The sequence below is a fragment of the Aquimixticola soesokkakensis genome (assembly GCF_900172375.1).
GTDB lineage: Bacteria > Pseudomonadota > Alphaproteobacteria > Rhodobacterales > Rhodobacteraceae > Aquimixticola > Aquimixticola soesokkakensis.
The window spans coordinates 1-57,152 of record NZ_FWFS01000004.1 but is presented as its reverse complement, the minus strand read 5'-3'; the positions used below and the strand labels follow the sequence as shown (position 1 = coordinate 57,152).

General features: G+C 62.3%; 51 protein-coding genes and 2 tRNA genes (1 of these 53 running past the window's edge). 25 read left to right on the top strand and 28 right to left on the bottom strand.

Going from position 1 to position 57,152, the window contains the following annotated elements; genetic code table 11:
* From ftsW to ftsA, 8 genes are all read left to right on the top strand, one after another.
* Positions 1–538: the end of a putative lipid II flippase FtsW gene (ftsW, locus tag AQS8620_RS06000; protein WP_085835955.1), read on the top strand. It extends 629 nt beyond the left edge of the window; only the last 538 of its 1,167 coding nucleotides appear in the window; its start codon lies off the left edge, out of view; its stop codon occupies positions 536–538.
* Positions 539–542: 4 nt separating this feature from the next.
* Entirely contained in the window at positions 543–1,655 is a 1,113-nt protein-coding gene (gene murG / locus AQS8620_RS05995) for an undecaprenyldiphospho-muramoylpentapeptide beta-N-acetylglucosaminyltransferase (RefSeq protein ID WP_085835954.1), read from the top strand.
* Positions 1,652–3,055, top strand: coding sequence for a UDP-N-acetylmuramate--L-alanine ligase (murC, locus tag AQS8620_RS05990; RefSeq protein WP_085835953.1), 1,404 nt, complete (start codon positions 1,652–1,654; stop codon positions 3,053–3,055). Before murG ends, murC begins: the two co-directional genes overlap by 4 nt.
* Before the next feature lie 39 nt (positions 3,056–3,094).
* Complete coding sequence (locus AQS8620_RS05985) at positions 3,095–3,349, top strand: DUF2484 family protein (protein WP_085835952.1); 255 nt, start codon at positions 3,095–3,097, stop codon at positions 3,347–3,349.
* On the top strand, positions 3,346–4,260 hold the full coding sequence (gene murB, locus AQS8620_RS05980; RefSeq protein WP_085835951.1) for a UDP-N-acetylmuramate dehydrogenase: 915 nt from the start codon (positions 3,346–3,348) through the stop codon (positions 4,258–4,260). The genes AQS8620_RS05985 and murB overlap by 4 nt, the downstream gene beginning before the upstream one ends.
* A gap of 167 nt (positions 4,261–4,427) precedes the next feature.
* Entirely contained in the window at positions 4,428–5,375 is a 948-nt protein-coding gene (locus tag AQS8620_RS05975; RefSeq protein WP_234990388.1) for a D-alanine--D-alanine ligase, read from the top strand.
* Entirely contained in the window at positions 5,363–6,382 is a 1,020-nt protein-coding gene (locus AQS8620_RS05970; RefSeq protein ID WP_234990387.1) for a cell division protein FtsQ/DivIB, read from the top strand. Before AQS8620_RS05975 ends, AQS8620_RS05970 begins: the two co-directional genes overlap by 13 nt.
* Entirely contained in the window at positions 6,379–7,713 is a 1,335-nt protein-coding gene (gene ftsA / locus AQS8620_RS05965; protein WP_085835949.1) for a cell division protein FtsA, read from the top strand. Before AQS8620_RS05970 ends, ftsA begins: the two co-directional genes overlap by 4 nt.
* Before the next feature lie 17 nt (positions 7,714–7,730).
* Here ftsA and AQS8620_RS16840 read toward each other — a convergent pair whose 3' ends face one another.
* Positions 7,731–7,979 carry a hypothetical protein gene (locus AQS8620_RS16840; protein WP_143267442.1) on the bottom strand — a complete coding sequence of 83 codons (249 nt, stop codon included), beginning with the start codon at positions 7,977–7,979 and terminating at the stop codon, positions 7,731–7,733.
* A gap of 189 nt (positions 7,980–8,168) precedes the next feature.
* Between AQS8620_RS16840 and ftsZ the strand changes: the two genes are divergently transcribed.
* From ftsZ to recN, 4 genes are all read left to right on the top strand, one after another.
* Positions 8,169–9,881, top strand: a complete 1,713-nt coding sequence (gene ftsZ / locus AQS8620_RS05960; protein WP_085835948.1) for a cell division protein FtsZ — start codon at positions 8,169–8,171, stop codon at positions 9,879–9,881.
* A gap of 535 nt (positions 9,882–10,416) precedes the next feature.
* Positions 10,417–11,361, top strand: coding sequence for a UDP-3-O-acyl-N-acetylglucosamine deacetylase (lpxC, locus tag AQS8620_RS05955; protein ID WP_085835947.1), 945 nt, complete (start codon positions 10,417–10,419; stop codon positions 11,359–11,361).
* Positions 11,362–11,658: 297 nt separating this feature from the next.
* Positions 11,659–12,495: an outer membrane protein assembly factor BamD gene (locus AQS8620_RS05950; RefSeq protein ID WP_370737883.1), complete on the top strand. Its 837-nt coding sequence runs from the start codon at positions 11,659–11,661 to the stop codon at positions 12,493–12,495.
* A gap of 24 nt (positions 12,496–12,519) precedes the next feature.
* A complete protein-coding gene (gene recN / locus AQS8620_RS05945; protein ID WP_085835945.1) occupies positions 12,520–14,169 on the top strand; it encodes a DNA repair protein RecN in 1,650 nt (549 codons plus the stop codon).
* Positions 14,170–14,214: 45 nt separating this feature from the next.
* Here recN and AQS8620_RS05940 read toward each other — a convergent pair whose 3' ends face one another.
* Positions 14,215–14,634 carry a YybH family protein gene (locus AQS8620_RS05940; RefSeq protein ID WP_085836163.1) on the bottom strand — a complete coding sequence of 140 codons (420 nt, stop codon included), beginning with the start codon at positions 14,632–14,634 and terminating at the stop codon, positions 14,215–14,217.
* A 20-nt stretch (positions 14,635–14,654) separates the two neighbouring features.
* The gene (locus AQS8620_RS05935; protein WP_085835944.1) at positions 14,655–16,016 is read right to left on the bottom strand and encodes an FAD-binding oxidoreductase; all 1,362 of its coding nucleotides are present in this window, start codon (positions 16,014–16,016) and stop codon (positions 14,655–14,657) included.
* A 126-nt stretch (positions 16,017–16,142) separates the two neighbouring features.
* On the opposite strand from AQS8620_RS05935, the gene AQS8620_RS05930 reads away from it, so the two are divergent.
* Positions 16,143–17,792: a chloride channel protein gene (locus AQS8620_RS05930; RefSeq protein ID WP_234990407.1), complete on the top strand. Its 1,650-nt coding sequence runs from the start codon at positions 16,143–16,145 to the stop codon at positions 17,790–17,792.
* A 71-nt stretch (positions 17,793–17,863) separates the two neighbouring features.
* Here the strand turns inward: AQS8620_RS05930 and AQS8620_RS05925 are convergent, their stop codons facing one another.
* From AQS8620_RS05925 to cobS, 5 genes are all read right to left on the bottom strand, one after another.
* Entirely contained in the window at positions 17,864–18,220 is a 357-nt protein-coding gene (locus AQS8620_RS05925) for a DUF427 domain-containing protein (protein ID WP_085835943.1), read from the bottom strand.
* A 123-nt stretch (positions 18,221–18,343) separates the two neighbouring features.
* Positions 18,344–20,140, bottom strand: a complete 1,797-nt coding sequence (locus tag AQS8620_RS05920; protein ID WP_085835942.1) for an aminopeptidase P family protein — start codon at positions 20,138–20,140, stop codon at positions 18,344–18,346.
* Positions 20,141–20,184: 44 nt separating this feature from the next.
* Complete coding sequence (cobT, locus tag AQS8620_RS05915; RefSeq protein ID WP_085835941.1) at positions 20,185–22,059, bottom strand: cobaltochelatase subunit CobT; 1,875 nt, start codon at positions 22,057–22,059, stop codon at positions 20,185–20,187.
* A 58-nt stretch (positions 22,060–22,117) separates the two neighbouring features.
* Entirely contained in the window at positions 22,118–22,594 is a 477-nt protein-coding gene (locus AQS8620_RS05910) for a hypothetical protein (RefSeq protein WP_085835940.1), read from the bottom strand.
* 157 nt (positions 22,595–22,751) lie between these two features.
* Positions 22,752–23,720, bottom strand: a complete 969-nt coding sequence (gene cobS, locus AQS8620_RS05905; RefSeq protein ID WP_085835939.1) for a cobaltochelatase subunit CobS — start codon at positions 23,718–23,720, stop codon at positions 22,752–22,754.
* Between the two features lie 499 nt (positions 23,721–24,219).
* Between cobS and AQS8620_RS05900 the strand changes: the two genes are divergently transcribed.
* Both AQS8620_RS05900 and AQS8620_RS05895 read left to right on the top strand, forming a co-directional pair.
* A complete protein-coding gene (locus tag AQS8620_RS05900; protein WP_085835938.1) occupies positions 24,220–24,777 on the top strand; it encodes a fasciclin domain-containing protein in 558 nt (185 codons plus the stop codon).
* Positions 24,778–24,968: 191 nt separating this feature from the next.
* Positions 24,969–25,958, top strand: a complete 990-nt coding sequence (locus AQS8620_RS05895) for a DUF808 domain-containing protein (RefSeq protein WP_085835937.1) — start codon at positions 24,969–24,971, stop codon at positions 25,956–25,958.
* 114 nt (positions 25,959–26,072) lie between these two features.
* Here the strand turns inward: AQS8620_RS05895 and AQS8620_RS05890 are convergent, their stop codons facing one another.
* Positions 26,073–26,708 (bottom strand): J domain-containing protein, encoded by a 636-nt coding sequence (locus AQS8620_RS05890; protein WP_085835936.1) that lies wholly within the window; start codon positions 26,706–26,708, stop codon positions 26,073–26,075.
* Between the two features lie 87 nt (positions 26,709–26,795).
* On the opposite strand from AQS8620_RS05890, the gene AQS8620_RS05885 reads away from it, so the two are divergent.
* Positions 26,796–27,056 carry a BolA family protein gene (locus tag AQS8620_RS05885; protein ID WP_085836161.1) on the top strand — a complete coding sequence of 87 codons (261 nt, stop codon included), beginning with the start codon at positions 26,796–26,798 and terminating at the stop codon, positions 27,054–27,056.
* Positions 27,057–27,117: 61 nt separating this feature from the next.
* On the opposite strand, the gene AQS8620_RS05880 is transcribed toward AQS8620_RS05885, so the two are convergent.
* Together AQS8620_RS05880 and gatB are read right to left on the bottom strand one after the other, a co-directional pair.
* Positions 27,118–27,546, bottom strand: coding sequence for a DUF4177 domain-containing protein (locus tag AQS8620_RS05880; RefSeq protein WP_085835935.1), 429 nt, complete (start codon positions 27,544–27,546; stop codon positions 27,118–27,120).
* Between the two features lie 268 nt (positions 27,547–27,814).
* Positions 27,815–29,329 carry an Asp-tRNA(Asn)/Glu-tRNA(Gln) amidotransferase subunit GatB gene (gene gatB, locus AQS8620_RS05875; RefSeq protein WP_085835934.1) on the bottom strand — a complete coding sequence of 505 codons (1,515 nt, stop codon included), beginning with the start codon at positions 29,327–29,329 and terminating at the stop codon, positions 27,815–27,817.
* A gap of 322 nt (positions 29,330–29,651) precedes the next feature.
* Between gatB and AQS8620_RS05870 the strand changes: the two genes are divergently transcribed.
* Positions 29,652–30,146: a transglycosylase SLT domain-containing protein gene (locus tag AQS8620_RS05870; protein WP_143267441.1), complete on the top strand. Its 495-nt coding sequence runs from the start codon at positions 29,652–29,654 to the stop codon at positions 30,144–30,146.
* A 94-nt stretch (positions 30,147–30,240) separates the two neighbouring features.
* Here AQS8620_RS05870 and AQS8620_RS05865 read toward each other — a convergent pair whose 3' ends face one another.
* Together AQS8620_RS05865 and AQS8620_RS05860 are read right to left on the bottom strand one after the other, a co-directional pair.
* Positions 30,241–31,452 carry an FAD-dependent monooxygenase gene (locus tag AQS8620_RS05865; RefSeq protein ID WP_085835932.1) on the bottom strand — a complete coding sequence of 404 codons (1,212 nt, stop codon included), beginning with the start codon at positions 31,450–31,452 and terminating at the stop codon, positions 30,241–30,243.
* Positions 31,453–31,541: 89 nt separating this feature from the next.
* Positions 31,542–32,231 (bottom strand): pyrimidine 5'-nucleotidase, encoded by a 690-nt coding sequence (locus tag AQS8620_RS05860; RefSeq protein ID WP_234990386.1) that lies wholly within the window; start codon positions 32,229–32,231, stop codon positions 31,542–31,544.
* A gap of 116 nt (positions 32,232–32,347) precedes the next feature.
* Between AQS8620_RS05860 and AQS8620_RS05855 the strand changes: the two genes are divergently transcribed.
* Entirely contained in the window at positions 32,348–33,001 is a 654-nt protein-coding gene (locus tag AQS8620_RS05855; RefSeq protein ID WP_234990385.1) for a GntR family transcriptional regulator, read from the top strand.
* Here the strand turns inward: AQS8620_RS05855 and AQS8620_RS05850 are convergent.
* The gene (locus AQS8620_RS05850) at positions 32,998–35,316 is read right to left on the bottom strand and encodes a glycosyltransferase (protein WP_085835931.1); all 2,319 of its coding nucleotides are present in this window, start codon (positions 35,314–35,316) and stop codon (positions 32,998–33,000) included. The two genes, AQS8620_RS05855 and AQS8620_RS05850, sit on opposite strands and share 4 nt — an antisense overlap.
* Positions 35,317–35,487: 171 nt before the next feature.
* Complete coding sequence (gene carA / locus AQS8620_RS05845) at positions 35,488–36,654, bottom strand: glutamine-hydrolyzing carbamoyl-phosphate synthase small subunit (RefSeq protein WP_085835930.1); 1,167 nt, start codon at positions 36,652–36,654, stop codon at positions 35,488–35,490.
* Positions 36,655–36,847: 193 nt separating this feature from the next.
* On the opposite strand from carA, the gene AQS8620_RS05840 reads away from it, so the two are divergent.
* Both AQS8620_RS05840 and AQS8620_RS05835 read left to right on the top strand, forming a co-directional pair.
* The gene (locus AQS8620_RS05840; protein ID WP_085835929.1) at positions 36,848–37,306 is read left to right on the top strand and encodes a GatB/YqeY domain-containing protein; all 459 of its coding nucleotides are present in this window, start codon (positions 36,848–36,850) and stop codon (positions 37,304–37,306) included.
* Between the two features lie 261 nt (positions 37,307–37,567).
* Positions 37,568–37,753 carry a DUF3008 family protein gene (locus AQS8620_RS05835; RefSeq protein ID WP_085835928.1) on the top strand — a complete coding sequence of 62 codons (186 nt, stop codon included), beginning with the start codon at positions 37,568–37,570 and terminating at the stop codon, positions 37,751–37,753.
* 59 nt (positions 37,754–37,812) lie between these two features.
* Here AQS8620_RS05835 and AQS8620_RS05830 read toward each other — a convergent pair whose 3' ends face one another.
* The 5 genes from AQS8620_RS05830 to lipB form a co-directional block, all read right to left on the bottom strand.
* Positions 37,813–38,313: a DUF2244 domain-containing protein gene (locus tag AQS8620_RS05830; RefSeq protein WP_085836158.1), complete on the bottom strand. Its 501-nt coding sequence runs from the start codon at positions 38,311–38,313 to the stop codon at positions 37,813–37,815.
* Between the two features lie 133 nt (positions 38,314–38,446).
* Positions 38,447–40,120 carry a cytochrome c oxidase subunit I gene (locus AQS8620_RS05825; protein ID WP_085835927.1) on the bottom strand — a complete coding sequence of 558 codons (1,674 nt, stop codon included), beginning with the start codon at positions 40,118–40,120 and terminating at the stop codon, positions 38,447–38,449.
* A gap of 270 nt (positions 40,121–40,390) precedes the next feature.
* Positions 40,391–40,915: a c-type cytochrome gene (locus AQS8620_RS05820; RefSeq protein WP_234990384.1), complete on the bottom strand. Its 525-nt coding sequence runs from the start codon at positions 40,913–40,915 to the stop codon at positions 40,391–40,393.
* A gap of 135 nt (positions 40,916–41,050) precedes the next feature.
* Positions 41,051–42,466: a TrkH family potassium uptake protein gene (locus tag AQS8620_RS05815; RefSeq protein WP_085835926.1), complete on the bottom strand. Its 1,416-nt coding sequence runs from the start codon at positions 42,464–42,466 to the stop codon at positions 41,051–41,053.
* Between the two features lie 41 nt (positions 42,467–42,507).
* Positions 42,508–43,191, bottom strand: coding sequence for a lipoyl(octanoyl) transferase LipB (gene lipB / locus AQS8620_RS05810; protein ID WP_268805346.1), 684 nt, complete (start codon positions 43,189–43,191; stop codon positions 42,508–42,510).
* A 141-nt stretch (positions 43,192–43,332) separates the two neighbouring features.
* On the opposite strand from lipB, the gene AQS8620_RS05805 reads away from it, so the two are divergent.
* Positions 43,333–43,419 (top strand) — tRNA-Leu (locus AQS8620_RS05805).
* A 251-nt stretch (positions 43,420–43,670) separates the two neighbouring features.
* Here AQS8620_RS05805 and AQS8620_RS05800 read toward each other — a convergent pair.
* The 8 genes from AQS8620_RS05800 to AQS8620_RS05765 form a co-directional block, all read right to left on the bottom strand.
* Positions 43,671–46,505 carry a Hint domain-containing protein gene (locus AQS8620_RS05800; protein ID WP_085835924.1) on the bottom strand — a complete coding sequence of 945 codons (2,835 nt, stop codon included), beginning with the start codon at positions 46,503–46,505 and terminating at the stop codon, positions 43,671–43,673.
* 169 nt (positions 46,506–46,674) lie between these two features.
* Positions 46,675–47,613 (bottom strand): AEC family transporter, encoded by a 939-nt coding sequence (locus tag AQS8620_RS05795; protein ID WP_085835923.1) that lies wholly within the window; start codon positions 47,611–47,613, stop codon positions 46,675–46,677.
* Between the two features lie 3 nt (positions 47,614–47,616).
* Positions 47,617–48,465 (bottom strand): MBL fold metallo-hydrolase, encoded by an 849-nt coding sequence (locus AQS8620_RS05790; protein WP_085835922.1) that lies wholly within the window; start codon positions 48,463–48,465, stop codon positions 47,617–47,619.
* A complete protein-coding gene (locus AQS8620_RS05785; protein WP_085835921.1) occupies positions 48,462–49,298 on the bottom strand; it encodes a TatD family hydrolase in 837 nt (278 codons plus the stop codon). Before AQS8620_RS05785 ends, AQS8620_RS05790 begins: the two co-directional genes overlap by 4 nt.
* A gap of 7 nt (positions 49,299–49,305) precedes the next feature.
* Entirely contained in the window at positions 49,306–50,460 is a 1,155-nt protein-coding gene (locus AQS8620_RS05780) for a DNA polymerase III subunit delta' (protein WP_085835920.1), read from the bottom strand.
* Complete coding sequence (tmk, locus tag AQS8620_RS05775) at positions 50,457–51,086, bottom strand: dTMP kinase (RefSeq protein WP_234990383.1); 630 nt, start codon at positions 51,084–51,086, stop codon at positions 50,457–50,459. The genes AQS8620_RS05780 and tmk overlap by 4 nt, the downstream gene beginning before the upstream one ends.
* A 36-nt stretch (positions 51,087–51,122) precedes the next feature.
* Positions 51,123–52,373, bottom strand: coding sequence for a D-alanyl-D-alanine carboxypeptidase family protein (locus AQS8620_RS05770; protein ID WP_370737882.1), 1,251 nt, complete (start codon positions 52,371–52,373; stop codon positions 51,123–51,125).
* 96 nt (positions 52,374–52,469) lie between these two features.
* Positions 52,470–53,399 carry an SPOR domain-containing protein gene (locus AQS8620_RS05765; protein WP_085836157.1) on the bottom strand — a complete coding sequence of 310 codons (930 nt, stop codon included), beginning with the start codon at positions 53,397–53,399 and terminating at the stop codon, positions 52,470–52,472.
* Between the two features lie 485 nt (positions 53,400–53,884).
* Here AQS8620_RS05765 and AQS8620_RS05760 point away from each other — a divergent pair.
* From AQS8620_RS05760 to AQS8620_RS05745, 4 genes are all read left to right on the top strand, one after another.
* Positions 53,885–53,974 (top strand) — tRNA-Ser (locus tag AQS8620_RS05760).
* 258 nt (positions 53,975–54,232) lie between these two features.
* Entirely contained in the window at positions 54,233–54,697 is a 465-nt protein-coding gene (locus AQS8620_RS16835) for a helix-turn-helix transcriptional regulator (protein WP_143267440.1), read from the top strand.
* Positions 54,698–55,125: 428 nt separating this feature from the next.
* Positions 55,126–56,292 (top strand): tyrosine-type recombinase/integrase, encoded by a 1,167-nt coding sequence (locus AQS8620_RS05750; protein ID WP_159453202.1) that lies wholly within the window; start codon positions 55,126–55,128, stop codon positions 56,290–56,292.
* A 444-nt stretch (positions 56,293–56,736) separates the two neighbouring features.
* Entirely contained in the window at positions 56,737–57,021 is a 285-nt protein-coding gene (locus tag AQS8620_RS05745; protein WP_143267439.1) for a hypothetical protein, read from the top strand.
* Positions 57,022–57,152: the final 131 nt, after the last annotated feature.

Genomic DNA, 57,152 nt, shown 5'->3' with positions numbered 1-57,152 from the left:
GATGTTTGGCACGGTCGCCTACAATAATTCCGAACACTTTGCGCGCCGCATCGACGGGTTTCTGTCCGCAGAAGTCGATCCGCGCACCCAGATCGGCTATGCGACGAACGCTATCCAAGAGGGTGGGTTCTTTGGCGTGGGCGTGGGCGAAGGTCAGGTGAAATGGTCGCTGCCCGATGCCCATACCGATTTTATCATCGCTGTGGCGGCAGAAGAATACGGGCTGGTGTTGGTGCTGGCGATCATCGCGCTGTACGGCACGATCGTTGTGCGCTCCCTCAGCCGGCTGATGCGCGAACGCGATCCGTTCATCCGCCTTGCGGGGACGGGGCTTGCCTGTGCCTTTGGCGTGCAGGCGATGATCAACATGGGCGTTGCGGTGCGGCTTTTGCCTGCCAAAGGCATGACCTTGCCCTTTGTCAGCTATGGCGGCTCCTCGGTCATTGCTTCGGGCATCGCGGTGGGCATGTTGCTGGCCTTTACCCGCAATCGCCCCCAGGGCGAGATCGGTGACATCCTGATCCGGCGCGGGAGATAACGCCATGACCACACCCAAGACCCTGGCCCCGCTGCTGGTGATTGCCGCAGGCGGCACCGGCGGGCATATGTTCCCGGCCCAAGCGCTGGCCGAAGCGATGCTGGCGCGCGGCTGGCGGGTCAAACTGTCCACCGATGCGCGTGGCGCGCGCTACACCGGCGCTTTCCCGCAGGCCGTCGAGATCGAAGAACTGGCATCGGCCACCTTCGCGCGCGGCGGGATTGCGGCCAAAGCCATGGTGCCGCTGCGTATCCTTGGCGGTGTGTTTTCGGCCATGACCAAAATGGTGCGCGACAAACCGGCAGTGGTCGTGGGCTTTGGCGGCTATCCGGCCATTCCGGCGATGGCGGCGGCCACGCTTTTGGGCAAGCCGCGCATGATCCACGAGCAAAACGGTGTGCTGGGCCGCGTCAACCAGATCTTTTCCAAACGCGTCAACCGCGTGGCCTGTGGCACATGGCCGACGGTCCTGCCTGCGGGCATTGACGGCGTTTACACCGGCAATCCGGTGCGCGCGGCGGTGCTGGAGCGCGCGGGGGCAGGCTATATCACGCCGGGTGACTACCCGATGTCGATCCTCGTGATCGGCGGCTCGCAAGGCGCGCGGATCTTGTCGGATGCCGTGCCTGCCGCCATCGCCGCGCTGCCCGAGCCGCTGCGCAGCAATCTGCGCGTTGCGCAACAGGCCCGCCCCGAAGACAAGGAGCGCGTCGAGCGCGCCTATGCCGAGGCAGGGCTTGCGGCGGAGGTTGAAACCTTTTTCACCGATATTCCGCGGCGCATGTCCGAAGCGCAGCTGGTGATTTCGCGCTCTGGCGCGTCCTCGGTTGCGGATATTTCCGTGATCGGGCGCCCGGCGATCCTGATCCCCTTTGCCGCCGCCGCTGCGGATCACCAAAGCGCCAATGCGCGCGGGCTGGTGGATGCGCAGGCGGCCATTCTCATCCCCGAGGCGCGGCTTGATGCGGCCACGCTGTCGGATCATATCACCACCATTCTGACCAATCCCGAAGGCGCGCTTGCCATGGCGCAGGCGGCGCTGTCGATCTCGCGCCCCGATGCAACAGAGCGCCTCGTCGAACTGGTCGAAACGCTTGCTACAGGAACGCCCGGATGAACGCTGCCGTGACCAAATTGCCCACCGAAATGGGCCCTATCCACTTTGTCGGCATCGGCGGTATCGGCATGTCCGGCATCGCCGAAGTGCTGATCAACCACGGCTACAAAGTCCAGGGCTCGGACCTGAAAGCCTCCAAGATCACCGACCGGCTCAAGGAACTGGGCGCGGTGATTTTCGAAGGCCAGCGCGCTGAAAACCTCGAGGGGGCCGAAGTGGTCGTGATTTCCTCGGCCATCAAAGCGGGCAACCCCGAACTGGATGCGGCCCGCCTCAAAGGGCTGCCGGTGGTGCGGCGCGCGGAAATGCTGGCCGAACTGATGCGCCTGAAATCCAACATTGCCATCGGCGGCACCCATGGCAAAACCACCACCACCACGATGGTGGCAACGCTGTTGGATCACGGCAATCTTGATCCCACCGTGATCAACGGGGGCATCATTCATGCCTATGGGTCGAACGCGCGCATGGGGCAGGGCGAATGGATGGTGGTCGAGGCGGATGAATCCGACGGCACCTTCAACCGCCTGCCTGCAACCATCGCGATTGTCACCAATATCGACCCCGAGCACATGGAACACTGGGGCACCATCGAAAACCTGCGGCAGGGGTTTCTGGATTTCGTGTCCAACATTCCCTTTTACGGGCTGGCTGTGTGCTGCACCGACCACCCCGAAGTCCAGAGCCTTGTGGGCAAGATCACCGACCGGCGTGTCGTGACTTTCGGGTTTAACGCCCAAGCCGACGTGCGCGCGGTGAACCTGACCTACCAAAAGGGCGTGGCGCATTTCGACATCGCGCTGGCGGGCGAGGAGCAGATGATCGAGGGGTGCACCCTGCCGATGCCCGGAAATCACAATGTCTCCAACGCATTGGCCGCTGTTGCCGTGGCGCGTCATCTGGGCATGAAGCGCGATGAAATCCGCGAAGCGCTGGCGAATTTCAAAGGCGTGAACCGCCGCTTTACCAAGGTCGGTGAAGTGAACGGCATCACCATCATTGACGATTACGGCCACCATCCGGTCGAAATCGCCGCCGTGCTGAAAGCCGCGCGTCAGGCCTGCGACGGGCGTGTCATTGCGGTTCACCAGCCGCACCGCTATTCGCGCCTGCACACATTGTTTGACGATTTTTGCACCTGCTTCAACGAGGCGGATGTGGTCGGTATCGCCGAAGTCTACGCCGCCGGTGAAGAGCCCATCGCGGGGGCCGGTCGTGACGATCTTGTGGCGGGTTTGATCCGCCACGGCCACCGCCATGCGCGCGCCGTGACCTCGGAGGAAGACCTCGAACGGCTGGTGCGCGAACAGGCCCGCGCCGGTGACATCGTGGTCTGCCTTGGGGCAGGGACGATTTCCACATGGGCAAATGCCTTGCCTGCACGCCTTGCCCGCGCCTAAAATGACCCATTTGCGCCCTCACTGCGAAAGGAGGACAGTCTGTCACTCTCTCTGATCCTTGCCTGCGTCTGGGCCTTGAGCGCCAATCTGATCGCAATGCTCCCCTCGCGCCACCACCACTGGCCCGCGGCCTATGTGCTGATCGCCTTCGGCGTTCCGCTGGTGGGCTACGTCACCTATGAAAACGGCCCTTGGGTCGGGTTGATCGTTCTGGCCGCGGGCGCGTCGGTGTTGCGCTGGCCCATGCGCTATGCCGGTCGCTGGGTGCTCAAAACCGTAAGAAGATCGCAATGACCTATCCCGATGTGCGTGGCACGCTGACCCCCAACCGCCCCCTTGCCGATCTGACATGGCTGCGGGTGGGGGGGCCTGCAGATGCCCTGTTCCAGCCTGCCGACCTTGAGGATTTGCAAGCGTTCCTGCGCGCGCTGCCGGCAGATGTGGCCGTGTTCCCGATGGGTGTCGGCTCGAACCTGATCGTGCGCGATGGCGGTTTGCGCGCAGTGGTGATCCGCATGGGGCGGGGCTTTAACGGCATCAGCGTCACGGGCACGACAGTGACGGCCGGTGTGGCGGCGCTTGACGCGCATGTGGCGCGCAAAGCGGCCGCTGCGGGGGTCGATCTGACCTTTCTGCGCACCATCCCCGGGGCGATCGGCGGCGCGGTACGCATGAATGCGGGCTGCTACGGCTCTTATGTGGCGGATCACTTCGTGAGTGCCAAAGCGGTGACGCGGGCGGGGGACCTTGTCTCGCTCGGCGCCGATGAGCTGAATTTCGCCTATCGCCAGACCACGCTCCCCGAGGGCTGGGTGATTGTCGAGGCGACCTTTTCAGGGCAGGCAGGCGACCCTGACACGCTTGAAGCGCGCATGGCCGATCAAATCGCCAAACGCGATGCCTCGCAGCCCACCAAAGAGCGCTCCGCCGGCTCGACCTTTCGCAATCCGGCCGGATTTTCCTCGACGGGCAAAGCCGACGATGTCCATGATCTGAAAGCCTGGAAGGTGATTGACGATGCCGGTCTGCGCGGCGCAACCCTGGGTGGCGCGCAAATGAGCGAGATGCATTCGAACTTTTTGATCAACACCGGCGGTGCCACCGCGGCAGAGCTCGAAGGGCTTGGGGAGTTGGTGCGAAAAAAGGTGTTGGAAAACAGCGGCATCACGCTACAATGGGAAATTATGCGCGTCGGCGACGTTTGAGGGCCGCATGTCCTTCGTTTCCTGCGTGAAAAGACGTAAATCCGGCCCAACGAGGCCGGACCACAGGAGTCTCTCCTGAATGTGACCGCAAAGGTCGCTGATTTGGTCGCAAAGACCACATGACCGGTCGCAAAGACCAACCAAGGAAACGCGCCAAAGACGTTTCCATGAACGAGGCGAAGTCGGGTATGTCGAGCAGGACATCCCCCAAAGTAGCAGTTTTGATGGGTGGCCCCTCCGCCGAGCGCGAGGTGTCTCTGTCATCAGGGCGCGAATGCGCGGCTGCTTTGCGGGGCGAAGGATACACAGTTGTCGAAATTGACGCGGGCAAGGATTTGCCCGCGCGGCTTGTGGCCGAAGCCCCCGATGTGGTGTTCAATGCGCTGCACGGACGCTGGGGCGAAGATGGCTGCGTGCAGGGCATTCTTGAATGGCTGGCGATCCCCTACACCCACTCCGGCGTGTTGGCCTCGGCGCTTGCCATGGACAAACAGAAAACCAAGGACGTCTACATCGCCGCCGGATTGCCGGTCGCGACCAGCGTTCTGGCCAGCCGCGATGCTGTCGAGGCGGGGCACGTCCTGCCGCCGCCCTATGTGGTCAAACCGTTCAACGAAGGCTCCTCCGTCGGCGTCTACATTGTTCACGCGGGATCGAATGCGCCGCGTCTGGCCAAGGAGATGCCCGAAGTGGTGATGGTCGAGGCCTTCGCACCGGGGCGCGAGTTGACCTGCACCGTGATGGGCGAGCGCGCCTTGCCGGTGACGGATATCGAGACCGACGGCTGGTATGATTTCGAGGCAAAATATACCGTGGGCGGCTCGCGCCATGTGGTGCCCGCCCGGATTCCCGCCGAAATCTACACCGCCTGTCAGGACTTTGCCCTGCGGGCCCATGTGGCTTTGGGCTGTCGGGGCGTGTCACGCACCGATTTTCGCTGGGACGAGGAACTCTGGACGGCGCAGGGGGGGCTTGCGGGCCTGCTTCTCTTGGAAACAAATACCCAACCCGGCATGACCCCCACCTCGCTGTCGCCCGAACAGGCCGGCGTGGATGGCACAAGCTTTGGGGCCCTGTGCCGCTGGATGGTGGAGGACGCCTCATGCAACCGCTAAGACCCCCGCTTCACTCCCCCGCAACCGCGGCTTCGGGGCGGCCCACGGGCGGCAAGCCCAAGGCACAGATGCGTGCGGTGCCCGCTGGAAATCCGCGCGTCAGCGCCGCTGTGGCGCGGGCGAAAGGCCTCAAACCCGCCGAGACCCCCGTCAAACGCGACCCCGCGCCCTCGCGCGCAGCCTATCGGATGAACCGGCTGTGGCTGACGCCGACCTTTCGCATCGCGATGCGGTTTGGCTTGCCCGCCTTGCTGACCTTTGGTGTGGTCTCGATCTATTTCGCGCAGGGAAATCACCGCGAAAGCTTCATGAACGCCATCGCTGATGTGCGCCAGTCCATCGAAAGCCGCCCCGAGTTCCGCGTCTCGACGATGCTGATTGAAGGGGCCTCGCCCGAGCTGGAACAGGACATCCGCGAAGCTGTCGTTGTCGATTTTCCGACCTCCTCCTTTGACCTCGACCTGCCGGCGATGCTCGAACAGATCCGTGGACTGGACGCTGTGGCCGAAGCCTCGTTGCAAATCCGCAGTTCCGGGGTGCTGGGGGTCGACATCACCGAACGCCAGCCCGCCATTGTCTGGCGCGGTCCGCAAGGGCTTGAGGTGCTGGACGCGCTGGGCCACCGCGTGGCGGCACTTGGCGCGCGCGGGGATCGTCCCGACCTGCCGCTGGTGGCAGGGCAGGGCGCGCAGGACGCTGTGCAGGAAGCCCTTGAGGTGCTGGCGATTGCGACCCCTGTTGCGGGCCGCTTGCGTGGGCTGGAACGCATGGGCGAGCGGCGCTGGGATGTCGTGCTGGATCGCGACCAGCGCATTCTGCTGCCCGAAGAGGGCGCGGCGGCAGCGATGGAACAGGTTATGGCGCTTGATCGCGCCCAGGACGTTTTGGGCCGTGATGTCACGGCTGTTGATATGAGAAACATTCACCGCCCGACGCTGCGCTTGTCCGAGGCCGCAATGGCTGACATGCGCCGCATCAAGGGGCTGGACACAGGAGACGCCAAATGACCGATCTGTATGCGACCCAACGGGCAATGCGGAACATGCGCCGCGCCGCTTTGCAGCGCGGGGTGGTGGCCATTCTGGACGTTGGAACCTCGAAAATCGCCTGCCTTGTGCTGCGCTTTGACGGCGGGGCGCGGCTGGAGGATTACGATGGCGTCGGCCCGATGGCGGGGCAATCGTCATTCCGTGTGATCGGGGCGGCGACCACGCGCTCGCGCGGCGTGCGCTTTGGCGAAATCGAGGCGATGGGCGAAACCGAACGCGCCATTCGTACCGCCGTGCAATCGGCGCAAAAGATGGCCAACACCCGCGTCGATCACGTCATTGCCTGTTTTTCCGGCGGGCAGCCGCGCAGCTACGGTCTGGACGGCGAAGTGGATTGCGATGGCAATGTTGTCAGCGAACAGGATGTGGCGCGCGTGCTGGCGGCCTGCGAAGTGCCGCCCTACGGCGATTACCGCGAGGTGCTGCACGCCCAGCCGGTGAACTTTGCGCTCGACAACCGCTCGGGCCTCTCCGATCCGCGCGGCCAGATTGGCCATAAACTGGCCTGTGACATGCATATGCTCACGGTGGATACGGCGACGATCCAGAACCTGCTCTACTGCATCAAACGCTGCGATCTGGAGGTCGCGGGGCTGGCATCGGCGGCTTATGTGTCGGCGATTTCGGCCATGGTCGAGGACGAACAGGAACTTGGCGGCGCTTGTATCGACATGGGCGGCGGGTCCACCGACATCTCTATCTTTATGAAAAAGCACATGATTTACGCCGACACCGTGCGGATGGGCGGGGATCATGTGACGGGCGACATTTCGATGGGGCTTCAGATTCCGGCGGCAACAGCCGAACGGATCAAGACATTCTACGGCGGCGTTGTGGCCACGGGCATGGATGATCGCGAGATGATCGAAGTGGGCGGCGACAGCGGCGATTGGGACAAGGACCGGCGCACCGTCAGCCGCGCCGAGTTGATCGGGATCATGCGCCCGCGCGTCGAGGAAATTCTGGAAGACGTGCGTGCGCGCCTCGATGCGGCGGGGTTTGAACATCTGCCCAGCCAGCAAATCGTCCTGACGGGCGGCGCAAGCCAGATTCCGGGCCTCGAAGGCCTGGCCGCGAAAATTCTGGGCCAGCAGGTGCGCATCGGGCGTCCGCTGCGCGTGCAGGGCCTGCCTCAGGCCGCGACCGGCGCGGCCTTTGCCTCGGCGGTGGGGCTGTGCCTGTTTGCCGCCAATCCGCAGGACGAATGGTGGGATTTCGAAATTCCCGCCGACCGGATGCCCGCGCGCAGCCTGAAACGTGCGGTGCGCTGGTTCAAGTCGAACTGGTAAGCGCGCTCGTGGCGGCGTCACGCGAATGTGTGCGCCGCTGCGCAAAGGCGATGGACGTTGCCGGCGCGGGCTGTTAATATTTGGGCGTCGAAGACGGGGGCAAACCACCGCGCGGCAAAAGATCCGGGCACGAGCAGTGCTTCTGACCATATAGCAACACGCAAAGCGCGCGAAATCAGCGCTTTAGCCTGTTTGATGCCTCGGTTGGGGCAGGGCGTGATCCGTTTTGCCGCATTTAGAGGCGCAGCGGCGGATTGTTGCTGCATCAAGAGTGTCTCCTAAATGTAGGTTTTCACGCAAAATACCGCGAATGTAGGGTCTGTTAACCCTATATTTTGTGGCATATTTGTGTTTTTCGGGTGACGCCCAAGCTGAAAACCCGTAGTCTATTTAAAGGAACAGGTAAGGATCAGTCCGTAAACGGGCTGGCCACTAAAAAAATCAGGCGGTGAAGCATGGCTTTGAACTTGACGATGCCCGAGCGGGACGACTTGAAACCGAGGATCACGGTTTTCGGTGTTGGCGGGGCCGGCGGCAATGCAGTTAACAACATGATCGAAAAGCAACTCGAAGGTGTCGAGTTTGTGGTAGCGAATACGGACGCGCAAGCGCTCACGCATTCCAACGCCCGCGCAAAAATCCAGATGGGTGTGAAAGTCACCGAAGGTCTGGGTGCAGGCGCGCGCCCCTCGGTTGGTGCGGCGGCTGCCGAAGAAACCATCGAGGAGATCGTCGATCACCTTGCAGGCGCGCATATGTGCTTTATCACCGCAGGTATGGGGGGCGGCACCGGAACGGGCGCTGCTCCGATCATCGCGCAGGCCGCGCGTGAACTGGGTGTGCTGACCGTTGGTGTTGTCACCAAGCCCTTCCAGTTCGAAGGTGCCAAGCGGATGAAGCAGGCCGAGGAGGGCGTCGAAGCCCTTCAGAAAATGGTCGATACGCTGATCATCATTCCCAACCAGAACCTTTTCCGCCTTGCCAACGAAAAGACCACCTTCACCGAAGCCTTCGCGCTGGCCGATGATGTGCTCTATCAGGGCGTCAAGGGCGTGACCGACCTCATGGTCCGTCCCGGTCTGATCAACCTCGACTTTGCCGACGTGCGCTCGGTGATGGACGAGATGGGCAAGGCCATGATGGGCACCGGCGAGGCCGAAGGCGAAAACCGCGCCATCGAAGCCGCCGAGAAAGCCATCGCCAACCCGCTGCTTGACGAAGTGTCGCTCGAAGGTGCCAAGGGTGTTCTGATCAACATTACCGGCGGCTACGATCTGACCCTCTTCGAGCTCGACGAGGCCGCAAACAAAATCCGCGAAAAAGTCGATCCTGATGCGAACATCATCGTCGGCTCGACGCTGGACACCGAATTGAACGGCATGATGCGCGTTTCCGTCGTGGCGACCGGCATCGACGCCGTGCAGTCCAAAGCCGACATGCCGGTGCCCCGTCGCCGCATGGCCGAGCCGCTGGACCAGCCGGTGGAAGCACCGGCACAGGCTGCAGCGCCCGCACCGCGCGCCGCTGAATCGCGCGCGCCGGAATTCCGCGCCCCTGCGCCCCAGCCGACCGCAGCGCAGGCTGCACAGGCCGCTCCCCAGCAGGCACCCCGTGCCGAAGCACCCCGTCAGCCCAGCCTCGATGTGTTCGAACCGCATCGCGCCGGTGGCGACCAGCCGATGGAAAGCCGCTACAGCCGCGAGACCCGCGGTGAGGATGATATGCCCGCGCCGGCCTATCAACCGCGCCCCGCCCCGCAGGCTCCCACGATGCATGAAGCCCCCGCAGAGTCCTACGTGGCCCCGCGTCCGCGTTCTGCTGGCGAACCGACCCCCGAGGCGATGTCGCGTCTGCAGGCGGCTGTCAGCAAGCAACCTCAGGCCCGCGCGCCCCAGCCCCAGCACGCGCCGCGCGCCGAGGCCCGCCCCGAGCCCGAGCAAAAAGCGGGTCGCTTTGGCATCAACTCGATCATCAACCGTATGACCGGTTCGGAAGCTCAAGGTCAGGCGCCTGCGCCCCAACCCCAGCCCGCACCGCGCCCCAGCGCTCAGGCCCCCGCCTATCGTCAGCAACCGCAGACGCAGCAGGCCTATGATGACGAGCAGGAGCCCAACCCCGAGCAAGAGCGCATCGAGATCCCCGCGTTTTTGCGTCGTCAGGCAAACTGACGCTTTACGAGGATGTCAGGCAAACTGACGCTTTGCTAGGATGTCAGGCAAACTGACGCTTTACGAGGATGTCAGGCAAACTGACGCTTTGCTAGGATGTCAGGCAAACTGACGCTGCTCGAGAGAGGGAATGCGCCGCAGGGTTGGTGAATATTAACCTTTCGTAACGTCACATGTGATCAGGCAAGGGCCGGAGCAATCCGGCCCTTTTTCTATGGGTCTGCTCGATTTTAAAGGGTTTTTCGCATATTTTTGCCGCAGCGCGGCATGGGCGGGCGCGACTGGGCGTGCCTTTGCCTGTAGATGTTTCACCCCGTTGTAATCTGTGAGTTGAGATGTGCTCTGTGGCGGATTAACTCATTCCTAACGCTCGAACCCTGTTGTGTCTTGACCTCGAAAGGTCGGCGCGACCGGGGTTTCGATCCGCCGGGTCAGCCGGGTCAGGGGGGGCAAGCCCCCGCGCGGCCCTGAAGACCCGAAAGACCGTGAAGACCCGAAAGACCCTGAAGATAGCGCCGCAAGGCAAGAGGTTGATGTGCAGACAACGATCGCCAAGACCGTGACATTCAAAGGCACCGGATTGCATTCCGGCGCGCCTGTCGTGCTGTCCATTCATCCTGCTCCGGCCAATACCGGCATCTGGTTCGAACGCTCCGACATCATGGCTGACGGGTCCGGGCGCAACGCCCGTATCCCCGCGCTGTGGGATCATGTCGTGCCCTCCAGACTTTGCACCCTGATCCGCAATGACGACGGGGTCACGATTTCGACGATCGAACATGTGATGGCCGCGCTGTCGGGCACAGGGGTGATGAACGCGCGCGTCTGCGTGTCCGGTCCCGAAGTGCCGATTCTGGACGGCTCCTCTGCGCCTTTCGTGCATAGCATCGTTGCTTGCGGCCTGCGCAAACTTGACGCGCGGGTGCGGGCGCTGGAAATTCTCAAGCCGGTGGAAATCAGCGAGCAGCAGGGCGATGCCATCGCCCGTGCACGCCTCGAGCCTGCGCGCGGCTTGGAAATCGACTTTGTGATCGACTTTGCCGATGCCGCCATCGGCCATCAAAGCAAGCGTCTGAACATGGCCAACGGCGCCTTTGTGCGCGAATTGATGGATTGCCGCACCTTCTGTCGCAAGGCCGATGTGGATGCGATGCAGGCCAATGGCCTTGCGCTGGGGGGCACGATGGACAATGCGGTGGTGTTTGACGGGGCACAGGTGCTGTCGCCCTCGGGTCTGCGCCGCGCGGATGAACCTGTGCGTCACAAAATGCTCGACGCGCTGGGGGATCTGGCGCTCGCCGGCTTGCCCATCCTCGGGCGCTACGTTGGCGAACGCTCCGGCCATGCCATGACCAACGGGTTGCTGCGGGCGGTGTTTGCTGATCCCAGCGCGACCCGCATCGTGGATTGCGACGCGGCTCTGCTCAAACGTCTGCCCGGAACGGGTCTGAAGTCCGCCGATCTGCGGCTCGTGGCCTAAACGACCGGCGCGCGGCCCCCGACAGGCCCGATGGCGCGTTGTGTTTTCTACACCTTTGCGTGATGCTCGGGGCGGGTTTTGCGCAGCTTTCTCAACTCTGGTTGCCATGGCTGGCCCGGCCGTTAGGGCAGGGGCATGCGCGCTTCGCGCCACCACGTCGCGAAAGGCGTTTTGCACCAGATTTTTCTATGCTAGGACAGAGCGGAAGGCCCCCGGCACAGGGGGCGGTTTCCATGTGGACGCGTGATGCGGCCGCGCGATGGAAACGACACTGAGGACAGGCAAGAGGTAACGGCCATGGCGCGCGGATTTGCAGGACGGAGCAAGATGCTCGTGGCAGGGGCGGCTCTCGCGATTGTGGCTGGCTGCGGCGGTGCGCCCAATCCCAATCTTGACGGCTACCCGGCGGATGAAATTTACAAGCGCGCAGAATACGAGGTCTCGACCCGTGATTTTGCGCAGGCGGCGGAATATTTCTCCGAAGTGGAACGGCTCTACCCCTATTCGGATTGGGCCAAGCGGGCGCTGATCATGCAGGCCTACAGCTATCATTCCGACAAGGATTACGAAGCGGCGCGCGGCGCGGCCCAGCGGTTTATCGACTTTTATCCCGCCGATGAGGATGCCGCCTATGCGCAATATCTTCTGGCGCTGTCCTATTACGACCAGATCGACGAAGTGGGCCGCGATCAGGGGCTGACCTTTCAGGCGCTGCAAGCGCTGCGCGTGGTGATCGAAGCCTACCCCGATAGCGAATATGCGCGCTCGGCAATCCTGAAATTCGACCTTGCCTTTGACCATCTGGCCGGCAAGGAAATGGAAATCGGGCGCTATTACATCAAGCGCAAACATTATCCCGCCGCGATTAACCGCTTTCGCGTGGTTGTCGAACAGTTCCAAACCACCACCCACACGCCCGAGGCGCTCTATCGTCTGGTCGAAGCCTATCTTGCGCTTGGCCTGACCGATGAGGCGGTGACGGCGGGGGCGATTTTGGGCCATAACTACCAATCCACCGTCTGGTACGACGATGCCTACACGCTGCTCACGGGCCAGGGCCTGCGCATGGAAGCGGTGGGCGACAACTGGCTCACCGCGATCTATCGTCAGATGATCCGCGGCGAGTGGCTTTGAGCCGGACATAGGCGGACACACCCCATGCTGAGAAGTCTCGACATCCGGGACATGCTGATCATCGACCGGCTCGAACTTGTGTTCGAGGGCGGGCTGAATGTGCTGACCGGCGAAACCGGCGCGGGCAAATCCATCCTGCTCGACAGTCTGGGCTTTGTTTTGGGGTGGCGCGGACGGGCCGAACTGGTGAGGGCCGGTGCCACGCAGGGCGAAGTTACTGCCGTCTTCGAACTGACGGCCGATCACCCCGCCAATGCCGTGCTGATCGAGGCAGGGTTCGAACCCGAAGACGACCTGATCCTGCGCCGCATCAACACCAGCGACGGGCGCAAAACCGCCTGGGTGAATGATCGCCGCGTGTCGGGCGAGGTGCTGCGCGCTTTGTCCGAACGCCTTGTCGAATTGCACGGGCAGCAGGACGATCGCGGGCTGTTGAACCCGCGCGGCCACCGCCTTTTGCTGGACGATTTCGCCAATCTTGCTCCGCTGATCGAGGCCACGAAAGCCGCATGGCGTCAGGTGTCGAGCAGTCGCAAAGCCTTGGCCGCTGCCGCCGCGACGCAAAAAGCCCTCGCCGCCGAGGAAGATTTCCTGCGCCATGCTGTCGGCGAATTGGACAAGCTCGATCCGCAGGCAGGCGAAGAGGCGACACTCGATGTCGACCGCCGCCGCATGCAGGCCGCCGAGCGCATCGCAGAGGACATCGCCAAAGCCAATGCCGCCCTGTCCTACGAGGGCGCAGAAGGCCTGATCACCGACGCCACCCGCTGGCTTGAAGGCGCGGCAGACAAGGCCGAAGGTCACCTCGACGAGGCGCTCGAAGCGCTGACCCGCGTGGTCGAGGCCCTGGGCGATGCGCAATCTGGGGTCGAGGCAGCGATGCAGGCGCTGTCCTTCAACCCTGCCGAATTGGAGCAGATAGAGGAACGGCTGTTCGCGATCCGCGGCCTTGCGCGCAAGCATGGCGTGCAACCCGACGACCTTGGCCCCTTTGCCGATGAGTTGCGCCGCAAACTCGAGGCGCTGGACGGCGGGGCTGGCGACATCGCAACGCTCACCAAAGCCGTCAAAGCGGCCGAGGAGACCTACGACTCTGCCGCCGACGCCCTGTCCAGCGCGCGTTTGCGAGCCGCGGGTGAGCTGGACGGGCTGATGGCGGGCGAACTCGGCCCGCTCAAAATGGAGCGCGCGGTGTTCAAAACCGAACTCAGCGAGGCCGAAGCGGGGCCGGAGGGGCGCGACGAGGTCACCTTCACCGTCGCCACCAACCCCGGAGCGCCCGCAGGGCCGCTCAACAAAATCGCATCGGGCGGCGAGCTGTCGCGCTTCCTGCTCGCGCTCAAAGTTTGCCTGACCAAGGGCCAACAGGGCGTCACGATGATTTTCGACGAAATTGATCGCGGCGTTGGCGGGGCCACAGCAGATGCGGTCGGGCGGCGTCTGGCACGGCTCGCGGGTGAGGGGCAGGTGCTGGTCGTCACCCATAGCCCCCAGGTCGCCGCCCTCGGCGCGCACCACTGGAAAGTTGCCAAACGGGTCGAGGACGGACAAACCCTGTCCGAAGTCACACCGCTCGACGCGCCTGCGCGGGTTGATGAAATCGCGCGCATGATTTCGGGCGATAGCGTCACCGACACGGCGCGCGCGGCAGCTAGGGAACTTCTGGCAGGATAGCGGTTTTCGTTTCTTTCGGATAAAAATACCCAAACACCGCCAGCCTTAACGATAGTCCGTTGGCGTGAGGCGACCGCCCGTGGCGACATGGGTCTCGACACCCGCGACCACATCGGTGTTTTGCGCTGACACGCACAGCCACCCCGCCTCCTGGCGCTGCATCACAAAGCTCATCACCGTCTGACGCGCTTCCGCCTTTGCTCCCTGCGGTGTGGTCTGTCCGCTCAGATGCAACCGCGCATGGACCACGGCCACCGTACCAAGATCGCGACAGGTGACGCTGCCCACCCGCAGATCGCTTTGGGCAAATATCCGCGTCAGCCCGTACGCATGGGCGCGCGCGATGGCGCTGCGATTGCGCCACCACAGCCCGACGACGTTGACGAAATCGGCGTCCTCGGCGAAGAGAGCGGCAATCGCGCTCGCATCACGCGCGCCCCAAGCGCGCGCGAAAGCTCGGGGCATGTCTTGCGCGCGGGCCAGGGTCACGGCACCAGCTTTGCAGGGTTGAGCAGCCCCGTGGGGTCAAGCGCGGCCTTCAGCGCGCCCATCACGGCCCATGCCTCCCCGTGTTCTGCTGGCATGTAGGATTTCTTGCCGATGCCGATCCCGTGCTCGCCCGTGACCGTGCCGCCAAGCGCCAAAGCGCGCTCGGACATGCGCGCGGCGACTTCTTTGGCGCGGATCATGTCGGCGTCATTCTCGATCAGCAGCAGCGAGTGGAAATTCCCGTCCCCGACATGGCCCACAATCGGCCCCAGCAAGCCGCTGTCGCGAATGTCGGCGGCCGTTTCCTCGACCGCCTGCGCGAGCCTGGAAATCGGCACGCAAATGTCGGTGGTGATCGCGCGCGCGCCCGGTTTGAGGTTGAGGCAGGCATAATAGGCGTTATGGCGCATGGTCCATAGGGCACGCCGCTCGTCCGCGTCGGTCGCCCATTTGAAATCCAGCGCGCCGTGGTCGCGCGCGATCTCGCCAAAGGTCGCGGCCGTCTGCGCAACGCCTGCCTCAGCGCCATGAAACTCCACCAGCAAATGCGGCTTTTCAGGGAAATCCGCGCCTGCATAGGCGTTGATCGCGCGCGCCGCCAGCGGGTCGATGAATTCTATCCGCGCCATCGGCAGGCCCAGCTGGATCGTGTCGATGACAGCATTTACGGCCGTTTCCAGCGTGTCAAAGGCACAGATGGCGGCTGACACCGCTTCGGGTTGGCCATGCAGGCGCAGCGTAAGTTCGGTAACAATCCCAAGCGTGCCTTCGGAGCCGACAAACAGCCCCGTCAGGTCGTAGCCTGCGCTGGATTTGCGCGCGCGGGTGCCGGTGCGGATGATGCGCCCGTCAGCCAGCACCACTTCGAGCGCCAGCACATTGTCGCGCATCGTGCCGTATCTGACGGCGGTGGTGCCCGAGGCGCGCGTCATCGCCATGCCGCCCAATGTCGCATCCGCGCCCGGATCGACGGGAAACATCAACCCTGTGGCGCGCAATTCGGTATTCAGCGCCTCGCGCGTCACACCGGGTTGGATCACCACATCCATATCGGCGTCATTGATCTGCAAGACCTGCGCCATGTCGCGAAAATCAAGCGTCAGCATCTGCGGCCCTGCCAGCGTCTGCCCCTCTAGCGAGGTGCCGCGCCCGAAGGCGACCACCGGCATCCCATGCGCGTGGCACAGCTTTAAAATCGCGCTGACCTCTGCCGTGTTGCGCGGATAGGCCACGGCGGCGGGCGGGGCAGGGGCGAACCACGCTTCCGAGCGGCCATGCAGGTCCAGATCGGACTTGGAACGCGACAGGCGATTGCCTAGAAGGGAAGACAGGGCATCGAGGGCGGCTTGCATAGTCATCGGTTTCCTCACGAGAATTTAAGCGATCCTAGGCCAGACGGGCGGCCTGAGAAAGCGTAGATGACCCCGCCCCAAGGCACGCGCGCGATGAGTGAGGCCCCCCAGACATCCTACCCCCGCACCGCCATGCTTGCGATCCGCGATGGTCTGCTCGACACGTTGCGGCTGATGCGCCTGAAGGGGCCCAACCAGATCCAGTTCTGGCTGATCGCGCTGGCCATCGGCACGGCCTCGGGCCTCGCCGCTTTGGGGTTCCGCCTCGGGATTGATGCGCTGCAACGCTTTGTCTACGGCACCGAGGACACCCGTCATCTGATGCGCCATCTGGGCGATTTGCCGTGGTACTGGGTCGTGGCGATCCCGGTGCTTGGGGGGCTGGTGGTCGGTGTCATCTTGAACTGGTTCACACCGGACGGGCGTGTGCGCTCCGTCGCGGATGTCATTGAAGGTGCGGCTCTTTTTGACGGAAGGGTCGAAAAACGCGCGGGCATCGCCTCCGCATTCGCCTCTTTGGTGACCCTGTCGACGGGGGGCTCGACAGGGCGCGAAGGGCCGGTCGTGCATATGGCCGCGGTGATCTCGAGCTGGGTATCGATTCGCATCCATGCCACGGGGCTGACCTCGCGCGATCTGTTGGGCTGCGCCGTGGCTGCCGCCGTCTCGGCCAGTTTCAACGCGCCCATTGCGGGGGCCTTGTTCGCGCTCGAAGTGGTGTTGCGCCACTTTGCCGTTCACGCCTTTGCCCCCATCGTGATCGCCTCGGCGGCAGGCACGGTGATCAACCGGCTGGAATTCGGCGGCGTGCCGGAATTCGATCTGGTGTCGCAAGGGGCCTTGGCGTTTTACGTCGAATTGCCGGCATTTTTGTTGATGGGGTTTGTGTGCGGCATCGTCGCAGTGCTGCTGATGCGCGCGATTTTCATGGCCGATGATTTTGGCACATGGGTGCAGGAAAAAACCCACCTGCCGCCCGTGTTGCGTCCGGCCTCTGCGGGGCTGGTGCTTGGGCTTTTGGCATTGGGATTTCCCCATATCATCGGGGTTGGATACGAAACGACCTCGGCGGCACTGACCGGAAAATTGGTGTTGCGCGAAGCGGTGGTCTTTGCCGTGCTCAAGGTCGTTGCGGTGGCGATTACCATGGCGGGACGCATGGGCGGGGGGGTGTTTTCGCCCGCCTTGATGGTGGGCGCGCTGACGGGATTGGCCTTCGGGGTGATCTCCACCGGCGTGGTGCCGAATTTTTCCGGCACGCCAACCCTCTATGCGCTGGCAGGCATGGGGGCCGTTGCCGCTGCAGTGCTGGGCGCGCCGATTTCGACGACGCTGATCGTCTTCGAGCTGACGGGAGATTGGCAGACGGGATTGGCGGTGATGGTCACCGTGTCGATTTCCACGGCGCTGGCGTCGAAACTGGTCGATCGTTCGTTCTTTTTGACCCAGCTTGAGCGGCGCGGAACGCATCTGGCCGCAGGTCCGCAGGCCTATCTGCTGGCGACATTTCGCGTCCACCAATGCCTGCGTGCGGTCGATAGCGCCCGCGCCGCCAGCGAAGAAGCCTGCCGCGACCTGATCAGTCAGGGAATCTACGTGAGCAAAAACGCGACGCTCGAGGCCGCGATGCCGATGTTTGACAAGGGCAACCTCACGTTCATTCCCGTGGTGACGCTGCACGACGACCATCCCCCGCAATTGCACGGGGCCGTGTTTCAGATCGACGCGCTGCGCCTGTATAACAAGGCACTTGCGGCAACGGCCGCAGAGGAACATTCCTGAGCAACCTCAAACGCCGCGCGTGAGGTCAAGCGCGGCGTTTTGGGTATTTTTATCCGAAAGAAACCAGCGGCTTAAAGTTGTTCCACGGCCGCTTTATGGCTGTAGAAGGCGATGTAGCCTGCGATTTGTTCCATGCCCGGTTTCGGGGTTTCGTAGGACCAGGCAGCGTCATCGAGCGTTTGGCTTTTGGTGACGATGGAATAGTAGGTGGCTTCGCCCTTGAAGGGGCAGCTGGAGCGGGTGTCGGTTTGGTCCAGAAAGGCCATCGCGATGTCGGAGCGCGGGAAGTAGATCACGCTGGGATAGTCGCCTTCAGTCAGTTCCAGCGCAGCAGAGGTTTCGCCCAATACGGCTCCGCCAGCGCGCACCACCCAAGTGCCCGTGGCGTTGCGGATGCGGATATGGTCAGCGAGGAGCGGTGTAGTCATAAGTCCCTGTCCTTTCATCTTTGGCCATTGAGATGCGGCTTGCAGACCATAACAGGCCGGATGCCGCAGGTATATGACACTGTTTTATGACACTGTGGTCTTTTCGGATCGGCCTTGAGTGTCTCATTGCAAGGGCGCACAGGCTTTGGCGAGCCACTGCGCTGCATTTGGGGAAAGACGGCCGTCCAATTTTGTGACGATGTCGGTGTGATAGCTGTCGATCCACGCCCGTTCAAACGGCGCGAGCATCGAAATGTCGATCAATCTGCGATCAAACGGCACATAGGTCAGCGTCTCGAAGTCATACATGGGGCGGGCATCGCCCTGTTGCAAGGGGGGGGCCACACGCACGGTGATCAGGTTTTCTATCCGGATCCCGAACGCACCTTCGCGGTAATAGCCGGGCTCGTTGGACAGGATCATTCCCGGCTGCAGCGCCACGCCCGAGGCACGCGAAATGCGTTGCGGGCCTTCGTGCACACAGAGATAGCTGCCCACCCCGTGACCGGTGCCGTGGTCGAAATCCTGACCGGCGCGCCACAGGGGGGCGCGTGCCAGCGCATCCAGATGCGCGCCGGCAACGCCTTTGGGAAACCGTGCGCAGGAGACGGCGATCATCCCCTGCAACACGCGCGTGTTGGCGGCGATGGCGTCGGGGGGGGGGGGGCCGAGGGCGATGGTGCGGGTGATGTCCGTTGTGCCATCGACATATTGCCCGCCGCTGTCGACCAACAGGATGTCGCCGCGCGAAAGCCTTCGGTTTGATGCCTCATCGACCTTGTAATGCACGATGGCGCCGTTCGGACCGGCGCCACAGATCGTATCGAAGCTGATTTCTTTGAGGTCCCCCGTGGCTTGCCGAAAGCTTTCCAACTTGCGGACCACGTCGATTTCGCTGAGCGTTTCGGGGGCGCAACCGTCCAGCCACGCAAGAAATTCCACCATCGCGCCTGCATCGCGGATATGGGCGGCACGTGCGCCCGCGATTTCGGTGTCGTTCTTCACAGCCTTGGGCAGGGCGCAGATATCTGGGGCAAAATGGATGGGGATCTCGGCGGAGGTGAGGTAGCTTGCCACCGCAAAGGCCGAAGCGCGGTCCATTTGCACGGGACCGGCGAGCTGCTGTAACGCCGCGCCAAAGGCATCATGCGGGGCGACGCCGACCTCGGGGCCAAGATGTGCGCGCAGGTCGGCGACTTTGGCGGGGTCGATAAACAGCGACACCCGCGCATCGTCGTGCAAGATGGCAAAGGCCAGCGCCACAGGGTTGCGGGCAATGTCGGCCCCGCGAATATTGAGCAACCACATCACGCTATCGGTGGCGGTGATCACCGCCGCTGCCCGACGAGAGTTGCGCAGATCAGCGGCAAGTTCCGCCCGCTTGTCGGCGCTGGATTTTCCCGCCCATTGCGTCGGATGCGCAACGACAGGGGCGACAGGGGGCGCCGGGCGATCCGAACGGATAGCGTCGATCAGGTTGGGGCAGGGGATAAGCGCGGTGTTTACCGCGGCCAGAGCCGCATCGGCTTTTTCGACCTCGTCCAGCGTCGACAGCCACGGATCAAAGCCGATCCGCAGACCGGCGGCGTTTTGCGCCAGCCAATCCGACAGCGAGGTTTCGGGCCAATGGACGACCTCGAAAATCCGCCCGTCCACCTGGCTGTGAACTTGCACACGGTAGCGCCCGTCGACAAAAACAGCGGCGCGCTCGCGCAGGATCACCGCAAAGCCCGCAGAGCCGGTAAAGCCGGAAATCCAGGACAAGCGCTCGTCACAGGGGGCGACATATTCGTTTTGGTGCGCGTCCGAGCGCGGCACAAGAAAGCCGTCGACATCTGCGGCGTCAAACTGCGCACGCAGATCGGCAACGCGTGGCGCAGCTTGATCGGGACGGCTTGAGACCTCGAAACTTTGGAACATCACAACTCCCGTCTTCTTTCGGATTTAAATACCCAAATTCCGCGTCAGGACGCGCGGCGCAGGCCCTTGGCTTTGGCGCGCGCTTTGGGATCGGCGTCAAACAAGGAGGCGAGCTGTTCGGTCATCGCGCCCGCCAATTGTTCGACATCGGTGATCGTGACCGCGCGCTCGTAATAGCGGGTCACATCATGACCGATGCCAATGGCCAAAAGTTCGACCTGACGGCGCTTTTCGACCATGGCGATCACATCGCGCAGGTGTTTTTCCAGATAATTTGCCGGGTTCACAGAGAGGGTGCTGTCATCAACCGGCGCGCCATCGGAAATCACCATCAGGATCTTGCGCGCTTCGGGCCGCGCCACCATGCGCCGGTGCGCCCATTCCAGCGCCTCGCCGTCGATGTTTTCCTTCAAGAGCCCCTCTTTCATCATCAAACCCAGATTGGCGCGGGTGCGTCGCATCGGACTGTCGGCTTTCTTGTAGATGATGTGGCGCAGATCATTCAGGCGGCCGGGGTGTTGGGGGCGGCCCTGCTGAAGCCATTGTTCACGGCTTTGCCCGCCCTTCCATGCCCGCGTGGTAAAGCCCAAAATTTCGACCTTGACGTTGCAGCGTTCCAGCGTGCGCGCCAGCACATCCGCACAAATCGCCGCGATGGAAATCGGGCGACCGCGCATGGAGCCGGAATTATCCAGCAGCAAGGTCACCACCGTGTCGCGAAACTCCGTGTCTTTTTCGACTTTGAACGACAGCGGCGTTGTGGGGTTGGCCACCACCCGCGCAAGGCGCCCTGCGTCCAGAATGCCTTCTTCCATGTCAAACAGCCAAGAGCGGTTTTGCTGGGCCTGCAGGCGGCGCTGCAACTTGTTGGCCAAGCGTGACACAGCCCCTTTCAGCGGTTCAAGCTGTTGATCGAGATAGGCGCGCAGCCGTTCCAGTTCGGCCACTTCGGCCAGCTCCTCGGCGGAGATTTCCTCGTCGAACGCGGTGGTGAACACATCGTAATTCGGGTCGGCATCGGAATAGCTCGGCGCGGGCGGCTCGACCGGGGCTTCGGCCTCGGGGCTGTCTACCTCCTCGCCCATTTTCTCATCTGCGCCCGCCTCGGAGGAGACCTGCGCCTCGGACGCATCCTGTTGGTCTTCTTGGGATTGTTCGGGCGCGGCCTCGCTGTCGTCCTCTTGGGACTGGTCGTCCTCTGGGGATTGATCCTCGGCGTCGGTGGTGTCGTCATCCTCGGCCGTTTGATCGTCCTCAGGGTCGGTTTGGTCGGGATCATCGCCAAGCTGGTCACCGTAACCGAGTTCGTCGATCACGCGGCGGGTGAGCCGTGCAAAGGCCTTTTGATCGGCCAGAATATCGTCGAGATCGTCAAACGTGCCGCTGGTTTGCTGTTCGATGAAATCGCGCCACAGCGCCATGACATTATCGGCCCCTGCGGGCAGGTCGCGTCCCGTGGCCATGTGGCGCAGGTAATAGCCCGCGGCTTGGGCGAGGGGGGCGTCGGAGGCGGATGTGATCCCGTCATAGCCGCGTCGTGCGGCCTCGTTGGCGATTTTGGCGTCGATGTTTTTCGCCGTTCCGGGCATGTAGCGCGCCCCGACCGCTTCACAACGCGCCGTTTCCATCGCATCGTAGATGTCATAGGCCATCTGGCCTGACGGGGCGTAGCGGTTGAACGTCGACATGTCGTGGAATTTGTGGCGCAGCGCCAAAGCATCCGCCGTGCCGCGGGCAATCAACACTTCATCGGCTGTCATGCGCCGCGACACCTGCGGCAAGCGCACCATGTCGTTGGTCATCCCCGCGGGATCGACCGAAAAGGTCACCGTCAGCTCAGGGTTGTTGGCGAGCACTTTCGTGGTCTCGGCCAAGGCTTTTTTGAACGGATCGGCGGGATTGTCTGACGGCTTGCTCATGCCCCATGTTTTACACCGCTTGCAGGCGGCGACAAGGGCAAGCGCGCGCGAAAGGGCTCTAGCCCAGCAGCAGCGCGCGGCAGGCGTCGATTTCCGCTGCGGCGCGTTGCATCGCCCAGCGAATTTGCGCCGGATCGCTGGAAAAACGGGTGCGCGCCAGCAAACGCCCATGCGCCACCTTGGCGTCGATCCGCAGCGCCATCACATCGGCGCCACCGCCTTGGGGCATCACCGCCTGCAGCAAGGCAATCATCTGTCCGCGAGCCTCGCGGGTGGCATCGGCGCGCTCGGGGGCGGTGATCCATTCGTGATCCATCTGCGCCGACAGCCGTCCCGCGCAGGTGGCAAAGCGGCGGGTAAGCGCGTCGATTGCGACCGGTTTGCGCCCCTGCGACGGCGCCACGACAGGGCGCAGAACCTCAAGCTGCGGCGCCTCGCTGCTGCTTTGTTCCACGGCCAGAGCCTGTCGCGCCGTGCCGGCAAGGGCTGCAAGCGGCAAGAGGCAGATCAGGATGAGAGCGCGGGCATGTGTCATGCCATCAGCCTTGCAGGCAAATCTTGCGATCCGCCTAACCGGGGCGCGCGCAGGGAGGGCAAAAGCGCAACGGGCAGGGAAAATTCCCTGCCCGCTCAATCGTTTGACATGTGTAAAATTCTACGCAAATCGCCGGAATGTTCTGCGCGTGCGCGCCCTAGCGCGCCTTGGACACGGCCGACTCAGGCAGTTCTTCGTCAAAGCAGCGTTGGTAGAATTCGGCCACGGTCTGGCGCTCCAGCTCGTCGCATTTGTTGAGGAAGGTCAGGCGGAAGGCATAGCCTACATCGCGGAAAATCTCTGCGTTTTGTGCCCAGGTGATCACCGTGCGCGGGCTCATTACGGTCGACAGGTCGCCGTTCATGAAGGCTGTGCGGGTCAGATCGGCCACGGTGACCATCTGGCTGATGGTCTTGCGGCCCTTTTCATTATTGTAATGGGGCGCTTTGGACAGCACGATGGCGCTTTCGGCGTCGTGGCTGAGGTAGTTCAGCGTCGCGACCAAAGACCAGCGGTCCATCTGGGCTTGGTTGATTTGCTGTGTGCCGTGGTACAGGCCGGTTGTATCGCCCAGACCCACGGTGTTGGCGGTCGCAAACAGGCGGAAATAGGGGTTCGGGGTGATGACTTCGTTCTGGTCCATCAGCGTCAGCTTGCCGTCCGCTTCCAGCACGCGCTGGATCACGAACATCACATCGGCGCGGCCCGCATCATATTCGTCAAACACGATGGCGCAGGGGTTGCGCAGCGCCCAGGGCAGGATGCCTTCCTGGAATTCTGTGACCTGCATCCCGTCGCGCAGCTTGATCGCGTCTTTGCCGATCAGGTCGATGCGCGAGATATGGCTGTCGAGGTTGACGCGCACCGACGGCCAGTTGAGCCGCGAAGCCACCTGTTCGATGTGGGTCGATTTGCCCGTGCCGTGATAGCCTTGCACCATGACGCGGCGGTTGTGCGAAAAGCCTGCCAGAATGGCAAGCGTGGTGTCGGCGTCGAATTTATAGGTCGGATCGTTGGCCGGTACACGGTCGCTTGTTTCGGCAAAGCCTTTGACGGTCATATCGGTGTCGATACCGAAGACATCGCGCACAGAGATGACTTCGGTGGGTTTTGCGGTCGCGTCCATGGGAGGAATGTCTTTCTTGTGAGCTGTCTGGGTCCGGCGCGGGCGCTACAAGAGCCAAAGGCCAGCGGCCCGCTGTGTTTGTCCGATTGGTGCAACATATCGCCCTCAGGTGCAAGGGGGCGGGGCCATTGGTGGGGATCAAGGGCGCGCGGTGGCCGTGGTGCCGGTGCTGCAGGAACCTCAGGTGCCCTGCGCGTCAGGCGGCCCGCAACGCGCCCGCTCCGGTGCTGCGCGAGAGCACATCACGCAAGGCGCGCGCACCACAAGGGTGCGACAGGGATGCGACCGGAACACTGGAATGGCGCTGAAGCGACGTTGCGTCAGAATTATTTTGAAAATATTTCGGCCCGAAATTTTGTGCGTATTGAAGGGTTTGGAGGAATTATCACGGGTCCGTGATACTGCGTGATGTCTGCAAACTGGTCCAATCGGAAAGCCCCCCCGTATCCCTTACAACTCCGACGATGGGTCGGGGACATTCCAACTGGAGACACATCTTATGAACCGCATTCTTTCCACCGCCGCTATGATTTCCGTCGTCGCAACCGCTGCTTTCGCAGACGACATGACCGAAAACCCGATGGTCGGTGGCGCTGCAATGTTCGCTGACAAAACCATCGTCGAGAACGCCGTGAACTCCGCAGACCACACCACGCTGGTCGCCGCCGTGCAGGCCGCAGGTCTTGTGGACACGCTCAACTCCGAAGGTCCGTTCACCGTTTTCGCTCCCACCAATGACGCCTTCGCAGCCCTTCCCGAGGGCACTGTCGAAACGCTGCTGCTGCCCGAAAACAAAGACCAGCTGGTGAAAATCCTCACCTGCCACGTTGTCGGCAAAGCCGTGATGTCGGACGCTCTGCTGGGCATGATCGAAGATGACGGCGGCGTGCACGACATTCCCACCGTTGGCGGCTGTACCCTCAAGGGCTCCTACGCGGACGGCATGGTCATGATCGAAGACGAGCAAGGCCGCACCGGCACCGTCACCATCGCAGACGTAAAACAGTCCAATGGCGTCATCCACGTGATCGACACTGTTCTTCTTCCCGCGATGTAAGATCTCTTTTTCCGGCATCCGGTCCGATCTTTCCCGTTCGACAAGACCGGCTGCCAGAAGAGAGCAGGGCCCGCGCACCCCACCGCGCGGGCCCTTTTTCATGTGCAATTTCTCTGCGATTTTGGGGGGGTGTTTGCTAAGATCGCCCCAACGCCCTACATCCAAGGGGCAACAAAGGTCGGAGAGACAACATGAGCGGACTATTGGCGCTACTCGATGATGTGGCGGGCATCGCAAAAGTGGCTGCGGCCTCGGTGGACGACATCGTCGGACAATCGGCCAAAGCAGGAGCCAAAGCGGCGGGCGCTGTCATCGACGATGCGGCGGTGACGCCGAAATACATCCACGGATTTGCGCCCGCGCGTGAATTGCCCATCGTTGGCAAGATCGCGCTGGGATCAATCCGCAACAAATTGATCATCCTGCTTCCGCTGGCATTGTTGTTATCCTCCTTCGCGCCCTGGCTGATCACACCGCTCCTGATGCTGGGCGGGTCATATTTGTGCTTTGAGGGGGCAGAAAAAGTGTACCACCTCTTTGCGCCGCACAAACCACACGCCGATGGCGGCAGTCCCACGATGGACGACCCCGCGCATTTGGAGGCCCAAAAAGTGCAGGGCGCGGTGAAAACCGACTTTATCCTTTCAGCAGAAATCATGACCATCGCCCTCTCGGCGCTGCCCACAGGGCAAAGCCTCTGGATCGAAGCGGCGGCGCTGGCCGTGGTGGCCGTGGGCATCACCTTTATCGTCTACGGTGGCGTCGCGGTGATCGTGAAAGCCGATGACGTGGGCCTTTGGCTCAGCCGTGTGGGCCGGCTTTCGATCACTCGCAAACTCGGGCACGGGATTGTCGCCTTCATGCCATGGTTCCTCAAGGGCCTTTTGATCGTGGGCACGGCCGCGATGATCTGGGTCGGGGGCAACATCATGCTGCATGGCGTGGCAGAGATGGGCTATGCGGGAGCCTACGAGTGGATTCACCATATCGCCCAAGCCACCGCAACCAGCGTCGCGCGCGCCGAAGGATTTGTCACCTGGGCTGTCACCGCGTTTTTCGATGGCATCTTTGGCTTGATCTACGGGCTGATCCTGATCCCCATCGTGGTAAAAATCCTCGCCCCGCTGTTTGGTGCGCTCTCTGGCCTGTTTTCGCGCAAAAACGCCCCCGATACGCAGTAACCCGCGCAAGGCAGGGCCAAAAGCCCCCCCCCCCGCCAAAGCAAAAAGGCGCGCCCTCGTTCTGGGGGCGCGCCTTTTTATTTCACATCTGCAGCGCCTTGCGCGCAGTGGTGCCTATTTGAACCAACGGCTGTCTTTGACCTGATCCCAGGCCCAAACGACCTGCTGAAGCAGCTCCTCCTGGCTGCGATCGCCGCCATTCACGTCGGGGTGCAGCACTTTGATCAACGAGCGGTACTGCTTTTTGATCTCGGCCTTGGTCCAGTGATCTTTCGCTTCCAGAATATCAATTGCCTGACGTTCCACGGGCGGCAGTTTGCGGGTGGTGCCCGCGACGGTGGATTTGCCCGGATTCTGGGTCGCGTTGTCGCCCAGAACCTGATGCGGGTCATCCACGCCCAAACGTTCCCACGCCCGCTGTTCGGCGGATTTGCGGCCCAAGGGCTGCGTCGGGCGGTCGCCGACTTTGGAGGCTTTGATCTGTTCTTCCATTTCGGCCTCTGTCGTGCCGTTGAAGAAGTTCCATTTCAAATTGTACTCGCGCACGTGATCTTTGCAAAACCACTTGTATTCATCTAGGTGATCGGGGGATCGCGGCGCACGGTATTGCCCCTGTTCCTTGCATCCGGCGTGTTCGCACAGGCGTTGCGAGGTCTCGAAAGCCCCTGACATGCCGCGCCTGCCGGTCTTGCGTTTTTTCTTATCCGTGGACACGGACATGTCGAAACCGAAGGGGTCGTTCTTCTGCATGGGCCTCAAAACCTTTTCGTCTGCCTATCCGACTCGGACGCAAGAGTTTAGACGATGGGTCAGGATTTGAAAGAGGCGATAGATCACATGAGCATCACGACGCAGATGGAAACCCGTTTAATTGCCGCTTTCGCGCCGCTTGAATTGGAAATCGTTGACGATTCCGCCAGCCATGCGGGGCATGCGGGCAATCCCGGAGGTGGTAGGGAAACCCATTTCAACCTGCGCATCGTCAGCGCGGCCTTTGCGGGCCAGTCGCGGGTGGCACGTCACCGCGCGGTGCATGCGGCGCTGGGCGATTTGGTGCCGCAAATTCACGCCCTGTCGCTGGACCTTGCCGCGCCCTGACTTTGGGGCATCCCGACTTTGGGGCGCCGCATCCGCTTGTGCGAAGGCAGCGCCGCGCGATTTACGTGTCGCTGCCCGGCGTGGCCTTGAGAGAGGGGGCGTCCTCGGGAGCCGCTTGGGCGGTGCGTGAGGCAAACAGCGATTTGGCCGCCGCGCCAAGCCCCTCGGTGCCTTTGGAGGCGGTCACGGGGGCCGCGCTTGCGGGGGCATCCTCATTCGCAGCCACATCGGGGCGCGCATGCACCATCACCTCGGCGCGCGGGGCGACCTCTCTGCGAAACACCATCAAGACTTGCTGGTTGATGGATTTCGACGCAAGTCCCGAGCGCTCTTCGACCGGCAGCGTTTCGGTGCGGACATATTCCCACCCCTCACGCCCCATCTCGTTCAACGCCGCCGTGACGGTGTGGGCAAAGCGGTTTTCGGGGCGCACACCCTTGGCTTTGACAGCCTTCGCAGGGGCGGGGATGACGCGGTATTCGATTGTCATGCTGGTTCTCCATTCTCGCGGGCATGCTAAACAGTGCGCTCCCGCGCGCCAAGCCGTTTGTGCGGGCAGGGAGGTCACGTCTTGATGGTGGCATCTGTGCCACGGCTTGGTCATGGCTGGGCCGACCACGGAGGATTGCTGTGACACAGGATCACACCTCAACCCGCAGGCAATGCGCCCAATCGCGCTTGCGTGTAGGGCTCAATCGGCCAGCATACCACAAAAAAGGGGCCAAACGGCCCCTTTCCCAGCATAGATCACGCGGCCTTTACAGCCCGAGTTTCTGCATTACCAGCGCATTCACGGCGGCTGGGTTTGCCTTGCCGCCGGTCGATTTCATGACCTGACCGACAAACCAACCCGCCAGCTTGGGGTTGGCTTTCGCCTTTTCGACCTGCGCGGGATTGTCTGCGATTACCGCGTCCACAGCCGCTTCGATCGCGCCGGTGTCCGTGACCTGTTTCATGCCACGCGCCTCGACGATCTCGGCCGGATCGCCGCCCTCGGTATACACGATTTCAAACAGATCCTTGGCGATCTTGCCGCTGATGTCGCCCGCTTTGATCAGCTTGACGATACCGCCCAGTTGCGCAGGCGACACGGGGCTGTTCTCGATCTCCGCATCGTCTTTCTTGAGGCGGCCAAACAGTTCGTTGATCACCCAGTTGGCGGCCAGTTTCCCATCGGTGCCCGCCGCCACGCCTTCGAAAAAGGCCGCATTGGCGGTGTCTGCCGTCAGCACGCCTGCATCATATTCCGACAGGCCAAAGTCCCGGACAAAACGGGCTTTCTTATCGTCGGGAAGTTCGGGCAGGGAAGCCTTGATGTCATCCACCCAAGCCTGTTCAATTTCAAGCGGCAGCAGGTCGGGATCAGGGAAATAGCGGTAATCATGTGCTTCTTCCTTGGAGCGCATGGAACGGGTTTCGTTCTTGTCCGCGTCATAGAGGCGGGTTTCCTGATCAATCTCGCCGCCATCCTCGAGGATCGCGATCTGGCGACGCGCCTCGTAGTCAATCGCCAGCTGGATAAACCGCGTGGAGTTCATGTTCTTGATCTCGCAACGCGTCCCGAGATGCGAAAAATCACCCGTCGCAGCAAATTTCTCGTACTGACCCTTGCGGCACACCGAGACGTTCACATCGGCGCGCATATTGCCGTTTTGCATGTTGCCATCGCAGGTCCCGAGGTAGCGCAGGATCTGGCGCATTTTCAAAACATAGGCCGCCGCTTCTTCGGGGCCGCGAATATCAGGGCGCGACACGATCTCCATCAGGGCAACGCCCGTGCGGTTCAGGTCAACAAAGGACATGTTGGGGTCCATGTCGTGAATGGATTTTCCCGCATCCTGCTCAAGGTGGATGCGCTCGATACGCACCAGACGCGCCACACCGGGGGCCATATCCACGATCACCTCGCCCTCGCCCACAATGGGGTGATACAGCTGCGAAATCTGGTAGCCCTGCGGCAGGTCGGGGTAGAAATAGTTCTTGCGATCAAAGGCTGAGAACAGGTTGATCTGCGCTTTCAGGCCCAAACCCGTGCGCACCGCCTGTTCGACGCAATATTCATTGATCACGGGCAACATGCCCGGCATGGCCGCATCCACAAAGGCCACGTTTGCGTTGGGCTCATTGCCAAACTGCGTCGATGCGCCGGAAAACAGCTTTGCTTTCGAGGCCACCTGCGCGTGGATTTCCATCCCGATCACAAGTTCCCAATCGTCTGTCGCACCGGCGATGGTTTTGGGCTCGGGGGACGTGAATTCGAGGTGGTCGAGCATCTCTGGGGCCTCATTTCTTTAGGGTTGAGGGCGTTTTAGGACAGGGTTGCGGGCAGGGCAAGAGGCGGCGGAAATCGGGCACATCCCCCGCCCCTTTGGCAAGACTCTGCCGATGCTGTGTCGAATGACTTGGCGGAATCGGCCCGCTGGGGCATGAAAGCCTGTCGGCGCGCTGTGCCGATGCTGCCCCAGAGACTTACAAGTGCCTATTTTTCCGTTGCGTGCCCGCACCTTAGCCCTCGTCCTCGCCGCTTTCCTTCCCGCCGCCTGCGATGCCATCGAAGGCGTCTCGGCAGAGCCCCCCACCCAGGAACCCGCGGTCATGCGCTGGGATTCCGTCCCTCAAGGCCCGATCTGGACGGCAAGCGCCCTCGCTGCCCTGACCGATCATGGTGCCTCGCTCTCCGAAATTACCCCCAAAGATATTGCCGATTGGTGCCCCGGCTACGAAAGCGCATCGCTCGATGATCGCGCCGCCTTCTGGGTTGGCTTGTTGTCCACGCTCTCCAAACACGAAAGCACGTGGAATCCGCGCGCTGTCGGCGGCGGTGGCCGCTGGTTCGGCCTGGTACAAATCGCTCCGGCAACCGCACGCGCCTACGGCTGCAACGCCAAAACGGGCGAGGCGCTGAAAAACGGTTCTGCAAACCTGAGCTGTGCGATCCGCATCATGTCGACAACCGTGGCGCGCGACCAGGTTATCTCCGCAGGAATGCGCGGCGTTGCCGCCGATTGGGGCCCGTTCCATTCCACGAAAAAACGCGAAGACATGCGGTCCTGGACGAACGCACAGCCCTATTGCGCCGCCAAAAGCTGAACCGCGCATCGGCTGAGTCCCGGCGTTGGGCTTCTTTCGGATAAAAATACCCAAATTCCGACGATGAAACGGGCGCGCGGTGGCGGATAGGGCGCTACTTGCGCGCGCGCGCAGGACCCAAGCCCGCCTGCATGATGGCGCGGCGCAAAGGGGGGATGTCATGGACGGCTTTCAGCCCGTTCAAACGCACCCATTGCAACAGCGCCCCCTCCGAGCGCACCACACGGTTAAACACATCAATCGCTTGCGCACGCGGGCCGATGTCGCGGGCGCGGGTGCGGGCATAGTCGGCCAACATCGCGCTATCGCCCAGATTTTGCGGCTGCGCGCGGGCCAAATCCAGCAATAAGGTCACATCCGCAAGCGAGGTGTTCAACCCCTGCGCGCCGATGGGCGGTAGCACATGCGCGGCTTCGGCGATAAGCGCGACACGCTCAGCCGCAAGATCACGCGCGGTGCGGGTGATGATGGGAAAGAGACCGCGCGGGCTGGCAAGCCGCATGTCACCGTAAAGATGCGCTGCGCGCTCACTCATACGGGCATTGAAAGCCACCGGAGCCATGTTCTGCAAGTCCTGTGCGACGGCGCCGCTGTTCATCCAGACAATGGCCGAGGCGGGCGAGCCGTCGATATCGGCAAGCGGAACCATCGTGAACGGGCCGCCCTCACGGTAAATTTCGGTGGAAATATTGTGGTGGGGGCGGTCGTGTGTCGCGGTGAACGCCAGAGATTTCTGCCCGTAGTGCGTTGTTTTTACGTCAATTCCCACGGCTTTTCGTAATGCGGACTCTCGCCCGTCCGCGGCGATGACCAACTTGGCCACAACGCGCGATCCGTCATCCAGGGTCACAACCGCTTGGCTGCTGCGCGTCACAATCGTGCGAAACCCGACCCCGTATCGCAGGCTCAATCCCGCGATCTGCGGCAGAACGCGGCTCAATTCGCGCCGCATCACCCAGTTGAGAAAATTCCACCCAAAAGGTGCATCTGCCGTTTCCCGCCCCTCGAATTGACGCTCGCCGCGCAGGGCGCCCGCGCGGGTGTCCACGATCCGCAACCCCTCCAACGGGGTGGCAAAGGGGGCGAGCGCCTCCCAGACACCGATCCGCTCGAACAAGGCGCGCGCGGGACGCAGGAAGGCGGTCGAGCGAAAATCCGCCCCTGTTTGCGTGCCGTCGGTGACCGGCCGTTGCGGGTCGATCATCAGCGTTGAAAAGCCGCTGCGTGCGAAACTTGCCGCGGCGATCATGCCCGCAAGCCCGCCGCCAACAACGAGAACATCGGTCTGATGGGGAGTGTCGCGCATCGCTGCCTTCTGTTTTTTAAGGATCAGGTGGTTTGTGATAGGCTGCGGGCGGGGAATTGTCCAACGGCCCTGCGCGCGACACAGTGCCCCTATGCGGCTGAAGGCCCGCCCAGTTGCGCCAGAAACGCAGCAAGATCCGCGGTGTGGTGGTGGATATGCGCTGCTTCCAGCGCTTGGGGCGCGACATGCACAGTGCGCATGCCCAAGGCGTGGGGGACGGCGAGGTTGCGCGGATCATCCTCGAACATCGCCGCGCGCTCGGGGCGCAGCCCGTCGCGCGCAAACACACGGTCGAAGGCCTCGCGGCGCGGTTTGGGATGCAAACCCGCCTCTTGCACACCGTAGATCGCGTCAAACAGCCCCTCAAGCCCGCGCGCCTGCGCGACACGTTCAGCATAGGGGGCGGTGCCGTTGGTGAATATGATCTTGCGTCCGGGCAGGGCGCGAATGGCGGCCGCGAGGGCAGGGTCGACTGTCAGCTGCGTGAAGTCGATGTCGTGCACGTCAAGCAAAAAGGCCGCCGGATCAATAGCATATTCGGCCATCAGCCCGGCCAGTGTCGTGCCGTAGCTGTGCCAGTAGTGGGTGCGCAGACGGCTGGCTTCGGACCGGTCCGTGCCGGTCGTGCGTTGCACCCAGGCGGTCATGCGCGGTTCGATCTGCGCAAAAAGACCCGCCTCGGGCGGATAAAGCGTGTTGTCGAGATCGAACACCCAAGTGTCGACATGGTCGAATGCGCTGGCGATTCCCGAAGGGGCGGGGGGGGACATTTGGGTCATAGGCCAGAGCTACCCCTGTGCTTTCGCCCAGGCAAGGACCCATTGTCCGCCTTTGGCTTGATCGCAGTGCGCGGGCGGGCGTATGGTGCGGCTTCACGCGGAGAGGAGTTTGGCCGGTGGCGAGCAAGGATGCAAAAATCGTGCAAAAGGATGCCTACGGGCTGATTTTGGAAGCGATTGATGGCGGGATCTACCGACCGGGCGACCGCTTGGTCGAAAGCGAGCTTGCCGAACGCTTTGGCGTTTCGCGCACGCCTATTCGCGAAGCTTTACAACGGCTTGAAACGCAATCCATGTTGGCGCGCGACGGGCGCTCCTTGATCGTTGCCTCGCTGGATCACAACCAGATGGCCGATCTGTACGTGGTGCGTACCGAACTGGAAGGCTTGGCGGCGCGCCTTGCCGCACGTCATGCGACCCCCGAGGAAGTGCGCGTCTTGCGCGATATGGTCGAAGAGGACGCCGCTCTCGTCGGTGATCCCGAAGCGCTGGCACGCGCCAACCGCCGCTTTCACAAGCAAATCCATCTGGCGTCGCACAATCGCTATCTCGTGCAGCAACTGGATCTGGTGCACCGCTCGATGGCGCTTTTGGCGACGACATCGCTTGCGGTGGAGGGGCGCGGCCAGACGGCTCTGGCCGAACATGACCGCATCGTGGCCGCGATTGAACGCGGCGATGGCGAGGCAGCCTATGTTACCCTCAAGGACCATATTTCCAAGGCCTTTATCACCCGTCTGAAAAAGGACGCAGAGTCGGAAAACCGCTAGGGCGGGTCAGAATTTTCGGGCGGCTCATCTGGGGCGTCGTCGGGTTGGGGGGTGATGGTGACATGGGTGATGTCGAAACTCACGGCCGCAGTAAAGGTGGCGCGCTGTTCTGCGGCAATCGCCCAGCCCTGAGGGTAGTGATCAAAGGGCGCGTCTTTGTCCAAGGTGCGCCGCGTCGCGGCCTCTGCGGGGGCCAGATAGGTCAGCCGTGCGGCGGCATGATCCAGCCCCTGCGCGGTTTTGCGCGGCACCGCGCCCTTGCGCGCGCGCCCCGTCACAAGCTGTAGGGGCGCCGGGGCCAATTCGGGCGGCGAAAGCGGCGGAATCAGCACCGGATTTATCAGCAAAAGCGGGCCCGTGTGGGGCAATTGGGCGGGCGCGTCCTCCTCGAACGGGAGGGCGATGTCGTGCAGACCGTGGGCGGTTTTGTCCCAATAGTAGGGCTTGGTGATGATCTCGCCCAACCCCTTGAGCGCGGCAAGCGTTCCGAGGGGGAAATAGAGATGCAGCGTCGGCACCCAGCGCCACAGGCCTTTGTGCTCATGGCGCGCTACGGCGAGGATGCCGACCGATATCGTCAACACCTCGCTGGCCAGAAATGTCGCGCCCAGCAAGATAAATGCCCAGTCGGGCAACATGCCGCGCAGCGGATGCGGTAGGCCGAACATCACGAGCCAGAAGCTCCAAAGGGCGGGCGCGAGGACAAATTGCGACAGCGTCCCGAGAAACAGGCATTGGACGCCGAAAAACCGCCATGCCCCGAGGTCGCGCCATAGTTTTACGGGGTCGCGCATGTGCACGGCCCAGGTCATGCCGTAGCCTTTGAGCCAGCGCGAGCGTTGTTTGACCCAAGGCCACCAGCGACAGTTCGCTTCTTCCTGGGTGACCGTGTCGATCAGTTCGGTGCGATAGCCGTGGCGCGCAAGGCGGATGCCCAAATCGGCATCCTCCGTGACGTTATGGGCGTCCCAACCGCCCAGTTCCTCCAGAGCATCACGGCGGAAAAACAGGGTGGTTCCGCCTAGCGGAACAACCAGCCCCATACGTTCCAATCCGGGTAAAACCACGCGAAACCATGTGGCATATTCCACGGTAAAACAGCGCGATAGCCAATTGGTGTGGCTGTTATAAAAGTCCAGAACCCCTTGCAAACAAGCGACATTTGGCGCGCATTGGTCGAAATGGCTGACAACGCGGCTGATCTGGTCGGCGGCGGGGGCGTCTTCGGCGTCATAGACACCGATGATGGAGCCACGGCAAAAGTCGAGGGCATAGTTGAGCGCGCGCGGTTTGGTTTTCACGCGCCCGCGCGGCACGACGATCATCCGCATCCAGCGCGGCAGGCGGGTGGCGGCAACCGCGGCCTGGGTGATGGTGTCGTCCTCTTCGACGACGAGACAGATGTCGAGCAATTCACGCGGATATTCGATCCGCGACAGCCGCCTTACCAGACGACCTGCGATTTCACGTTCCTTGAACAGGGGCACCATGATCGACACGGTCGGAAGCCGCCCGATCGGGACGACATCGGGCTGCGCGCGTGCTTCTCCGCGCCCCACAACGGAGAAGCGCAGAATGGCTGCGGCCAGTTTCAACCCCGAATTCGCCACAAGGGTCAGCACCGCCCAAAGGGTCAACACGAGGAACAGGCCCCGTGGCGAGGCAATGCCCAAGGCCACAAGCATCAGCGCAAAGCCCGAGATCAAGCGGATCGCGGGCATCTTTTTGATGTCACGACAGCTTTCATGGGTTGCCACGCGAATTTCCGCAGCTGCGGCAAGGCTGCGCTTGCGCGAGGACAGCAGCGCCTTTTGCAAGGCGCTTTCGGAGGAGACGGCAAAGCGCACGGCCCCGAATTGTGCTTCGAGAACGTCGCGGTGCCGGTCGAAATCATCGGGGCGGGCGGTGGCGATCACCGTCACTTTTCCGATCCGCCGCCAAGGCATCATGCCAAAGCGCAGGCAGCGGTCGGTGCCGAATTGGTCAATGAGCCGCACATCGGGGGGGTGGGCCGCAAAATCCGCAAGTTCAACGCCGAATTGCACGGATAGGGCCGCGTAAAGCGCGGCCTCGCTGACCATGTCATGGGCCAAAAGGATGTCGCCAAATCGCGCCTGCTCGCGCGCGCGCATCTGGGTGGCGCGCACAAGGTCATCGGCAGAAAGATCGCCCCGCTCGACCAGAATCTGCCCAAGCGGTTTGCGCCCTCTGCGCGGTTCTGGCGCGGCCGCGACGGGCGTGAGGTAAGGAACGCGGCCCAAAGGGCGCGGCAAACCATCCTGTTCGGCCTTATTCGCTGGGGTTTCGGGGTTCATACCTTCGCCGGACGCCAATTCTGGCTTCACATTGCGAAAGTGGGATTAATGAAGTCTTAAGATTAACAGCGGCTGCATAAGATTTATACTTAAGAGTTGACGGATCGTGCAAAACGACAACAGGCGCAGACGGTTTCCCGCTGCGCCTGTTGGGGATGTCTTGGTCAGGTGTCAGCCCTGCGCGCGCGCGTCCATCGCGGCCGCGAAGCGTTCGAACAGATAGTAGCTGTCCATCGGGCCCGGCGAGGCTTCGGGGTGGTACTGCACGGAAAAAACGGGCTTATCCGCCATGCGTATTCCGCAGTTCGACCCGTCGAACAGGCTGACGTGCGTTTCTTTCACGCCCACAGGCAGGGTCTGGGCATCGACCGCGAACCCGTGGTTCATCGAGGTGATTTCCACCTTGCCGGTTTCGCGATCCTTCACGGGGTGGTTTGCGCCGTGGTGCCCGTGATTCATTTTGATGGTCTTGGCACCGAGGGCAAGGGCAAGCATCTGGTGGCCCAGACAAATCCCGAATACCGGCAGGTCGGCTTTCAGCACGCCTTGGATCATCGGCACCGCATAGGCACCCGTGGCCGCCGGATCGCCCGGACCATTGGACAGGAACACGCCATCGGGATTATGCGCAAGCACCTCCTCGGCCGTGGCAGAGGCCGGCAAGACCGTCACGTCGCAGCCAGCAGAGGCCAGACAGCGCAGGATGTTGCGTTTCGCGCCAAAGTCGATGGCGACCACCTTGTGGCCCTTTTGCGTGCGCGGCGTATAGCCTTCGGGCCAGGCCCAGCGTTGTTCGTTCCAGACGTAGGATTGCGCGCAGGTCACGTCCTTGGCAAGGTCAAGCCCCACCAGACCCGAGAATGCGCGGGCCTTGGCCACCAGGGCTTCGATGTCAAATTCCCCGTCGGGATTGTAGGCCAGCGCCACATGCGGTGCGCCTTGCAGACGGATCGCGCGGGTCAGGCGGCGGGTGTCGACCCCGCCCATGCCGGTGCGGCCGCGTTTTTGAAGCCAATCGGACAGTTCCGCCGTCGCGCGCCAGTTCGAGGGCTCGGTGGGGTCCCATTTGACGATCATGCCTTCGGACACGGGATCGGCCGTTTCGTCATCTTCCGCGTTCACGCCGGTGTTGCCGATATGGGGGAAGGTGAAGGTCACGATCTGGCCCGCATAGGAGGGGTCGGTCATGATTTCCTGATATCCGGTCATCGCGGTATTAAAGCACATCTCGGCGACGGTTGTACCGGTGGCTCCAAAGCCCATGCCGTAAAACAGCGTCCCATCCGCCAGCGCGAGGCAGGCGGTCGGTTTTTCAGAGGTGGTGATAGCGTTCGACATGGCGCGACTCCCGTAGGCTCAAACTCGCCGGAACCTATGGATTTGGACGCGCAGGGTCAAGGCGTGGCGGCAAATTCCAACAAGATGTCGGTAACGCAATTGTTTCAAAGGGTTGCAGAATGTTAACGAGGTTGTGAGTGCCGTCCTGCTACCGTATAATACGGGTTCTGTTCACAGTGGGATGGGACACCCTATGGATATGCGAACTCGGATCATGGAGGCTCTCAAGGCTGCCATGAAAGAGAAAGACGCGGCACGGCTGTCGACGTTACGCTTGATCAATGCCGCCATCAAGGACCGCGATATCGCGGCACGGGGCGACGGCAATGAGGATGGCGTCACTGACGCAGATGTACTTGGTATCCTTGGTAAAATGGTAAAACAGCGTCAGGAAAGCGCGCGGGTCTTCGAAGAAGGCGCGCGTCTGGAACTGGCCGAAAAAGAACGCGCGGAAATCAAGGTGATCGAAAGTTTCCTGCCGCGCCAGCTCTCCGAAGAGGAAGCGCAGGCGGCGGTTGCCAAAGCGATCACCGAGACCGGTGCCTCCTCGATCCGTGACATGGGACGTGTCATGGGCGTGCTGAAAAGCAAATACACCGGTCAAATGGACTTTGGCGCTGCCGGAGGCATGGTAAAGGCCCAATTGGGCTAAACCGCGCTGCTTGTGCGACAGCGACGAGACCTTCGCACAGGTCGCTTTTTTCACCAGCATTAAGTCTTTTGTAACCCCGAGCGGCAACAGTTTGCCGGTCGGGGTTTTTTCATGCGCGCGCGCGGGAACGCGAGGGCGGGTCGCGCATTGAGGTGTTTAACCTGCGCCACTGCATTTGGTGGGGCAGGGACGCGACGATGCGCAGGCGGTGGTCTGCCTGTCGTCAGACTGTGTGACGACACGCATGCAAAGGAGGACAAGATGAAGGCAAAAAGCGAAGTCCAACAAAAAGCCGCTGGCGCTGCCCTATCGGCAAAACGCGGTGAGACCACGGTGCAGGATCTTTGGGGCGCATCCAGGGACCTCTATGAAAACCTCAGCGAAGGCGAGCTGGCGGAAATGGCCGCGGTTGACCATGACGCGGTTCCCCATCGCAAGGCGGGATAGGCCGCCGCGCGTCGGGCGCTTTGCCCCGGACCGCAGTTGGTCCCCGACCAAAGACGGGCCTAGGTGATCCGCCCCAGAACATAGGCCAGATCGTCGCGCAGCGCGCGGCGCTCATCGGGTGACAGGAACGCCCCAAGTTCGACGGTGCGGCCCTCGCCCTTGAGTGTCAGATAGGCCTCGACGGGTTTGTTCCCGCGATGCAGCGTGATGCGCACCCAATAGGGTGTCGCGTTCCATCGGTGTTCACGGCGGTTGGCATCGGTGTGAATCAATGTGATCTGCTGCGGCGTGATCGTCATCACTTCGCGCAGGTGGTCGCGGTCACTCGCGCGAATCGCAATCCACAGCGCGGCGATGCTCGCCATCATCAGCGGCAGGATCACCCAAAAGGCGCTCGTCCCGATAAACGGCACGAGCGGCACAAGCGCCAAGCCGAAGGCCACCCCGATCACCCAGGAAAACCCGCGCGGCGAGAGCGAGCGATGGGGCCAAAGGTCAAGGCGCAGCGGTGCGCCTTGGGTCGGTGTATGACTGTGATCCGGTGTCCAGCGATAGGGCAAGGGGGCGTCCTGCAAATAAAGCCTGTGGTGCATCCTAGCGGGCGCGCGGCCCTGTGCAATGGGGCAGGTGTGGCGGGATGAAATGCAAAAGGCCCCGCAGATGCAGGGCCTTTTTTTGGTGCTCAGCTTGGCCTTAGTGGGCGGGGCTGTGATCCCAGTCTTCGCGCTTGGGGAGCGTTTCGAACGTATGCTCGGGCGGCGGGCAGGGCAAGGTCCATTCCAGCGTATCCGCGTATTCGTTCCAGTAGTTGTTTTCGGTGATCCGGCGACCTGCGAAGATCGTGTAGAAAACAATACCGATGAAGAAGACGAAGGAAGCGAAGGACAGGAATGCGCCCATCGACGAGATCTTGTTCCAGTAGGCGAAGGCTTCCGGATAGTCGATGTAACGACGCGGCATACCTTGGCGACCCAGGAAGTGTTGCGGGAAGAAGGTCACGTTCACACCGATGAAGAACATCCAGAAGTGCACTTTACCGGCCCATTCGGGATACTGACGGCCCGACATCTTGCCGATGTAGTAGTAGACACCCGCAAAGATCGTAAAGGCTGCGCCCATGGACATGGTGTAGTGGAAGTGCGCCACGACGTAGTAGGTGTCGTGATAGGCGCGGTCCACGCCAGCCTGCGACAGCACAACGCCGGTCACGCCGCCGATGGTGAAGAGGATCAGGAAGCCGAAGGCAAAGAGCATCGGCGTCTTGAACTCGACCGAGCCACCCCACATCGTCGCGATCCACGAGAAGACTTTGACGCCGGTGGGCACCGCGATCACCATCGTGGCCATCATGAAGTAGGACTGCTGGGTCAGCGACATGCCAACGGTGTACATGTGGTGCGCCCAGACGACGAAGCCCAGAACACCGATGGCGATCAGCGCCCAGACCATCGGCAGGTAGCCAAAGATCGGCTTGCGCGCGAAGGTCGCGATGATGTGCGAGACAAGGCCAAAGCCCGGCAGAACCACGATGTACACTTCGGGGTGACCGAAGAACCACAGGATGTGCTGGTAGAGGATGGGGTCGCCGCCACCGGCCGGATCAAAGAAGGCCGTGCCAAAGTTGCGGTCGGTGAGCAACATGGTGATCGCACCGGCAAGCACCGGAAGCGCCAGCAGGATGAGCCATGCGGTCACAAAAACCGACCAGGCAAACAGCGGCACTTTGAACAGGGTCATGCCGGGGGTGCGCATGTTGAGGAAAGTGGTGATGATGTTGATCGCCCCGAGGATCGAGGACGCGCCCGAAACGTGCACGGCAAAGATCGCAAGGTCGGTCGAAATCCCGCCTTCACGCACCGAAAGCGGCGGATAAAGCACCCAACCGATGCCCGAACCGAGCTGCTGGTCGCCACCGGGCGACAGGATCGAGGCCACACCAAGCGCGACACCGGCCACGAACATCCAGTAGGACAGGTTGTTGAGGCGGGGGAAGGCCATGTCCGGCGCACCGATTTGCAGCGGCATGAAGTAGTTGCCGAACCCGCCGAAAAGGGCGGGAATCACGACGAAGAACATCATGAGCACACCGTGGTAGGTGATCATCACGTTCCACAGGTGGCCGTTGGGGGTACACTCGCGCGCCGCATCTGCAAACAGACGCGCACCTTCAAGGCACATGTGCTGCACACCGGGTTCCATGAGCTCAAGGCGCATGAAAACCGTGAAACAGACCGACAGGAAGCCCACGGCACCGGCCGTGAACAGATACAGGATACCGATATCCTTGTGGTTGGTGGACATGAACCAACGGGTGAACCACCCGCGATTGTCCTCGTGCTCGTGGCCGTGAATGGCAGCGTCAGCCATGCGGTCCTCCCGAAATTGTGCGTTGTCCCAAAATCCGCGCAGAGGTCTCCCTGCTGCACGGAATTGTGTTCTGTATTAGAGCGGTTGCGCGCGCGGGGCAATGTGTCGATATGCCCTAGGGTGCGAAAAAATGCCCCATGCCCGTTGAAATGCGGACAGGGGGCACGTGGGCGGTGCTGCGCAGGGGCGGGCAATGGGGCGCGCGGTGGGGCCTCGCCTTGCTGCGCGGCGCGGTGCAGGACAGGAAAATTCCGCCCGCCTTAGGTGATTTTACGGCGTTTGGGCGCTGTCCTCGCCACTGTTCTCGACCGTGATGTCCCCAGCACCTTCCCCAGTATTTTCATCGGCACCTTCCCCTGTGCCCTCAGCCGTCGCATCTGCCTTGGCCCCGTGCAGGGCCAGAAATGCCGCGACATTGGACGGTTCGCGCAGCGCTTGCTTGGACATGCCGGATTTGGCTTTGGGGTCGTCGAGGTAATCCTCGAGGAAACCGCTGGTATCGACCACATATTGCGCGATCAATTCGGGTGTCCAGACCAGGCCCGCTTCGCCGGCTGCGACGATGGAGGGTTTGTAGGCATAGCCGTCCAGGCTGCCCGCGGTGCGCCCGACGATGCCGTAAAGATTGGGTCCGGTCTTGCCGCCTTTGACGATAAAACCGTCTGGCCCTTCGATGGCGTGGCAGGCCTTGCAGCGGTTGTAATCCTTGGCGCCCTTGTCGGCGTCGCCCTCGGCAAAGGCCGCAGTGGCGCAGAGTGTGGCGCTGGCAGTGATGGCTGCGATCAGGACTCGCATGGCGTCCTCCCTGTTGTCTGAGTCGTTGCTGGCCTTAGCTTAGGCGCGGGCGCACAGCGCGCACAGGGCGACTATTGTCGCAGGCCCTGCGCGACCTTTGGCGCGTTTGGCCTGCGCGCCGGGCGCGCCGGGCCCTCAGGAATCGCGCCAGAAGCGCGGCGTGAGCAGCACAAAGATGGTGAGCATTTCAAGCCGCCCCGCAAACATTCCAAAGAAAATCAAAATCTTCGCAGGCTCGTTTAATGTCACAAAATTCCCCGCAGGCCCGATGACCGTCCCCACGCCGGGACCGACATTGGCGATGGCGGTCAGCGCGCCCGAAATCGAGGTGGCAAAATCCAGCCCGACAAAGTTCAACGCCAGAGCCAGTGCAAAGAAAGTCGCGAAATAGAAGAAAATAAACCCGATCACCCCCGACAGAACGTCTTCGCCCACAATGCGCCCCTCGTAGCGCACATGGGTGATCGCATGGGGCTGCAGAATGCGCTTGATGCGGGCCACGGCTGCGCGCGTCCCGATGATGATGCGCATGGCTTTCAAGCCGCCAGAGGTCGATCCGGTACACCCGCCCGTCGCTGTCAGCACGAAAAACGCCACCGTCGCAAAGGCGCCCCAGGTGGTGTAATCCGTGGTCGCATAGCCCGTGGTGGTCACGACAGAAACCACGTTGAACGCAACCATGCGCAGCGCTTCGAAAAACGCCGTACCGTTCTCGAACACATGCCACAGCGTCAGCCCGCCGATGGTCACGACCAGCGTGCTGACCATAAGTTGCACCTGATCCGAGCGAAAGACGCGGCGGTGATAGACGCGGATATACCACGCAAAGGGCAGGCCGCCCGCCAGCATGAACAGTGTCGCCTGCCATTGCAGATAGGCACTGTCGAAATGGCCAAAGCTGCTGTCATAATTGGAATATCCGCCCGTCGACAGCGTTGTCATCGCGTGGGTGATCGCGTCGAAGGGGGACATGCCGCCGATGGAATAGCCGATCGCACACAGCGCCATCAGGCTGAGGTAAACGCCCAGCGTGTTGGTGGCAAAGCCGGTCGCGGTGGAAAATTCCTTGTCGCCCTTGTCCGAGCTTTCGGTGCGAAACAGCTGCATCCCGCCAACGCGCAGCATCGGCAAAAGCGCAATGCCCATGACGATAAAGCCGATGCCGCCCAACCCCTGCAAAAGCGCGCGCCAGAACAGGATGCCGCGCGCCGTGGTGTCCAGACCCGACATGACGGTCGAGCCGGTGGTGGTGATGGCGGACATGCTTTCAAACAGCGCATCCACCGCGTCGAGGCGGTAGTGCCACAGCGGCAAGGCACCCGCAAACGCCGCCGTCAGCCAGACGGTCACCGTCATCAGAAACTGGTGCTTGCGGCGCACTTCGCCAAAGCGGTTGATGGTGGCAATGACGAAAATCGTGCCCAGGGTCGCGCAAAACAGGGCGGATTCGAGAAAGTCGAGGCGGCTGGCAGGGAATACGATGGCATTGATGACCATCAGCCCTGAAAAGAACAGCAAAACAGCGGCGTTGACGAAGATCACAAAGTTCATCTTTGGCCGCTCATTTGTTCCCTCGGTGCCCCAGACCTATCTCAGCCAAAGACCGTTGTGAAGCCGCGCCGCAGCGCAAGATCCACATCGTCCATCGTCACGGGCAGGCCCAGATCGACGAGCGAGGTCACGCCGTATTCGGTGATGCCGCAGGGCACAATGCCGCTGAAATGCTCCAGATCCGGTTCCACGTTGATCGACAGGCCGTGAAAGGACACCCATTTGCGGATGCGCAACCCGATGGCGGCCACTTTGTCTTCGGCGATTTTTCCCGTGATGGTCAGCGGCTTGTCGGGGCGCTCGACCCAGACGCCCACGCGCCCCTCCCGGATCTCGCCGGTGATGTTGAACTCGGCAAGCGCCGCGATCACCCAAGCTTCCATATCGGCGACGAATTTGCGCACGTCACGGCCGCGCGTGTTGAGGTCAAGCATGGCATAGGCCACCCGCTGCCCCGGACCGTGGTAGGTATATTGCCCGCCGCGCCGCGTCTCATAGACCGGAAAGCGGTCGGGCGCGACGAGATCGCTGATCTTGGCCGAGGTGCCCGCGGTGTAGAGCGGCGGATGTTCAACCAGCCAGATCAGTTCCTCGGCCTCGCCGCGCGCAATCGCATCGGCGCGCGCCTCCATCACCTCTAGGGCCGCCTCGTATTCTGTCAGACCTTGGGAAATGCGCCATTCGACCATCGGAAAACCTCTTTCGTATAGGTCTGATTTAGCCAGTTGGCGCGCGGGTTTCCAGTGCTCAAACCGCCGCGCGCCGCGGGTGAAAGGGGCTTTGGAAAAAAATGCGAGGGCGGTGAAATTCACTCTTGCAGGGGCAGGGCGGCTTCGTTAGATAGCCCCTCACCAAGTCAAGACAGTGCGGTCGTGGCGGAATTGGTAGACGCGCAGCGTTGAGGTCGCTGTGGGGTAACTCCCGTGGAAGTTCGAGTCTTCTCGACCGCACCAACTTGGATCAGGGTCTACCAAACCTGATCTGACTTGCGAAAATAGCGCGCCCCTCGGGGCGCGTTTTTTCGTTCTATGCCTTGGATGTGCGCCTTGACGGGTGTGCGCATTGATTTTGGACCCGTAATTTGGGGCCTGTAATTTGGGGCCTGTAATTTTGGACCCGCAATTTTGCGCATCTCCGCCCTGAGCCTACCTGCGCAAGGGCCATCCCCCCCCCGCGCCCGGGGCAGGGCGCGCAGGGGGGTGTTTCAGGCCAAAAGGGCGGCTTCGTGGCGTTTGAGACAGCGGCGCGCAAGCGGGCCGTGACTGTTGGGCAGCGCGCGCAACTCGGGGAAAATGCTAAAGAATTCAGCGCGTTCCATTTCGTCAAGCGTGTCCATTGCCATGCCTCCGGGGTGAAAGCTTTCCGCCGCGGCCCCTTCGGCAAAGACCACCTCGTGCTGGTCGAACATCATGTGCAGATAGGTGACCTCGCCGCCATGGCAGGGCCGCACATTGGCATCGTTGATCAGATGTTTGGCGGCGACGAAAACTTCCGGCTCGCCAAACAGCAATTCCGCGCGCCATCCCGTGACCAGCATCCGATGCTCGGGCGAAACCCGCAACACGCGCGCGTTGCCCAGGGTGCCTTGCGCGATTTCGATCGGTGCCAGCGCCGCTGTGGCCGTCAGGCTGCGCGATCCGATCCAGCGCAGCGGTTGCGGACCGTGGTCGCGGGTGAGCACCAGATCGCCGATCACCAGATCCTCGATCGGGCGCGGGCCAAAGGGGGTCGCAATCCGCGTGCCCGCGGTAAAACAGATGACGCTTTCAATGTTGGAGAAATTGACAACCGTCCCGTCGATGAGCGTCGCATAGCCCGAGCGCCCCGGCGTAATCGTGTCCTCGGAGGTATAGGTCACCGGTCCGGCGAGCGTGCCGTTGAAGTTCAGCACATCGCCGCTGGTCTCATCCTCCTCGCCACCGTAGATGTTGATCGTCGCGCCATCGAGCGTGTCACCGTCGATGTAGAAAATGTCGTTGCCCGCGCCCCCCGTGGCCGTGTCACCCGATCCCACCAGCATCTGGTCGTCGCCCGCGCCACCGTCCAGCGTGTCATAGCCTGCGCCGCCCGACATCCCGTCGTTGCCGTCGCCGCCATAGATCGTGTCATTGCCGCTGCCGCCGCCGATCAGGTCGTCGCCCTCGCCGCCATAGACGATGTCGTCGCCGTCGCCCGCATCGATGATATCATTGCCGCTGTCGCCGTAGATCGTGTCGTTGCCGCCGTCGCCCCAGATCCGGTCGTCATCCGCGCCGCCATAAATCAGGTCGTCGCCGTCCTCGCCGTGCAATTGGTCGTTGCCCGTGCCCCCATAGATCGTATCGCCGCCGCCGCCGGTAAAGACAACGTCGTCCCCTGCGCCCGCATCGACGAAATCCTCGTAGTCGCCCGTGTCGACCCCGGGGGCATCGTCGATCGTGTCATTGCCATCGCCGCCATAGACCACATCCGCGCCTTCGCCGAACATGATCCAGTCGTCGCCCGCGCCGCCCTCGATATAGTCGTTGCCGGTGCCGCCATAAATCTGGTCGTTGCCATCGCCGCCGTAGAGTTGGTCGTCGCCCCCCTTGCCATCAAGGTAGTCGTTCCCCGCGCCGCCGTAGAAAATATTGGTATAGCCGCTGCCATCGGTGGCTTTGCTTTCGCCGTCAAAGCCGATCAGCGTGTCGTCGTAATCCGAGCCGATCAGCCCGTCGATGCCCGTGCCGCTGTCGCCCTCGGCGTCGCCCCCCGAAAATGTGCCCGCGCCCAGATCGACGTTTACGCCCGACGCGGAGTTGGAATAGTCGATGGTGTCCTGACCGGTGCCACCATGCATGGTGTCGGCCCCTTGACCGCCCATGATCGTATCGTTGCCCGCGCCGGCGTTGACGATGTCATCCCCGAGGCCGGGGTCGATGAAATCATCGCCGTCGCCGGCGTTGACCACATCGTCAAAGCTTTCATAGATGCTGGTAAAGGCGATATCGGACACATAGACCGTCTGTGCGCCGCTGCCGCCGTTGTTGTAGTCGATGACGATGTAGGACACCGCCCCGTCGATCTCGACAAGGACCGATCCGGCCAGCTGGTCGGGATCGTTCAGGCCACCGTTGCCCGTCACCGTATTGCCGTTGACCGTATCCGAGCCACCGGCCGTCAGCGTCACCGCCAGAGCGTTGCCTTCGGCGTCAAACGCCGTGACGCTCAGCACATCGGAGAAGCTGCCGCTGTCCACATCGTTGAGGCGAAAGGACACGTTTTCGACTTCGGAATTGGCCTGCGAACCATCAGCCGTTTCAAAGTCGATCACGATGGTGGCGGTATTGCCATTCCCGTTGCCAGTCACATTCAGCGAGGAATTGGTGCCGTAGGTTTCACCGTTTGCGACATATTGGGCGGTCGAGGTGTTGATCTGGTTGCCGGTCATGCGGCCGTCGTTGGTGACGGTTGCCGTGACGGTCACGCCGCCCACATCGTCGGAATAGCTGCCGTTGCTGCCGTTGGCGTTGGACCAGTGGAACATCACATCGCTTTCGCTGACACTGTCGATCTGGTCGCCCTGCGTGTCGCCGGTGTAATTCTTGTCGATGACGTCGTTGCCCGCGCTCCCCGTGACCACCCCGTCCGAATAATCGGCATAGGAGAAGCCATCGTTGCTGGTGCCCATGTCGGGGTCGTTGCTGTAGCTCACCACTTCGTATTCGTGACCGGCGATCAGCGGTTGTTCGGACAGCGTATAGTTTCTGGCGCCCCACCCGCTGCCGACCGTGAACTGCACAACCTGAAAGGTTTCCCCCGTCGCGGTGTCGGTCACGGTCCAGACGCGCTCGGCCTGAACGGAATTCGTGGTGGTGGTGCCGTTCATCGTGACGGTTGCGGTGGCGTTTTCCCCGCGGCTGTCGTCATCCAGACCCGTGCCGTTGGTGCCGGTCTGGTTGTCGGTGATCACCGCGGACCCAAGGGCGGCAGCGCCTGAATACACAGCCGTCGAGCCGGAGGAGGTGCCAAACAGTGTGGCCGGATTCACATCGTAGATATTGACGTTATATGTGGGCACAGAGTTGCTCCGCTAAAATGGGAAGCCCCCCCGAGTGAGAGGGCCGTTAACCATTTCTCGCGCCTGAAAGGGGCGCGACTGGGGCAAAGATCGGGCTTTGATGCGAAATCTCGTGGGTTGGAGGCCATCGTTTCGCCACAGGAAACGACGCCATGTCCCGATGCGTTGATCAAGGCAGGATGGACAGCCAGCCCCAGACCGTCAGAATGGAAGCCACCGTCCCAAGCAGCACGGCAGAGGCCGCAACACGGCGCGAGGCCCCATACATATTGGCAAAGATATAGGTGTTCACCCCCGGCGCCATGGCGGCCGAAATCGTGAGCGAGCGCAGCGGGCCGGTGCCAAGGTGGAACAGCTGGGTGCCCAGCAGGTAGGCGACCGCCGGGTGGATCAGCATCGAACACATCAGCGCATAGCCGATGAGACGCAGATCGCCTTCGGGCTTGTAGCGCAGCAGGACCGCGCCAAGGCCAAACAATGCGGCCGGAATCGCGGCACGCACCATCATTTCAATCGCCGACCACAGGGTCTGGGGCAGGGCGAGGCCGGAAATATTGACGATCCAGCCCAAAACAATGCCGATCACCAGCGGATTGGTGACAATGCCGCGCCCGATCTGGCGGGTGAGCGCGCCGCGCGCGATGCCTTGCCCCGAGGAGCGCACGATTTCCATCGCGCAGATCCCCAGACCGTAAAATACCGGCGCGTGGATCGACAGGATGGCATAGTTCCATTGCAACGCATCGCTGCCATAGGCGCGTTCGGTGATCGACAGGCCCAGCAGCGCCGAGTTGCCAAACACCGCCACCATGCCGACGACGACCGCTTCGACGCCCGAACGTTTGAACACAAAACGCGCGCCTAAAACGGCGACAACCGCCGAGGCCAGCGCGCCCGTGTAAAAACTGACCAGAATGGGGGCGTGAAACGCATCCCCCAAATCCACCCGCGCAATTCCGGCAAACAACATGCAGGGCAGGGCGAAATTCTGCGCAAAGCGCATCAGCCCGTCTGCAGCGCTTTCGGAAAAGATGCCGCGCAGGGCCGCGACGTAGCCAAAGCCGATGACCAGAAACACCGGAAGCACAACGTCGAGAAGAATTTGCATGTCTTAGCCGTTCGAAAGAGTGTCAGGGTGAGCTTCGGGCAGGTCGAAATCGATTTGCATCCCGTCAAAGGCAGGGCGGATATGGGCCGGCAGATCACGCGCCAGCGTGGCGTAATCCATATCGATATGCAGGTTGGTGATCACCGCGCGCTCGGGGGCGAGTGTTTTGATCCAGGCCAGCGCCTTGTCGAGGTTGGCATGGGTGGGATGGGGTTTGTAGCGCAGCGCATCCACCACGAACACCTCCAGCCCCGTCAAGGCGGACAGGGCCGCGCTGTCCATTTCGAAGACATCCGGCAGATAGGCGACATCGCCGATGCGAAACCCGAGCGCGTCGATCGCGCCGTGGTTCACTTTGAAGGGGGTCAGGGTGATCGCCCCGCCCGCACCCTCGACGCGGATCGGCCCGTCGATCGTGTGCAGGTCCAGAATGGGGGGATAGCTTGAGCCGGACGGTTGGATGAACGCATAGCCAAAGCGCGAAATCAGATCGTTTTGCGTATCGCCATCGGCCCAGACTTTGACGCGGGTGCCCATGTTGTAGACGATCATCCGCAGGTCATCGAGCCCGTGCACGTGATCGGCGTGGGAATGGGTGTAGACGACCGCGTCCAGCCGTCCGACACCGGCACCAAGCAGTTGCGCGCGCATATCGGGCGAGGTGTCGATCAGCACGGTGGTCTTGCCCTCAGGGCCGAAGCGTTCCAGCAGCGCCGAGCAGCGCTGGCGGCGGTTTTTCGGCTCGGTGGGATCGCAGTCGCCCCAATCGCCGCCCGCGCGCTCGGACAGGCGCGGCACGCCCCCCGACGAGCCGCAGCCCAACAAGGTGAGGCGGCAGCTTGACGCGCTCACGAGAGCACCGCGCGGGTGAACAGCCGCTCGAAATTGGCCTCCGTCAGGGCGGCAAAATCGGCGTAATCCATGCCAAAGGTCTCGGCGGCTCTGCGCGCGGTCTGCGCCACATAGGCCGGTTCGTTGCGACGGCCGCGATGGGGCGGGGGCGCCAGATAGGGGCTGTCGGTTTCCACCAGCAGACGGTCTTTGGGCACGTCCAGAAAAATATCGCGCAGGTCCTGGGATTTGGGAAAGGCGGTGATGCCCGACATCGACAGGTAAAACCCCAGATCCAGCGCGGCTTTGGCAAGCTCGCGAGAGGAGGAAAAACAGTGCATCACGCAAGGGTAGGCCCCCTTGCGGTGCTCCTCGGTCAGGATCGCCGCCATATCCGCGTCCGCGGCGCGCGCGTGGATGATCAGCGGCAGTTGCGTTTCGCGCGCTGCCTCGATGTGGATGCGCAGCGAGCGACGCTGCACATCGGCGCTGTCGGAGGAATAGTGGTAATCAAGGCCGGTTTCGCCAATGGCGACGAATTTCGAATCCTCGGCCAGTGCGACAAGGTCGTCAACGCCCGCCAGCGGTTCTTCGGCGGCAGACATCGGATGGGTGCCTGCGGCCCAGAACACCCCCTCATGGGCGTGGGCAATCGCGCGTACCTGTTCGACCTGGCGCAGCCGGGTGCAGATGGTGACCATCCGGTGCACACCGGCTGCGCGGGCGCGGGTGATCACCTCGGGCAGTTCCTCGGCGAAATCGGGAAAATCAAGGTGCAGGTGGCTGTCGGTGATTTTTACCGCAGCGGCGTCGTCGCAATGGGGGGGGAGAGAGTGGGGAGCTTGCGCAGTCATCTGGTCCTCAGCCGGCCGCCAGCGGGCGCGCCGTTTCGTTTACCTTCAGAACCATATCAAGGATGAGCGCGGCAGGGTCAAGGTTGACCGCCCGTGCATGGGTGGCGCGGGCCGACAACTCTTGCTGCAATGTGGCCCAAACGCGCGCCGCATGGGCATCGGGCGCAAGGCGGCGCATCACATCGGCTTCCGCGCGCGCGGCTTCGACCACGGGCGGCGCCCCTGCACCTGTGCGCGCAAGGCGGGTCAGGAACATGTCCATCAGGCGGATGATCAGGTCAAAGCGCTCCGCATTGCCCCGCCCCGCAGCGCTTTCGGCTAGTTTCAGCGCGCGGGTGCGGTCCAGATCGGGAAGGGCGGCAAAGAGCGACACGAGTTCGCCATAGACGGCAATCCCGTCCATATTCATCAACCGCAACGCTTCCCCGACAGACCCGCTCGCCAATTGCGCAAGCGCCTGGGTGTGCCCGTCCTGATCGGGATCGGGCCCGCCGTCGATGTCATCTTGCGCGTTTGCCAGAGCTTGCGCCATCTGCGGCGCGTCGAGCGGCGAAAGGCGCAAATCGCGACAGCGCGACCGGATGGTGGGCAAAAGTCGCGAGGGCTGGTGGGAAATCAGCAAAATCGTGGCGCCTGCGGGCGGTTCTTCCAGCTGTTTCAAAAGGGCGTTGGCGGCGGAGGTGTTCATTTCATCCGCCGCATCGACGATCACCACCCGTCGCCCGCCATCCGCAGAGGACATCTGGAAAAACGTGTTCAGCTTGCGCACCTCATCCACGGTAATCTGGGACTTCAGCTTGCCGGATTTTTCGTCCCACGCGCGTCGTACCAGACACAGGCGCTGTTCGGTCAGGGCATTGGCGCGCCGCGCAGGTCCGCTTTCGGGATCGACATCAAGGCTGTGCGGGACTTCGGGCGCGCCAAACAGCCCGCCGCCCGCGTCGCCGGGCTGATCCAGCAAAAAGCGTGCAATGCGCCAGGCCAGCGTGGCTTTGCCCACCCCTTTGGGGCCGTGAACCAGCCAGGCATGGTGCATCCGGCCCGAGTTATAGGCGTCCAGAAAGGCGGCCTCTGCCGCCTCATGGCCGATCACGCGCGGGGCAAAGCGCGGATGGCGCGCGCCGTGGACGGTGTCGGCCTCGGGGATGTCGGGATCACTCATGCCGGCTGTTCTGGCTTTTGGGACAGGCGCATGGTCACAGCGGCCAGCACGTCACGGGCCACACAAGCAATGTCGCGCGCGCCGTCTATGACGACAAAGCGTGCGTTCGCTTTGGCAAGGTCCAGAAAGGCGGCGCGCATTTTTTCCTGCAAATCCACGCCCATGTCCTCAAAGCGCTCTTCATCGCCACCGCGCCCCTTGGCGCGCGCGAGCCCTTGGGCGGGGTCCATGTCGATAAGCACCGTGAGGTCCGGTTCCACGCCGATCATCAACCCGTGCAGCGCATCCACTTTGGCGCGCAGATCGCCGCGCGACACGCCTTGGTAGACGCGGGTGCTATCGGCAAAGCGGTCGCAAATCACGATGTCCCCGCGCGCAAGGGCAGGGCGGATCGTCTGTTCCAGATGATCGCGCCGCGCCGCCGTGAACAGCAGCAGCTCGGTTTCCGGCGACCAGCGATCGGGATCGCCCTGCAAGACCAGCGCGCGGATTTCCTCGGCGCCGACCGAGCCGCCCGGTTCGCGGGTTAGCACACAGGGCTGCCCCTGCGCCTCCAACGCGGCGGCAAGCCTGCGTGCTTGGGTGGATTTCCCCGATCCGTCAATACCTTCGAAGGTGATGAACACCGCTGTGTTTCCGATCCGCTATCGTGTCGTTGTCGTTTAGTTGGTGACGGTGGCCGCATCTTGCGCTGCGGCGTCGTCCGCGCTCTGTCCCAGACCGACTTCGCTGGCAAACTTGCCCGCAAGCACCGTCGCGGCCGTGCGCAGGCGCGGGATGAAGCCGCCCCGCGCGACCGAGGTATCAGACACCAGAGGCAGGCGTGCATCGGGCAGTCCGGCACGTGGCACGACCAGTTCCGCAACCGTATCGCCCGCCATGATCGGCGCGACAAGCGGCGATTGCATCACGACTTCGCCGTCGATTTCACGCCCCTCGAGGGCGGGCACTAGCACGGACAGATCGTCGCCTGCGACCAGCCCGATTTGCTGCTTGTCGCCCATCCAGACACTCGCGGTGGCAAGGCGCGTGCCCTGCGTGGCAACGGTTTTCTGGGTGAACTGGCGAAAGGCCCAGTTCACGATGGCTTCGGCTTCCTGAGCGCGTTCGGCTTCGGAATTGAGGCCCGAAATCACGAAAACGATGCGCCGGGTGCCCTGCATGGCCGATCCCACAAGCCCGTAACCGGCCTCCTGCGTGTGGCCGGTTTTCAGGCCGTCCGCCCCGATCCCGAGGCGCAGCAGCGGGTTGCGGTTGTTGACATTGGCCGGTGCGCGCCCGTCGAATTCATACATGCGCTGGCCGAAATAGCCGTAATATTCGGGGAATTCGGTGATCAGACGCGTCGCCAGCGTGCCCAGATCGCGCATCGACATGCGCTGGTTGGGGTTGGGCCAGCCCGAGGCATTGGCAAAGGTCGAATGGGTGAGGCCGATGGCAGGGGCGCGTTCGTTCATCAGGCGGGCAAAGGCGTCCTCCGAGCCCGCAAGCCCTTCCGCGACGACGACGCAGGCGTCATTGCCCGACAGCACCACGATGCCTTGGATCAGTTCTTCGACGGTGGGGCGGTCCTGCTCGTTGAGGAACATCGTCGAGCCGCCCATTTCCTTGGCCCGCGTCGAGACGTTGAACCGGGTGTCAAGCGACACACGGCTGTCGCGCAACGCCTCGAACAACATGTTCACGGTCATCAGTTTTGACATCGAGGCAGGGGGAAAAGGGGTGTCGGCGTCCTTTTCCAACAGCACGGTCTGCGTCGTGAGATCATAGACCCACGCGGCGCGCGCTTGGGCTTCAAACGCCTGTGCGCCGCTGGCAATGGCAAGCGTGGCCATGACGCCAACGGCCACGCGGCGGGCGCGCGACATCACGCGCGCGCTGAGCGGGGCGACAAGAGAAGCGGGCTGGAACATGGTCTGTCCTTTGCTCTGGTGCATCGCGGCGGATGCGCGAGGCCTGGGATGCAGGCCGCAAATAAGGGCGCGCGCGAGGCGCACCCCCGTGTGGAATTAATGCGTGACCGCATAGGCATCGGTGAAACCGGCCGCCTTCACTTTTTCAAGCAGCGTGCTGCGTTCTGCCGCCGAGGTTGCAGGGCCGACCACAACCCGCCAGAACGGCTTTCCGGAGTTCTCGCCCTGCTTCACGGTGGCCGCGATCCCTTGGCTACCAAGCATCTGCACGGTGCGGCTTGCGTTGGCCTCGACCGAGAAAATCCCGATCTGCAAGAAGGGGCGGTCAAGCGCGGTTGCGGCTTTTGCCGGTGCAGCGGCCGCAGGAGGCGTGGCGGGGCGCGGCGCAGGGGTTGCAACGGCTGCGGGCGTGCCCGCGTCGATCGCGTCCAGCGCCGCCGTGGCTTCGGCAACGGGGTCAAGCGGCGTTGCGGCGATCGTTTCGGACCCGAGCGCATCGGCTTGGGGCATCGGCATCGCTTCGTCGGGAAGGGCGGCCGAGGGCACGGGATCTGGCGCTTCTTCGCGACGCAGCGCGGTGACATTGAGGGCTGCAGGCGCGCCGGCCAGCATCCCAAGCGCCGCTGCCGCATCGGAGGAGACCTGGAATTCGGGCCCGGGCGAGGTGCGCTCGCGTTTGAACAGCGCCCCGATCACGAATTTCCCGTTGGCCGTGTTGCGGATGATAACGCGCTCGGGGTCTTTGACCTCGGTATGCGCCACCCAAACCCCGCCCAGCGAGGGCCGCCCGTCCCACAGGCCTTCGTCATCGACCTGGAAGACCTCGGGCGCTTCGACATCGCGCTCGACCAGCCGTGTGGAGGTGTCGGTCGCGATTTCGGGCGTGTCCTTGTCTGCGGTGTTGAAAAAATCGGTTGTGTCGCAACCGCTCAAAACCAGCGTTGTGCCAAGCAAGGCGGCAATCACGCCGCGTCTGCGCCTCGATGTGCCGCAAACCCAGCGGCGTCCGGTGATGTGACCTGTCATTTTATGCCCCTTCGAGCCGCAGCTGATCCGCGATCCCGTTACCCCGAGAGGCGCCAAAAACGCCCCTGAATTCTTTTCGTTGCCCGCATTCTGCCGAGCATTTCTTTCCGTCGCGCCCGGCGTCTCGTCCGGCGTCTCACCCGTTGTTTCGCCCGGGCTTGTCACCCCGGCACGGCCCCTGACATCGCGCAGCTTTGTCACGGCCCACCCAGTGGCCAAAGCCGGCCACGGCGGGAGCGGTATGTCCTGCGACATGGCCCGTTCCCTGCGCAGGCGCGTTAAAAGCTCACGACACCCCGACGCGCGCGCTGCGCCGATAGTCTAGACGCGCCCGCACGCCGTGAAAAGCCCGCATCCCGGACCCAGCGTGCTTTCGGCAGGTTTCAGCATGACAGTTGCGTGAAAGCGGGCGCGATTGCAGGCTTGTGGTCACGCCCGTGAGCCGCTAAATCGGTCCCACCGCGAGCGCAGGGCGCTTGCACTGCGGAAGTGTGGCCGAGTGGTTTAAGGCTCTAGTCTTGAAAACTAGCGTGCGGGGAACCGTACCGTGGGTTCGAATCCCACCGCTTCCGCCAAATTTTTCATTTAAGATAATGATTTTTAAGGTATTTTTGTTTTGGTTGTCGCCGTGGTCCCACATTCAGCCCCACATTTGAAACGGATAGAATTTTTTCCGCACTGCCGTGGATTTTCCCTCTTGATCACAGAATCTTTTTGGGTAATTCCTGAAGCATGCGGTGACATCGCGGCTCACGAGGGCGCTACCGCAAGAATTTAACTGAAATAGCTCGTACATAGGACGTGTGCCAGTCTCCCGACCAGAGGGTAGACGCATGTCTAAGACGCACGAAATCCAACTCAATTTCTTTGATTCCGAGACCTCCGCCTCAGAGCTTACTCGAAGCCCTGCTGCCGAAGAAGTCTCGCAAGTGTCCGCTCAGGCCGCGCCTGTGGATGTTCCAATCGCGACACAGGCTAAACCTGCGGCTGCGCCTGCCAAAGCTTCCGCGCCGTCGCTGGGCAAACCTCTTCCTGCCCGTGAGAGCGCCGCGCCGCGCGACCAGCTTCAAAATCAGTTCCTGTCTGATCGTGCGGTCGCAGCGCGCTACCACGTCTCGCGTCCGACGATTTGGCGGTGGGTGAAGGCGCGCGCGGGATTTCCCCAGCCTCTCGCGATTGGCGAGGGCACCACGCGCTGGCGGTTGGGCGACCTCATCGCCTTTGAGCAAACGCTGGCATGGTCTGCTGGTGCGCCGCCGGGTGGCTCAGGCCCAAGGGGGAAGGGGCCTGCGCAATGAGCCGGGGGTATCGCCACGTCCGGCCCCGCGCGAACCTTGTCTATTCTGTCGCGGACGTCATGGCCCTCTATGAGGTGTGCCGTAACACGCTCTCGAGTTGGGTGCAGGCGGGCTTGCGGCCTGTTGATGGTCACATCCCCCAGCTGTTTCGGGGTGCGGAATTGGTGCGTTTCCACAAACTGCGGCAAGCTCGAACGGGTCAGCAATTGCGCTCGGGCGAGTTCAAATGTGTCCGCTGCAAGGCCGCTGTTTTTCCGGAGCCATCGACGCTGCAGATCTGCCGCAACGACGATCGTGCAGCAAGCGCTTGGGCGCAGTGTCCGGACTGCGGTGCGCGCGTGTTGAAGTTACTGAGTGAGACGGAATGCAACAGGCTTGAAAAATGCGTCGATACCAACACGAGCTTGGTCCCGTCAGACGAATATAAAATGCCAGATCCGGCTGGTATTGGGACAGATCAGCATAGTTCCGGCCCCGAATTCGAAAGCGCGAACGACCGGATCCTGTTTGCGTGGCAAATCTATGCTGGGAAATACGACGCAAAAACCGTCGATGCACATCTGATTTCGATCCGCGATTTTGATCGGTTTTGTCAGGGGAAAAGCTATTCCAAGGTCACGAAAGAGGACAGCGGCGCCTATCGCAAGCACTTGATTGAGCGGGCCGGACAGCGCACTGAGCAGGGCGGTCTGAGCCGCGCGACAGTCCAGCACCGCTCCTCGCACCTCAAGCAGTTCTTTGTGTGGCTGTCCAACGAGCCGGGCTATCGCGCCCTGTCGGGGGTCGGGGGATATTTTGCGTTGCCCAAAGGCCTGAAAGCCATGAGCGGGCGCGAGAAAAGCAAGGTATTCCCGTCGCTCGCGCAGGCCGAAGCGATGCTCGAAAGCCTGCCTGCGCGTGATCTCAAGGAACGTCGGGACAGGGCCATCTTTGCGATGTGCTTTCTGGCGGGCTTGCGGGAGTCTGCGTTGATCTCGCTACGGCTTGGGCATGTCGATCTTGAGCGCAAAGAGGTCATGCACGACGGCGCGACCCTGCGCGCCAAGAACGGCAAGACCTTTGTGGTGAATTGGTTTCCGAGGACGCCTGCCTTTGCGCAAGTCGTGCTCGCTTGGGTTGAAGAAGTCCGGGCGCTGGGCCTGCGCGACGATGACGTCCTGTTTCCGGATGCCAAGGTGCTTGCGAGCGCCGCCCGTTGGCCCCTCGAGGGGCGCGAAACCCTCACGCCGATGCGCACCGCAAGCGCCGTCGACGCGGTCTTTGCACGCGCCGGCGAGGGCATTGGCACGCGCTATCTTCCCCATTCCGCGCGTGACACTCTGGCAGACCTCGGCAGCAAACTTTGCCGCACGACCGAGCAGCACAAGGCATGGTCGCTGAACCTCGGCCACTCGTCGGAGGAGATCACAAGGCGGCACTATGCCAAGGTGGGCGACGCGCGCAAGGCAGAGATATTCGAGGACTTCGAGGTTGTTGAGCTCTATCTGGATGAGGAAAAGGATCTTTTGTTAAGGTACTACGAATACCAGATCGACAGGGATGACCCCGACTTCGAACGTGCGCAGGCGCTGGTCGAGAGGCGAAGGTCACGATGAGGGACGGGGGCCAAGATAAGGAACTCCGTTCATCGCAATCCATCCAAAGTTGATTTTACAAGGCTGATGGATAGATGGATCGGTATTGTGGGTGCCTTCTTGCGAGGCGTGCCGGTGCTTAGTTACGTCGCTTGTCGCGGTGAAGGCGTTGGCGCGAGGTTGGGCCGGGCGTGCCGCGCCTTGGGTTGCCCTAAGACGAAGAAAACGATCAGTTCCCAGGTGGTGTTTGGAGTGGCAAGAGGCCCGACATGCCAAAGCTCTTTCTTGCCAAGGATCGGCCCCTTCAAAAGGGATAGACCTTTGCCGGGCGTTTTGACGACAAGACGCTCGATGTGCCTCTCGCCTCGATCCGCTATTGCGAGGCGCTGTGCGAGGGCAAGCCGTTTGATCTCGATGGCGTCCCCTTATTGGGCGCAGAGCCAGGCGCCCCATGGTGCCATGCACATGATCGGTTCTCTGCGCGACGCCAAGCATCTGACCCACGCCCGGCGACGCGCCTGGCCGCAGAACATGGGCCACGAAAGCGAACGCATCACCGTGACCCATTCCGCCAACATGTCAGACGCCCAAGGCGCCGACGTTTTGGAAAGCATCGCTCACGACCGCGTTGCCGGTGCTGTCAGCCTGTCTGGCGACCAAAAGGTCGCTCTAGTGGATGGGGTGATGGCGCAGTTGCTCGCGGGGGTGAGGGAAATCGGGGGCGCTGGGAAGGTGGAGCAAGGTCGTTGACATGATGGGCGGATGTTGTTGAAAAAGTCGGCCGAAATCGCCGATTTTGAGGCTCGCCGCCGCTGAGCCAGGCCGTTGCATTCGGGTGATTACCCGTTCTTCCGCCTCAAGGCGGCATGATGGCCGCTCAG

Coding starts and splice junctions, on each gene's coding strand:
- murG (WP_085835954.1), top strand. CDS start 543: ATGACCACACCCAAGACCCTGGCCCCGCTGCTGGTGATTGCCGCAGGC.
- murC (WP_085835953.1), top strand. CDS start 1,652: ATGAACGCTGCCGTGACCAAATTGCCCACCGAAATGGGCCCTATCCAC.
- murB (WP_085835951.1), top strand. CDS start 3,346: ATGACCTATCCCGATGTGCGTGGCACGCTGACCCCCAACCGCCCCCTT.
- AQS8620_RS05975 (WP_234990388.1), top strand. CDS start 4,428: ATGAACGAGGCGAAGTCGGGTATGTCGAGCAGGACATCCCCCAAAGTA.
- AQS8620_RS05970 (WP_234990387.1), top strand. CDS start 5,363: ATGCAACCGCTAAGACCCCCGCTTCACTCCCCCGCAACCGCGGCTTCG.
- ftsA (WP_085835949.1), top strand. CDS start 6,379: ATGACCGATCTGTATGCGACCCAACGGGCAATGCGGAACATGCGCCGC.
- AQS8620_RS16840 (WP_143267442.1), bottom strand. CDS start 7,979: ATGCAGCAACAATCCGCCGCTGCGCCTCTAAATGCGGCAAAACGGATC.
- ftsZ (WP_085835948.1), top strand. CDS start 8,169: ATGGCTTTGAACTTGACGATGCCCGAGCGGGACGACTTGAAACCGAGG.
- AQS8620_RS05950 (WP_370737883.1), top strand. CDS start 11,659: ATGGCGCGCGGATTTGCAGGACGGAGCAAGATGCTCGTGGCAGGGGCG.
- recN (WP_085835945.1), top strand. CDS start 12,520: ATGCTGAGAAGTCTCGACATCCGGGACATGCTGATCATCGACCGGCTC.
- AQS8620_RS05940 (WP_085836163.1), bottom strand. CDS start 14,634: ATGCCCCGAGCTTTCGCGCGCGCTTGGGGCGCGCGTGATGCGAGCGCG.
- AQS8620_RS05935 (WP_085835944.1), bottom strand. CDS start 16,016: ATGACTATGCAAGCCGCCCTCGATGCCCTGTCTTCCCTTCTAGGCAAT.
- AQS8620_RS05930 (WP_234990407.1), top strand. CDS start 16,143: ATGCTTGCGATCCGCGATGGTCTGCTCGACACGTTGCGGCTGATGCGC.
- AQS8620_RS05925 (WP_085835943.1), bottom strand. CDS start 18,220: ATGACTACACCGCTCCTCGCTGACCATATCCGCATCCGCAACGCCACG.
- AQS8620_RS05920 (WP_085835942.1), bottom strand. CDS start 20,140: ATGTTCCAAAGTTTCGAGGTCTCAAGCCGTCCCGATCAAGCTGCGCCA.
- cobT (WP_085835941.1), bottom strand. CDS start 22,059: ATGAGCAAGCCGTCAGACAATCCCGCCGATCCGTTCAAAAAAGCCTTG.
- AQS8620_RS05910 (WP_085835940.1), bottom strand. CDS start 22,594: ATGACACATGCCCGCGCTCTCATCCTGATCTGCCTCTTGCCGCTTGCA.
- cobS (WP_085835939.1), bottom strand. CDS start 23,720: ATGGACGCGACCGCAAAACCCACCGAAGTCATCTCTGTGCGCGATGTC.
- AQS8620_RS05900 (WP_085835938.1), top strand. CDS start 24,220: ATGAACCGCATTCTTTCCACCGCCGCTATGATTTCCGTCGTCGCAACC.
- AQS8620_RS05895 (WP_085835937.1), top strand. CDS start 24,969: ATGAGCGGACTATTGGCGCTACTCGATGATGTGGCGGGCATCGCAAAA.
- AQS8620_RS05890 (WP_085835936.1), bottom strand. CDS start 26,708: ATGCAGAAGAACGACCCCTTCGGTTTCGACATGTCCGTGTCCACGGAT.
- AQS8620_RS05885 (WP_085836161.1), top strand. CDS start 26,796: ATGAGCATCACGACGCAGATGGAAACCCGTTTAATTGCCGCTTTCGCG.
- AQS8620_RS05880 (WP_085835935.1), bottom strand. CDS start 27,546: ATGACAATCGAATACCGCGTCATCCCCGCCCCTGCGAAGGCTGTCAAA.
- gatB (WP_085835934.1), bottom strand. CDS start 29,329: ATGCTCGACCACCTCGAATTCACGTCCCCCGAGCCCAAAACCATCGCC.
- AQS8620_RS05870 (WP_143267441.1), top strand. CDS start 29,652: ATGCGCTGGGATTCCGTCCCTCAAGGCCCGATCTGGACGGCAAGCGCC.
- AQS8620_RS05865 (WP_085835932.1), bottom strand. CDS start 31,452: ATGCGCGACACTCCCCATCAGACCGATGTTCTCGTTGTTGGCGGCGGG.
- AQS8620_RS05860 (WP_234990386.1), bottom strand. CDS start 32,231: ATGACCCAAATGTCCCCCCCCGCCCCTTCGGGAATCGCCAGCGCATTC.
- AQS8620_RS05850 (WP_085835931.1), bottom strand. CDS start 35,316: ATGAACCCCGAAACCCCAGCGAATAAGGCCGAACAGGATGGTTTGCCG.
- carA (WP_085835930.1), bottom strand. CDS start 36,654: ATGTCGAACGCTATCACCACCTCTGAAAAACCGACCGCCTGCCTCGCG.
- AQS8620_RS05840 (WP_085835929.1), top strand. CDS start 36,848: ATGGATATGCGAACTCGGATCATGGAGGCTCTCAAGGCTGCCATGAAA.
- AQS8620_RS05835 (WP_085835928.1), top strand. CDS start 37,568: ATGAAGGCAAAAAGCGAAGTCCAACAAAAAGCCGCTGGCGCTGCCCTA.
- AQS8620_RS05825 (WP_085835927.1), bottom strand. CDS start 40,120: ATGGCTGACGCTGCCATTCACGGCCACGAGCACGAGGACAATCGCGGG.
- AQS8620_RS05820 (WP_234990384.1), bottom strand. CDS start 40,915: ATGCGAGTCCTGATCGCAGCCATCACTGCCAGCGCCACACTCTGCGCC.
- AQS8620_RS05815 (WP_085835926.1), bottom strand. CDS start 42,466: ATGAACTTTGTGATCTTCGTCAACGCCGCTGTTTTGCTGTTCTTTTCA.
- AQS8620_RS05795 (WP_085835923.1), bottom strand. CDS start 47,613: ATGCAAATTCTTCTCGACGTTGTGCTTCCGGTGTTTCTGGTCATCGGC.
- AQS8620_RS05785 (WP_085835921.1), bottom strand. CDS start 49,298: ATGACTGCGCAAGCTCCCCACTCTCTCCCCCCCCATTGCGACGACGCC.
- AQS8620_RS05780 (WP_085835920.1), bottom strand. CDS start 50,460: ATGAGTGATCCCGACATCCCCGAGGCCGACACCGTCCACGGCGCGCGC.
- AQS8620_RS05770 (WP_370737882.1), bottom strand. CDS start 52,373: ATGTTCCAGCCCGCTTCTCTTGTCGCCCCGCTCAGCGCGCGCGTGATG.
- AQS8620_RS05765 (WP_085836157.1), bottom strand. CDS start 53,399: ATGACAGGTCACATCACCGGACGCCGCTGGGTTTGCGGCACATCGAGG.
- AQS8620_RS16835 (WP_143267440.1), top strand. CDS start 54,233: ATGTCTAAGACGCACGAAATCCAACTCAATTTCTTTGATTCCGAGACC.
- AQS8620_RS05750 (WP_159453202.1), top strand. CDS start 55,126: ATGCCAGATCCGGCTGGTATTGGGACAGATCAGCATAGTTCCGGCCCC.
- AQS8620_RS05745 (WP_143267439.1), top strand. CDS start 56,737: ATGATCGGTTCTCTGCGCGACGCCAAGCATCTGACCCACGCCCGGCGA.